This window comes from Duncaniella muris, assembly GCF_003024805.1.
Lineage (GTDB): Bacteria > Bacteroidota > Bacteroidia > Bacteroidales > Muribaculaceae > Duncaniella > Duncaniella muris.
This window is the reverse complement of the sequence record NZ_PUEC01000002.1, coordinates 1-57,671: the sequence shown is the minus strand read 5'-3', so window position 1 is coordinate 57,671 and position 57,671 is coordinate 1. Positions and strand designations below refer to the sequence as shown.

The following is a 57,671-nucleotide window of genomic DNA, read 5'->3' as shown; positions in this document are numbered from 1 at the left end:
TTGGCGAGTTTGTGGAGGGCGTGGATGGAGACGAAGATGATGTCGTCATTGGCATAGATGAGCTTGATCATCTCCTGGGTCTTGCCGTTGACGTTGGTTCGGAGCAGTCCGGCGAACTTGCCTACGCCGTGGTCCACGTGGACTATGAAGTCGCCCGGCTCGATGGCGCTCAGTTCCTTGAGCGAGAGGGCGAGTTTGCCTGAGCGGGCGCGGTCGCTCTTGAGGGTGTATTTGTGGAAGCGGTCAAAAATCTGGTGGTCGGTGAAGACGCAGAGTTTGAGCGAGTGGTCGGTGAAACCTTCATGGACCGTAGGCATGACGGGCGAGAAGGCTATGTCGTCGCCGCGGTCGGCGAAGATGACTTTCAGGCGCTCGATCTGCTTCTCGCTGTCGCTGAGGATGCAGATGCGGTAGCCCTCGGAGAGGAAACGGGTGAAACTTTCGCTGATCAGCTCGAAATTCTTGTGGTAGATGGCCTGGGGCGAGCAGTGGAAGTCAATCGAGGCTCCGGCGGCGGGATCGGGCTGTGCGGCGGCCGAGAAGCGCAGCTGACGGAAGGAGCTGAAGGCACGGGTGAAGGCCTCGCCGTCGACCACCTGTTTCATGGCGTTGGTGTCGGTGCTGTCATCGACAGCGGCCAGGGCGCTCTGCGAAAGTTCCTCGGCACCGATGGCCCTTACGCGCTCCAGGGTGTAGAGAGCATCGCGGACCACGAAGAGGGTCGAGGGATCGACGAACTCCAGCAACGACTCGCCTGATGACTGCGAGGCCACTCCGGAGGTTATGGCCACTTCTTCGAGGCGGCGTTCGGAGAGCTGGGTCTCAATGTTGAAGGTGCGGATGGAGTCGATCTCGTCGCCGAAGAAGTCGATGCGGAACGGAAGTTCGTGGCTGTAGCCGAAGATGTCGAGAATGGAGCCGCGTGCGGCAAACTGGCCCGGCTCATAGACATAGTCGACCTCCTGGAAGCCGTTTTGGCGCAGCCAGTCTATGGTGGCGGGGAGGTCCGTCTCGCGGTCTTTGCGCAGGTGGAGGGTGTGGCGGTCAATCACCTCGCGCCGGGCCACTTTTTCGGCCAGGGCCTCAGGATAGGTCACCACATAGGCCGGCGCGCGGTCGGAATGCCACTGGTTGAGGGCTTCGGTGCGCAGTATCTGCGAAGGGGGATCGACCTGGCCGTATCTGATGTCGCGCTTGTAGCCCGACGGGAAGAGCAGCACCCGGTCCTCGCCGAGGATGCGGCTGAGATCGTGGTAGATATAGCCGGCATCGTCGAGCGAATCGCCGACAACCACCGTCGGGACCTTGCGCGCGGGCAGCGCAGCGAGCATCATGGCCGGCGCCGATCCGGCGAGGTTATAGACGGATATTATCGCAGTCTCGCCGCCGAGAGCCTTCTGGAGGGCTTCGCGGCGGCGGGACGACATGAATTCATCGCAGAGTTGCTGTATGGAGGTCATGCGTATGGGCTGATGAGGTGTTGCTTTGATGCTATTTCTTTTTACCTAAGATCTCGCCGAAGCGCGGGGTGGTCAGCACGGCTGCGGCCGAGTCGACGGCCTGGTCGTCGCGCAGCGAGTAGATGACCTCGCCGCGGTTGAAATAGTAACGGCTGAGGAGCTCGCCGGCTATGTAGGGGGTGAGATTCTTGCGGTTGATGTCGAGATCGCGGCCCAGGTCGTGGCGGAGCATGGTGGCGAGCACGTCAAACTGCGCGGCGGTCGAGTCGTTCATATATCCTTCGGCGGTTGCTATCTCGCGCAGCTGCTTGACGGCATTCTCGCAGACTTTGTCATAGTTGAATTTTGCGGGGTCGATGAAGTTCTTGAACTCGCTGTAGATCTCGTCTGTGACCTCGAAGGTCTCCGGCGGGGCAATAGTGTCATGGGTGGCGGCATACTTGTTGGCGAAGTTGAAGGCCCAGTTGTCGCGGACCACGTTGAAGGTCAGGCGGTTCACTTCGGGATATTCAATCTTGATGTCGGGGGTTATGCCACCGCCGTCGCGCACCTCGCGTCCGCCGGCTGTCTTGAACACGCTGGTCAGGCTGTCAGGGATTCTTGCCACAGAGCCGTCGGGGTTGCGGCGGGAATAGTCGATGGCCTGGATGAGGCGTCCGGAGGGGATGTAGTATTTAGCCACGGTCACTTTCAGCAAGCCGTCATAGGGAAGCTCGCGGGTGCTCTGCACGAGGCCTTTGCCGTAGGAGCGGTTGCCGATGATCACCGCGCGGTCAAGATCCTGGAGCGCGCCGGAGACAATCTCCGATGCCGAGGCCGAATTGCCGTCAACAAGCACGGCGAGGGGTATTTTGATGTCGATGGGGTTGATGCTTGTCTTGTAGACCTTCTCGTTGAGCACACCTTTGCCGCGGGTGGTCAGCACGGCGGTGCCTTTGGGCAGGAAGAGGCCGAGAATCTCCACGGCGCTCTCGACGAGGCCGCCGCCGTTGCCTCGGAGGTCGAGAATCAGACCTTTGGCGCCTTCCTTGATCAGTTTCTCCACTCCGGCGCGGACTTCGGGGAAGCTTTTTTCAGAGAAAGTGTTGAGCCCGATGTAGCCCACTCCGGGGCGCACCATGCCAACGTAGGGCACGGGCGGAATCTGTATCTTGGCGCGCTTGAATTCGAAGGTCTTGATGGAGTCGGCGGTCCAGGGGCGCTTCATCACCAGTTTCAGAGTCGATCCGCTCTGGCCTTTTAGCTTGTCGCTGACGCGGGCCGATGTCCATCCGAGCACCGAGTCGCCGTCGATTGTCAGGAATAGGTCACCGGGGCGCAGACCTGCTTTCTGGGCGGGACTTCCCTCGTAAGGCTCGGCAATGATCACGCCCTCCTCGTTCTGCTGGATGACTGACCCGATACCGCCATACTCGCCGGTGGTCATGGTGCGGAATGCGTCCTGGTCTTTGGCTGAGAAATATTCGGTGTAGGGGTCGATGTCGTCGAGCATTGCCACTATGGCTGTGTTGATGGACTTCTCGGCGTCGATGGAGTCGACGTAGAAAGTCTGGAGTTCCTTGTAGAGTGCGTTGAATATGTCAAGATTGCGCGAAATCTCGTTTTTCTTGCTGCGGGTTGCTGCGGAAGCGAGCACGCAGAGCAGGACTAACGATGCGGCGATGAGGGTAAGTTTTTTCATACTCCTGATTGATAGTGAATTGATGAATCCGTGAGGGCTTGCCGGAAGGGCGGGATGCAGCCGTGTCTGCGGGAGCTCCGAAACGGAGTCCCAAAGTTAATCAATAAATATAACAATCGAAATATCAATCTCGTTTAAACATGTTAACGGGCGGATCAACCCTAATTGATCACAGCATTGAAAAATGGCCCCGGATTCAAATCCAGAGCCATCGAAAAATGAAATTCCCGCTGATACAATTAATTTACCTTATTTGATTAGTTTAAGTTTGCTTACCTTAAAAATTGTATTTATTCAAGTGTTTAACTATTATTGTTCTGACAGAGTTGTTACTATTGTGAGTTGAAATCAGTATTCAGCACAGCGCTCAGAGCGCCACTTTGGTTACTTTATCTCCCTGGCGGCGGATGAAGATGCCGTTTGAGGGATTCCCGACACGCAGACCGTTGAGATTGAAATATTCGACAGGCGCGTTGTTGCTGTCAGCGCCGATGCCGATGATCGAAGTTGTGTCACCGCCGGGTGTCACAAGCCTGATTTCATTGATCACCACTCCGTAGGCCTGAAGCACAAATCCTTTTTCCTTGAGCTTGTCGGCCCACTGGTCGGTGAGGGTGATCGAGATAAGATCTCCTTCGGTGGTGAATAGTTCAGGGTTGTCGACGGAATTGAGTACAATGCCGCCCCAGTTTCCGATGATGGGCTGCATGATGACTTCCGGTCCGCGGTCGGAAGTTACGAACACCAGTTTGTCACCGGCTTTGGCATCGGCAAAAAGCGGAGCAGACAGATCGATGTTTTTCCATTCGCTGCGGCAATCTTCCGAGCCGAACCAGATAGCATCCGGATCAACTTCCGTTTCAGATGGCACATAGCTTATGCGCGAGATATTGTAGCCGTCGCCGAAGGGGATAAATCCGAGTTCCCTGGCGCTTTTTGCCTGGGCGGGTGTCAGAGAAAATGTGACGGTAGCAGGCATTGTAAGATTGTCGGGGTAGACTGCGGGGCAGAGATCGCCGTTCCAGTCTCCTTTGGTCAGCAACAGGATAGCGCCGCTGTTGCAGCTGGCAACGCTGACTTCGATTTTGCCGCCGCCGGTAAAGTCGGCACACTGTTCGGCGCTGATGGTTGGGCCTGCGGCGTCCCACCTGACTGACACTCCTTCAGGAGAGTCGGACTGCCAGAGTACAACGGGTGTGGCGCAAACAGATGCCACGCTTGATATAAGCAGAAAAAGAGCAAGTAGATTTTTAATCATGGATCAATAAGATTTTGGGTTGTTGAATCGGGTTTTGTTGTGTGATACGATGCAAATTTAGTATGCCCGCGCCATTGGCAGGGATATGTCATGTATTCAGAAGGTGCAATCATGTCACATGCTTCAAATGTGATCAAAAATGACACATATTTACCATCCCCTATAGCAAAATTCCACCGCCGGATGAAAAAATAAACGAAAATTTCATTGCTATCGCAAATTTTAACTTATCTTTGCCAAACTTAGATTAAATACCACCTAAACACAGCCATGAGAAAAACACTTTTGATTTTCTGCCTTGCCGCAGCCGCTTTCGCGCGCGCTGAAGAGACGGCAACCGACCCTCTCGTGAATCTTCAGGCCGAAGTGAGGCTTGACTATCAGCACGACTGGCTTGACGGCCACACCGTCAATGACAACACCGGTTTCGAGGGCAAATACATCAATTTCCGCCTTGACGGAAATATCACCGACGGACTGAGCTACTCCTGGCGTCAGCGTCTCAACAAGCCCCACAAAGATGCGTCGTTTTTCGACGCCACTGACTGGGTCTACCTCAATTACGATTTCGGACGCTGGTCTGTGGCCGGCGGAAAGCAGGTAGTCGCCATAGGTGGCTGGGAGTATGACCGCGCGCCGATCGACCTCTACGGCTGCTCGGTGTTCTGGAACAATGTCCCCTGCTATCAGATAGGCGGATCAGTGAGTTTCAGACCTTCGGCGGCTGACAAACTGACGTTTCAGCTCTGCGAAAGCCCCTTCTACACGCCTGAAAACCGCAACATGTATGCCTACAACCTCATGTGGAACGGCCGTCACGGTTTCTTCGAGGCCATCTGGTCGGCCAACCTTCTGGAGTATGCCCCTGACCGCTACATCAGCTATCTGGCGCTCGGCAACAGGTTCAGTTTCGGCAAAGTCGCGCTTGAGCTCGACCTGATGAACCGTGCGGCCGCGCGGCAGACTTTCTTCCTGCGCGACATGTCGGTGATGGGCGAGCTTGCCTATGCCCCGACGGCCAAGTGGAAGGTGTTCGGCAAGATGACCTACGATGTCAACCGCACCCACAGCGATGCCGACCTCTGCGTGAGCCCCGGAACGGAGATGAAGATGGCCGGCGCCGGCGTTGAGTTCTTTCCCCTGGCCGACGGCCGCCACACTCTCAGGCTCCATGCAAATCTCTTCTACTCCTGGGGAAGCAACGGTAACACTGCCGATGTGATGCAGAACAAGACCATGCTTGTGGACTTCGGTGTCAAATGGAACATGAACATCCTCTCGCTGCGCCGCTGAGACTCCTCCCCATTCACGTTTTTACCACCTTATTATATATAGATATAGCAAAGTGAGGGTGTAGTGAAACATCCTCACTGCCTGACACCTATTCAAATCATCATCATGGAAAAAACCGAAAACCCGGCCCCGGCACGCTCATTCTCGCTGTGGCGCCTGATTCCAACCGGAGTGCCCTGCCTTGCAGTAGTCTTCGCCCTGTTCTGGTATGTAGGGTCGATCATGGGCCTCCCCAACATGCTCAACACTATCATGCACACGGCCCATGACCTGCTGCTCAACACTGTGTTCTACCTCATGGGCATCTGTGTGGTCACCGGAGCCATAGGCCGTCTGTTTGTGGAGTTCGGAGTGGTCAAACTGCTTGAAAACATACTCCGCCCTCTGATGCGCCCGCTCTTCAATCTGCCAGGCGTGGCTGCCCTCGGAGCCACCATGACATTCCTGAGCGACAACCCCGCCATCATCTCCCTCTCGCAGGACCGCCGTTTCTGCCGCTATTTCAAGAAATTCCAATACATCTCGCTGACCAACTTCGGAACCGCTTTCGGCATGGGGCTGTTGGTCATGGTGTTCATGGTCGGGCAGGGCTACTACATCGAGCCGGTCATCGGCCTTTTCGGCGCCTTCTGCGGCTGCATCGTGTCGACTCGCCTCATGCAGTATTTCGTCATCAAGGCCTACCCCTCGTTTGCCGTGGAAGATGCGGTTGTCAAGGAGGCCGGCAAGCTTGAGGAAGAGGAGAAGGTGGAGACCAAGTCGGTCTTCATCCGCACACTCAATTCGCTGCTCGACGGCGGGCGCACAGGTGTTGATGTCGGCATCGCCATCATTCCAGGCGTGCTGATCATCTCTACACTGGTGATGATCCTGACCTTCGGGGCTTCGGAGAGCGGATATACCGGCGCGGCCTATGAGGGCATAGAGCTCCTGCCCTGGCTTGCCTCGAAGATCAATTTCGTGTTCGAATGGCTCTTCGGCTTCAGCGACCCGCATCTTGTGGCCTTCCCCATCACGGCTCTCGGTGCCGTAGGGGCGGCGCTGAGCCTCGTGCCCAATTTCGCAGCCCAGGGGTGGATCGACGGCAATGCGATAGCGGTTTTCACGGCCATTGGCATGTGCTGGAGCGGCTATCTCAGCACTCATACCGCTATGCTTGACTCGCTCGGCTACCGCGAACTGACCCCCAAGGCTATCCTCGCCCATACCATCGGCGGAATCGTTGCCGCCATCGTAGCCCACATGGTCTATCTCGGCATCAGCATGATCTGATCTCAGCCCCGATCGGGTACGCCATCCAGTGGCATCCCTCCGGAACGGTAAATCCGTGTCCTGTCGGACACGACATTTTTGTAATCATCTTTTCCCCCGACATCTGCGCGCATTGCGCTGCGGTGTCGGGGGCTACTATTAAATCGGTGTCCGGTCGGACACCGATTTACCATCACGCCTTGGCCGTCACTCCATTTTATCCTCCCCGCCATTTCATCCCCCTTATTGTGGGATTCCGGCCTATCTTGCGGATTGACAGACGGGTGTCTATCGCATTAACAATTGTTAATAATCATTGGCGTTTGCTTTGATTTAGTATAAAATTATTATCTTTGCGCATAGATTGTATAGCTTAACTTTAGCCTTAACTATCTTCTTCTCATTTTTTACTTCAAACTGAGACCTTTACAGACCACACTATGCGTTTAAGCAACTTATTAGTAGGCGCTTCCATTGCGGGCGCACTGCTCACAGCATGTACAACCGACGAGATCACTATCCCCAAAAGTGAGCTCTATGCCCGTGAATTCATTAAGAAATTCGGAGTCATTGATCCCGACCGCGATCTCAACTCCGCAACACATTCAGAAATTAATGTTGTAACCACACGGCCGACAGATGTTAAAGTTTATGCCGACATCAACGGCAAGCGCTATCTGTTTGCCGAAGGCCATAAGCTTTCCGGCACAACGCCACTGACTTTCGACGTACCGAAATCAGTCAAAGAAGTCATCGTCGATATTGACGGACGCCTCATAAAGACGCCTTTGGGCGGAACTGTCCGCGCAAATTCCACAGGCCGTGCCATTTGGGAGAAAAAAGACAATGTAGTTGAGATCACCAGAGAGGACTACCGTGGCCTTACCGATGAAGGTGTAATGGCCTTCAAAGACTATCTGCCGGAAGAAGTGGACAATATCGGAAAGGTGACTCAAAATTTCAGTTTTGTCGCAAACGGAGACTTTACGATTTATCCTGTTTACTGGTGTACAGCCAGCTACAATACCCTTGGCATCTATTATATTGATGAAGAGAAAAATGAAATGGTCCACATTCCGTTTTATACCAATAAAATTTTTCCGATAGATGGCACCCAGGGCAACCTGATATATACGTTTGAAGATCCTTATGCCGAGGATTATGTCCCTGCTAAAGACAATATACCTTTGATTGATGAATCCAGACCGCTTGATGCCTCTGTGCCATTAAACAATCAGGAATTAAAACCGGCTGACTTTAACAATAACGGACTGACAAGTTTTCTTGACTTCCAGGATGAAGACTGGTATATTTTCAAAAGACGGTATATCCTCAAACTTCAGGAACAGCATCGATATTATTTCAGCGGACATCCGTTTTCAGAGTATTTTGATATTGATTATCTTATAAAAGACTCTCATTTTGACCCTGCAAAAGAAAGAAAAATATTCGTCTCCGGCATAGAGGTCGAAGCAAAGGATGAGACACATGTCAACATAGTCAAGCTGTCAATGGGTCCGTTGAATGACTGGAAATATCCTGTAGATGAACAAGACAGCCATCCTTCAAACAAAGAAGTCAAAGGCTGGAAATCTCGTGGAATCCATGTCAGTATAGCTACAGGCACCAAATTCGGCATGTATATTCGTGCATGGTATATGACAGACCAAGGGATCCCGAAACCGTCGATTGACAATGTTGATATTGTGCGGTTGCCCTTGGATCCTGAAACCGGTCTGCCTAAAAAAGACCAATATCGCCGCTTCTATTCAGAAGCAAAATACAATCCTGAAATTGGCGGCTCCAATGTGTTTGGTGCAACATACATGTATAAAGCTCCAACAGGAACATATCGCGTTCTTGGCTTTGAGGATTATGGTGAAGATGTGCATGACTTGAATGATATGATGTTCTTCATCTCATCAGAAATACATCAGGATATTCCTGATGTTAATGACAAAGACAAACCCGAACCCGAACCTTACCAGTGGCTGATTGCCGCGGAGGACTTGGCGGGTACCTATGACTGGGACTTCAACGATGCGGTGTTTGCCGTCAGCGCCACAACCATTGTCGATGGTGAGGAAAACGGAGCCAAAAAGACCCGCATCACCGTCGAACCCCTCGCAGCAGGTGGTACACTGCCTATCTACGTGATGTTTAACGGCACAATCACCGACGATCAGGGCGATGGCAACGGTCAGGAACTCGGTCTCGGACACTACAACATCGGTCCGGAACTCCACAGATGGCTCGGCGGATATTACCGCAGTCCGATCAACGTCAAAGAACCCGTAGCCTCGGCCTCAGGCACTCCGCTGTCATTTATGGTAGACGGCGAATGGTCGCTGACCGATGAGTATCAGGACCGTCCCTCCTGGACGCAGAACGATGTCAAAGGCATGGGCGGATTCTATATCCTCGTCAATCCGAGCAATTCGCTGAACTATATCCAGACCGCTATCAGCCGCTTCGATGTGGAGCTTCTGAATGATGAGTCGCATTTTCACAAGGTGACCCCGCCCTCATCGTTCGACAAACAGGATCAGGTGGTGGTTTCGCCCGAAATGCTTTGTCTTGAGTCTTCCTGGTACTGGCCTATGGAGGAATGCGGAATCCATGAAGTTTATTTCAACTTCGAGTCATGGCTCAAGGGCGACACCAAGGAATGGTATGCCGATCCGATACATTGGGATGCACAGCGAGTGGTAAAACGTAAGTGATATTCCCTCGTCACAAAGCCGATCCGCAAGGCGTGACGGTAAATCGATGTCCTCAGCCGGACATCAACAAAACTTGAAAACATCGTACCCCCGACACCTGCGCGCTGTGCGCCACGGTGTCGGGGGCTACTATTAAATCGGTGTCCTGCCGGACACCCGCCAACCCCTGCACCATCCGGAATCACCGCCCTGACGGACACCGATTTTCCATCACGCCCGTGTCATCCCCCATCCGGGGAACGGATTGATGCGCGCGGGGGAGGGGCGGTTTGCTGTATGCTTGCGTGATTTTTCTTGGGATTTCGGGATTTTGTTGTAACTTTGCATGTCCCAATCATTAACACTGATCATAATAACCGGAATACTGATCATGAACATATCATATAACTGGCTAAAAAAATATCTCGATTTCAGTCTGACCCCCGACGAACTCGCCGCCGCCCTCACCTCGATAGGTCTTGAGACCGGCTCGGTGGAGGAAGTAGAGTCGATACGCGGAGGTCTCCGCGGCATTGTCATCGGCAAAGTGCTGACCTGCGTCGAGCATCCCAACAGCGACCATCTCCACATCACCACCGTTGATCTCGGCGACGGAGCCGAGACCCAGATTGTCTGCGGCGCGCCCAATGTGGCTGCCGGACAGACCGTTGTGGTGGCCACTGTAGGCACAACCCTCTATGACGGCGACAAGGAATTCGCCATCAAGAAATCGAAAATCCGCGGCGTGGAATCGTTCGGCATGATCTGTGCCGAAGACGAGATCGGTGTCGGATCGTCGCACGACGGCATCATCGTAATCACCGACGATGTGAAGCCCGGAACACCAGCCGCAGAATATTACGGACTCAGTTCCGACTGGCTCCTTGAAGTGGACCTCACTCCCAACCGCATCGATGCCGCCTCGCACTACGGCGTGGCCCGCGACCTCTCGGCCTGGATGGCGGCCCACACACAGGCCTCGGAACTCCGCCGCCCCGCAGTGGATGCTTTCGAGCTTGACAACGCCGAAGGCGGAGTGAGTGTGAGAGTGGAAAACACCCAGGCCTGCCCGCGCTACACCGGCGTGACAGTCCGCGGTGTCACCGTCAAGGAGTCGCCCAAATGGCTCAAAGACGCCCTCTCTACCATAGGCCTGCGTCCGATCAACAACATTGTCGACATCACAAACTACCTGCTCCACGGCATCGGCCAGCCGCTCCACTGCTTCGACGTGGCCAAGATTGCCGGCGGAGAGATCGTGGTCAAAAACGCCCGCGAGGGAGAGAAATTCGTGACCCTCGACGGAGTGGAACACACTCTTGATTCACGCGATCTGATGATCTGCAACTCCGAGGTGCCGATGTGCATAGCCGGAGTGTTCGGCGGACTCGACTCAGGCGTGACCGAAACCACCACCGACGTTTTCCTTGAAAGCGCCTACTTCAACCCGACCTCCGTGCGCAAGACCGCACGCCGCCACGGACTCAACACCGACTCATCGTTCCGCTTCGAACGCGGCGTGGATCCCAACAACACCCTCTACGTGCTCCGTCTGGCCGCCATGATGGTCAAAGAGCTTGCCGGAGGCGAGATCTGCGGCCCGCTGACCGACGTCTATCCCTCGGTGATCGAACCCGCCCGCGTCGACCTCAGATTCGACTATCTCAACTCGCTCGTTGGCAAGGAAATCCCCGCCGAGACCGTGGTCTCCATCCTCAAGAGCCTCGAAATGAACCTCTTGGAGGTCACAGACAATGAAGTGAAGATGGAAGTGCCCACCTATCGTGTGGACGTGACCCGTCCGTGTGACGTGGTCGAGGATGTGCTCCGCATCTACGGCTACAACAACGTGGAGATCAGCGACAGCGTCCGCTCGGCTCTCTCGTCGCAGACCTTTGAGGACCGCGACAACGCCCTGCGTAACCTCATCAGCGAACAGCTCTGCGCCGAAGGCTTCAACGAGATTCTCAACAACTCGCTCACAGCCGAGTCCTACTATAATGAACTGCCCGGCTATCCCGCCGACCACTGCGTCAAGCTTCTCAACCCTCTGAGCAACGACCTCAGCGTAATGCGCCAGACACTCCTATTCGGAGGCCTCGAATCGCTCAGCCACAACATCAACCGCAAGATGGCTGACCTGCGCATGTTTGAGTTCGGCAACGTCTACTTCTTCAACCCCGCCGCCGAATCGACCGCCGACCGAGTGCTCGCCCCCTACAGCGAAAGCTCGCGTCTGGCACTGTGGATGACCGGCGCCCTCCGTCCGGGCAACTGGGCCCGCAAGGAAGAGGAAGCCACGGTCTACGACCTGAAAGCCGTGGTTGCCAACATCTTCGCCCGCCTCGGCATCAATCCCGCCGAGATCAGACTTTCGGCAGGCACCTCAGGCCTCTATGCCGCCGGTCTCGACATAGCCACCCGCTCAGGCAAGGTCCTCGGCACCCTCGGCATCCTCTCGAAGAAGATAGCCGCGTCGATGGACATCAAGCAGCAGGTGGTCTACTGCGAGCTCGACTGGCATGCGCTGGTCAACCTCTCGATCCGCAAGAAAGTCAGCTACTCGCCCCTGGCGCGCACCATGCCCGTCAAGCGCGACCTCGCACTGCTTCTCGACAAGAGCGTCAGCATGGAGCAGGTAGAGGCCACAGTGCGCGAGAGCGAACGCCGTCTGCTCAAAGACGTGAGTCTCTTCGATGTCTATGAAGGCAAAAACCTCCCCGAAGGCAAGAAATCATATGCCATCGCCATCACCCTCCAGGACGATGAAAAGACCCTCCAGGACAAGCAGATCGAAGCCGTGATGAACAAGGTGATCACCAACCTCACCAAGAAACTCGGTGCCGAACTCCGTTAAAGTCAGGAATTATCATATAAACCACTACCCGGAAATCTCATAACTCTCATAAAAATCTCATAAACAGCAATGGGAAGAGCATTTGAATACCGCAAAGCACGTAAACTCAAACGTTGGGGTAACATGTCGCGCACATTTACCCGCATAGGCAAGGAAATCACCATCGCCGCCAAAGCAGGCGGTCCAGATCCCTCCACCAACCCCCGTCTGCGCGCACTCATGCAGAACGCCAAGGCAGCAAACATGCCAAAGGACACCGTAGAACGCGCCATCAAGAAAGCAACTGACAAAGACGCAGGCGATTACAAGGAAATCACCTACGAAGGATACGGCCCCCACGGCATCGCCATCTTTGTCGAAGCCGCTACTGACAACAACACCCGTACCGTGGCCAACGTCCGCTCATACTTCACCAAACACGGCGGCAGCCTCGGCACCCAGGGTTCGCTGACCTTCCTCTTCGACCACAAGAGCGTATTCAAGATCAAACCCAAAGACGGAGTCTCGCTCGAAGATCTCGAACTTGAACTCATCGACTACGGTGTAGACGAACTCGAAGACATCACCGATGACGAAAGCGGCGAAGAGCAGGTGATACTCTACGGTGCGTTTGAAGAATACTCCAACATCCAGAAATATCTTGAAGACAACGGCTTCGAGATCATCTCTTCAGAGTTCGAGCGCATCCCCAACGATCTCAAGGAAGTTACCGCCGAACAGCGCGCCGCCATCGAGAAACTCCTCGAAAAGATCGAAGAGGACGAGGATGTCCAGAACGTGTTCCACAACATGAAGGAAGAGGACTGATCCTCAACCACATACCCACACACATATACGCATCACACAACATCATGCCTCTCTCACGCAGATTGACTGACGTTTGCGCCGCACTCCTGCTTGTGCTCCTGACCGGAGCATGCGGGGGTGCGCGCCGTTTGGATGTGAAGCCTTCAGACCCTTCCATCCTCTATATGGGCCGCATCCTCTGGGCCGACTCGCTCGCGCCTAAGTTCACCTGGCCCGGCACCACAGCAATGTTCAACTTCGAAGGCTCGGCAGTGGCTATGGCCGCAAGCCCCGGCAGCGGTCAGTTCATGGTCGAGATTGACGGCGGAGAACCGTTCAAGATCAACTTCACTCCCTCCGACTCGCTCATCACCCTCGCCGACTCACTCCCCGCAGGCCCCCACTCGCTGAGAGTGGCCTACGCCATAGAAGGCTATGAGAAGAATCCCGAATTCCGTGGATTCACCATCAGCGGCGAAGGAGCCCGCCTGCTCCCGCCCCCCGAACGCCCGGCGCTCAAGATGGAATTCATCGGCAACTCGATCACCTGCGGCTACGGCACCGAAGAGACTGACCCCTCCGTGGGTTTCAGCTATGACACCGAGAACCATACTCTCGGCTATGCCTATCTGACGGCCCGCGCGCTCAACGCCGACTTCAATGTGGTGGCGCGATCAGGCATCGGAATGTACCGCTCCTTCGGCGGACCCCGCGAGGGCACTCCGGAGCAGAGAATGCCCGTGGAATATGACCGCACTCTCATCTACAATCCGGACCACTACTGGAACCACTCGTCGTTTCACCCTGACATCATCTGCATCAATCTCGGCACCAACGACACTTCGCTTGACAATTATGACATCGACCGCTTCGAACTGGCCTACCGCAAGTTCCTGACTCACCTGCGTATGCTCCATCCGCAGGCAAAAATAGTGCTGCTGACCGGCTCGATGCTCCGAGGGCAGGCCCTGGCCGATGTCAAAGGCGCGCTTGACCGTCTTGCCGATCCCGAAAAGCAGATCTACCGCTTCGACATGTCGGAACAGACAGGCGAGCTGGGCTATGGCGCCGACTATCATCCCTCCAGAGCCCAGGCGGCGAGAATGGCCGAAGAGCTGACCGCCTACCTGCGCGACAATCTCCTCTGAAGCCCCCGCTTATTTTACTTACCCACACAACCTCTAACGAACTGACGTTTTGGAAGACTTCTCTTCGCTCCTGCGCGAGCGGATAATGATACTCGACGGTGCGATGGGCACCATGATCCAGAGCTACGGGCTCGGCGAGGCCGATTTCCGCGGCGAGCGCTTTGCCCAGTGGCCCACTGACCTGCGCGGAAACAATGACCTGCTTGTGCTCACCCGTCCGGATGTGATAAGCGCGATCGCATCGCAGTATATCGACGCCGGAGCCGACATCATAAGCACCGACACCTTCAACGCCAATTCAATCTCTATGGCTGACTACGGCATGGAGGCGCTGGTCAGCGAGATAAACCGCACCGCGGCCTCGCTGCTCCGCAGTCTGGCCGACAGCCGCCGCGCTGCAGACGGGCGCCGCATATGGGTGGCCGGATCAATCGGCCCGACCAACAAGACGGCATCGATGAGCCCCGATGTCAACGATCCTGCTCTGCGGGCTGTCTCTTACGACGATCTTTTCAATGCCTACCGCGAACAGATCGCAGCCCTGATAGAGGGGAGCGCAGACCTGCTGCTCTTCGAGACTATCTTTGACTCGCTCAACCTCAAGGCCGGACTCGATGCCGCGCGCGACGCTATGGACGCCGCCGGCCGCGAGCTCCCGGTGATGCTTTCCATCACACTTTCAGGTCATGACGGCCGCACGTTCTCCGGACAGACCATTCCGGCCTTCATGGCCTCGGTGGAGCACTTCCCGATAGCCTCGATAGGCATCAACTGCTCCTTCGGCGCGGCTGACATGAAGCCCCATCTCAGAGAGCTTGCCAAGATAGCCCGCTGTCCGGTAAGCTGCCACCCCAACGCCGGGCTTCCAAACGCTATGGGCGAATATGAGGAAAGCCCTGAGACAATGGCCGCGCAGATTGCCGGCTTTGCCGATGAGGGACTGGTCAACATAGTGGGCGGCTGCTGCGGCACCACTCCGGCCCACATCGCAGCCATCAGCCGGGCCGTGGCGGGAAAACCCGGTCGCACATTCAGCACCGAGGCTCCCGCCGGAATGCACCTGTCGGGCCTCGAACGTCTCGACATCATGCCTGACAGCCTCTTCGTCAACGTCGGTGAACGCTGCAACGTGGCCGGATCACGCAAATTCCTGCGCCTGATCAAGGAAGGCAAGCTTGACGAGGCCCTGAGCATTGCCCGCAAGCAGGTTGACGACGGAGCGCAGATCATAGACATCAACATGGACGACGGCATGATGGATGCCCGCAAGGAAATGTGTGGCTTCCTCAATCTGATCGCATCCGAGCCTGACATAGCCCGTGTGCCCGTGATGATCGACTCCTCTGACTGGCAGGTGATCGAAGCGGCGCTCAAATGTGTGCAGGGCAAGTCGATAGTCAATTCCATCTCCCTCAAGGAGGGCGAGGAAGTCTTTCTCGACCATGCGCGCCGCATCCGCCGTCTCGGCGCCGCCGCAGTTGTAATGGCTTTTGATGAAAAGGGCCAGGCCGACGTTTTCGAACGCAAGACAGAAGTCTGCGCCCGTGCCTACCGTCTGCTCACCGAGCGAGTGGGCTTCAACCCCGAAGACATAATTTTCGACCCCAACATACTTGCCATAGCCACCGGCATGAAGGAGCATGACCGCTACGGTCTCGACTTCATCCGCGCCGTGGAGTGGATCAAGCAGAATCTGCCCGGAGCCAAAGTGAGCGGCGGCGTCAGCAACCTGTCGTTCTCATTCCGCGGCAACAACTATCTGCGTGAAGCCATGCACGCCGTGTTCCTCTACCATGCCATAGCCAAAGGCATGGACATGGCCATTGTCAACCCCTCCTCGTCTGTGACTTATGAGGAGATCGAACCAGGTCTGCGCGAACTGATAGAAGACGTGGTTCTCTATCGGCGCGAGGATGCGGCCGAGCAGCTGATGGCCCGCGCGCAGGAGATGCTTGCCGCCAAGGAGCAGGGTGCTGATCCGGCGCGCACTGAGACCGCCGAGGCCTGGCGCGCGCTGCCGGTGGGCGAACGTCTGACCCACGCGCTTGTCAAAGGCATCCATGACCATCTCGAAGAGGATCTCGCCGAGGCTCTTGCCGCAGGCACTGATCCGGTCGACATAATCGACGGCCCGCTGATGGAAGGAATGAACCGCGTGGGCTCCCTCTTCGGCGAAGGCAAGATGTTTCTGCCTCAGGTGGTGAAGACCGCCCGCACCATGAAGCGCGCCGTGACCATTCTCCAGCCAGTGATCGAGAGCCGCCGCGACAGCCGGCAGTCAGAAAAGGCCGGAAAGGTGGTGTTTGCCACCGTGAAAGGCGATGTGCATGACATCGGCAAGAACATCGTGTCGATCGTCCTTGCCTGCAACAACTACGAGGTGATTGACCTCGGAGTGATGGTGCCTGCGGAGGATATCGTGGCCACCGCCTTGCGTGAGAAGCCTGATCTGGTGTGTCTTTCCGGCCTCATCACCCCCTCGCTTGAGGAGATGGCCCGCGTGGTCAGGCTGATGGAGGAAACCGGGCTGAAAATACCGGTGATGGTGGGCGGCGCCACCACTTCGCGCATCCACACGGCAGTGAAGATAGCCCCTAACTACTCAGCGCCGGTGATCCATGTGCCTGACGCCTCGCAAAACCCGCTGATAGCCGCCCGTCTGCTCAACCCTGACACCTGTGAGGCTTTCATTGCCGAACTTAAAGAACAGTATGACACCCTGCGTGAGCGCGAGCGCCTCCGCACCGTGGCCACGGTGTCTCTCGCCGAAGCCCGCAGGCGTTCGGTCAGAGGCTGTCTTAAACCGCATGTGCCCGTAGCACCTGCCGCTCCGGGGCGTCACCGTATTGACATACCCGTCAAAGAAATCATCCCCTATATCAACTGGCACTTCTTCTTCAATGCCTGGAAACTGCCCGGAGATTTCGCCTCGGTCACAGCCCTGCATGACTGTCCGGCCTGCCGCCGTGCCTGGATCGAAAAATATACTCCGGCTGATCCTTCAAAAGGCGAGGAGGTCATCAGGCTCTACCGCGATGCGTCCTCGCTGCTCGACCGCTGGAGCGGAGAAGATCGCGGCGCGAGTGCAATAGTGAAACTCTGCGAGGCTCATGCCGAGGGCGATGACATTGTGATGGACGGCATCCGCATCCCCACTCTGCGCTCACAGGCTCTCGGTGCGGGCGAACCCTCGCGCGGACTTTCCGACTATCTGGCCGAAAGCAGCGACTATGCGGGAGCCTTTGCCGTGAGCATTGATTTTGCAGATGAAGTCCGGGCCGCTGATGAGGCGGCTGACAGCTACCGCTCACTCCTGGTGCAGAGCCTGGCCCACCGTCTGGCCGAAGCTGCCTCGGAGTGGCTTCACGCAAAAGTGCGCCGCGAACTGTGGGGCTATGCTCCTGCCGAAAATCTTTCGCTGAAGGAGCTTTCGCAGGCTCGCTACACAGGTATCCGGCCCGCTGTAGGCTATCCCTCCCTGCCCGATCAGAAACTGACCTTTGTGCTTGACAGTCTGCTCGGACTTGGAGACATAGGCGTGAGCCTGACCGAAAACGGAGCAATGGAGCCTTCAGCCACAGTCTGCGGCCTCTATATAGCTCATCCGGAATCAAGCTACTTCATGCCGGGGCGCATTGCCGACGACCAGATTGCCGACTATGCCCGCCGCCGCTCCCTTGACACGGACCAGGTCAGAAATCTGCTTGCCTATTAGGCACTTTCCCCGAACCCTCAATCGCTACAAACCCAATCAACTCTCTCCATTATGCTTATAAAGACATACGGAGCCGCCGTACAGGGCATTGACGCCATAGTTGTCACCATAGAGGCCGTTGCCGAGCCCGGTGTGTCATTCAACCTTGTCGGCATGGCCGACACAGCAGTCAAGGAAAGCTATCAGCGTGTGATTTCAGCGCTGACCCAGTCGGGCTACAAGTGGCCGCGGCGCCGTATGGTGGTCAACCTCTCGCCGGCCGATGTGCGCAAGGAGGGTGCAGCCTATGACCTCCCGATTGCCATCGGGGTTCTGGCCTCATGCGAACAGATCACGCCGTCGGTTCCGCTGGAGTCGTTCATGATCATGGGCGAACTGTCGCTTGACGGCTCGCTGCTGCCTATCAAGGGAGTGCTCCCGATGGCCATAAAAGCCCGTGAGCTGGGATTCAAGGGCATGATTGTGCCCGTGGCCAATGTCACGGAGGGTGCCGTGGTCAACAATCTGGAGGTCTACGGCATGTCATCTCTGCGCGAGGTGGTCGATTTCATCACAGGCCGCAGCGAAGCCGAGCCCGTGAGCGTCAATACCCGCGAGGAATTTGCCCGCGCCTCATCGGTTTTCGACTGCGATTTCTCTGAAGTCAAAGGGCAGGAGGGTGTGAAGAGAGCTTTCGAGGTGGCATGTGCCGGCGGCCATAACATTCTGATGGTCGGCCCTCCCGGAGCCGGAAAGTCGATGATGGCCAAGCGCATACCCACCATATTGCCGCCGCTGACCCTTGCCGAGGCTCTGGAAACCACCAAAATCCACTCCGTGGCCGGGAAACTCAAGAGCGGTTCGCGGTTGATGACACAGCGTCCCTACCGTTCGCCACACCACACCATCTCACCCGTAGCCCTCGTGGGCGGCGGCTCCAATCCGGCACCCGGCGAGATCTCGCTTGCCCATAACGGAGTCTTGTTTCTCGACGAATTTCCGGAATTCTCGCGCCAGGTGCTCGAAGTGATGCGCCAGCCTCTTGAAGACCGCCACATCACCATAGCCCGCGCCAAATACACCATTGACTATCCCGCAGGCTTTATGCTTGTAGCCTCCATGAATCCCTGTCCGTGCGGATTCTATAACCACCCCACCAAGGAATGTCTGTGCACCGGAGCCGCAGTGCAGAAATATCTCAACCGCATCAGCGGACCGCTGCTCGACCGTATAGACCTGCAGGTTGAGATCTTTCCGGTGCCGTTTGAGGAGCTCGCCTCGGCCCGCGAGGGAGAAAAGAGCGAAGCCATCAAGCGGAGGGTGATCTGCGCGCGCGAGATCCAGGCCCTCAGATTTGCCGCAGAGCGGGGCATTCACAGCAACGCCCAGATGAACTCACGCCTGCTCCGCACCTATGCCTCAATTGACAGCGACAGTCTTGAAACCTTGCGCGAAGCCATGACAAGACTCGACATGAGCGCCCGTGCCTATGACCGCATTCTGAAAGTGGCCCGCACCATAGCTGACCTCGAACAGGCCACGGCCATCCTCTCCGCAGGCGGTTGCGCCCCGACAGCCGAAACGCTAAGAGAAGCCATCACCGCCCCCATCAGAACCCACCACCTGTCCGAGGCCCTCTCATACCGGAATCTCGACCGTGGCAACTGGGGCCAGACCGTCAGCAAACTCCCCTTCTGAAAACACCCCAAAAACCTCATCCCCGCCAAAATTTCATCCCCGCCGAGAACTTCAGTTCTCGAACCCTCGAATCAGAGGCCGAATGATTCCGGGCTGCTCTTGGCTTGAAATGCGGAAAGTTTTCGCTATTTTTGCAATATCAAAGTTGAGAATAGATAAGTAACTCTTAGAGAATCATGAATGAGATTTCTGACCGCAATACCGACCGCCGTGTGGCGCCCGGACGGGGATGGCTGGCTCTGTCGCCGGTCATTGTCTTTCTGCTGCTCTATGTGGCAGTGTCGGTTATACTGAACGATTTTTATAAAATGCCTATAGCCGTAGCGCTGGTGGCAGCTTCCGTATGGGCTGTTATCATCTACCGCGGACATCCGCTTGCCGCCCGAATCGAGACCTTCTCGCGGGCCGCCGGACATTTCAATATCCTTTACATGATCTGGGTCTTCATCCTTGCCGGAGCTTTCGCCACGGTGGCCAAGGAGATCGGGGCTGTCGACGCTACGGTCAGCCTGACCCTCCGGGTATGCCCGCCGCAGTTCGTTGTGCCAACGCTTTTCTTTGCGGCATGCTTCATCTCGCTCTCGGTAGGAACCTCGGTCGGCACCGTGGTGGCACTGGCTCCTCTGGCTGTGGAAATAGCTCAGACTGTAGACGGCTCGGTGGCTTTCTATGTGGCGGTAGTGCTCGGCGGCGCATTTTTCGGCGACAATCTGTCATTCATCTCCGATACAACCATCGCAGCTACCCGCTCGCAGGGATGCGGCATGGCTGACAAGTTCAAAGCCAACCTGTGGACAGCGCTTCCGGCCGCCCTCGTGACTCTGGCCATCTACATGGTCATGAGCAAAGACTCTCCGGCTATAGATCTGGTCAACGACAGCAACCCCTGGCTCGTTCTGCCCTACCTGATAGTCCTCGCCACAGCCATAGCCGGCATAAACGTCACGGTGGTCCTCTCGCTTGGAATCCTTTCGGCTTTCGTCATGGGAGCCGTCAACGGTTTCTCGATCATGGATATGGCCGGATATGCCGGTGCCGGAATCGACGGAATGGGCGATCTGATCATTGTCACTCTTCTCGCGGCCGGAATGTTAGGCATCATAAAGGCAGCCGGAGGCATCCAGTTCCTGCTTCAGGGCCTCAGCTCACGCATCCACGGCAAACGCGGCGCGCAGGCCATACTCGCTCTGCTTGTCGGGCTGGTGAATCTCTGCACGGCCAACAATACGGTAGCCATCATCACCGTGGGCGGAATTGCCCGCGACATAGCCGAGCGCTACGGCATCGACCCTCGCAAAAGTGCCTCGCTGCTCGACTCGGCTTCCTGTGTGGTGCAATGTCTGATCCCCTACGGTGCGCAGACCCTTCTCGCCACCTCTCTGGCCGGCATCTCGCCCGCATCTCCATTTCCCTACCTCTACTATCCCTGGGCTCTCGCTGCCATGATTGTACTCTCGATAATATTCCTCTTCCCCAGACGCCTCAACTGATTATGTCACGCAACCTTCTTGCCCGCTACATATGGATCATTGACACCATACGACGCTATGGTGCCATAACCCGTGAAAAGCTCAACGAACTCTGGATGCAGTCGCCCTACTCCGATGGCGCCGCGCTTCCGCGCCGCACTTTCTACAACTACCGCAATGCCATCGAAGAGCTTTTCAACATCAATATCGAATGTAATTCAGCCACCTATGAGTATTATATCGACTCCGGAGACTCTCATCAGGAAAGCGTCACCGACTGGCTGCTCAACTCTGCGGCCATGAGCAATGTTCTCTCCAACGTGAGCGACATCTCAGACAGCATTTTCCTTGAAGACGTGCCCTCGGCCCGGCTCTACCTCTCGCAGGTCATCTCGGCCTTGCGTGAGAGGCATCCGGTACGGTTCACCTACAGGCCCTACACACGAGTCAACCCTACGCGCGATGTGGTTGTCGAACCATACTTTCTGAAGATATTCCGCCAGCGGTGGTATGTCACCGGGCTCAACGTGCGCGACGGAGTGGTCAAGACCTACGCCCTCGACCGTATGGAAGATGTCAAGGTCGATGCCGAAACCTATACGGTCGATCCGGCCTTCGATGCCGAGAGCTTTGTCAAAGACTCATTCGGCATAGTCTTCACGCAGGCCGAGCCGCACGAAGTTGTGATCCGCACCTCGACCCGCCAGGCCAAATATCTGCGCGCGCTTCCTCTCCACACTTCCCAGCAGGAGGAGATCCATGACGACTACTCGCTTTTCCACTACCGCCTGCGCCTCACGCCCGACCTTGTGCAGGAACTTCTGTCACACGGGCCTGACATAAAGGTTGTGGAACCGCCCGAACTGCGTGTAATGGTGACGACGGCCCTGCGCGAAGCCCTTGACCAGTATGAATGAATAAGCGAGAGCCTGCTGCCGGAATCAGGGCAGCAGGCTCTCGCCGTCAATATAGTCTGTGTTTTACACCTTATTATATTATAAGGTGTGTGTTATGAATGCGCTGGGGTTTACCAGATGATCACTCGTTCGGCTTCGGGGCGGAACATGGGCTGGCCTTCGGTGATTGAGAATGCTTCGAAGAAGGGTGCGATGTTGCGGAGAGTGACGTTGACGCGGTTGCAGCCGAGTGAGTGGACGTCGCCGGTTGTGAGCGAACGGATCTCCTCGTCACGGATGTTGTTGGCCCAGAGGTTGGCGTAGTTCATGTAGAACACCTGGAGGGGATCAAAGCCGTCGATCTTTGCTTCGGGCGACTTGATGTCGACTCCCTTCTTCTCCTGAGCGTCAAGGAAAGCGGTCATGGCTATGCGCAGGCCACCCTGGTCAGCGATGTTTTCGCCCAGAGTGTAGCGGCCGTTGGCGTGAACGCCGGGGAGCACCTCAACTTCGTCAAACTGAGCGATCAGAGCCTTGGTCTTGTCAGTGAACCTGGCAGCGTCTTCGGGAGTCCACCAGTCGGTCATGTTGCCGTTGGCGTCGAAGTTGCGCCCCTGGTCATCGAAACCGTGAGTCATCTCGTGGCCGATTACCACACCGATACCACCGTAATTTTCAGCGTCTGAAGCGTTCGGATCGAAGAAAGGAGCCTGGAGGATAGCTGCGGGGAAGACGATCTCGTTGGCCAGCGGATTGTAGTAGGCGTTGACAGTCTGAGGAGTCATGCCCCACTCGGTGCGGTCAACCGGCTTGCCCCATTTGGCATAAGTTTCGGCCTGATGCCACATGCCCACGTTGTGCATGTTCTCATAGTAGCTCAGTTCGGGATCGATCTTCATTGTGGAATAGTCCTTCCACTTGTCGGGATATCCGATCTTGACGGTGAAAGCGTCAAGTTTCTCATGGGCGCGGGCCTTGGTGGTGTCGCTCATCCAGTCGAGGTTGTCGATGTGCTTGCCGAGGGCCACGCGGAGATTCTCTACAAGGCCGAGCATATAGTCTTTGGACGACTGGGGGAAGTATTTCGCAACATAGAGTTCGCCTACAGCTTCGCCGAGAGCGCCTTCAGTGGCATCGATGGCGCGTTTCCAGAGCGGACGGAGCTCCTGCACACCGCTCATCACCTTCGAGAACTCGAAGCTGGCCTGGGTGAAGTTGTCGCTGAGTTTCGAAGCGGCCTGGCTTACGTATTTCCAGAGATAGTAGTCCTTGATCTCGCGGTCGGAGAGCGAGCCCATGAGCTTGTCGGCCTGAGCCAGATATTCAGGCTCTGTGACAATCAGGGTGTCGGGCGACTTGATGCCCATTGTCTCAATGAAGAAACGGTCCCAGTTTACGTTGGGATACACTTCCTTGACCTGGGCGAAGGTGCGGGGATTGTACATGCGGGGGATGTCGCGGCTTTCCTCGCGGGTGAGGGTCTTCTGTGCGAGGGCGGTCTCGATCTTCATCACGTTGTCGGTGATGCGGGCGGCGTCGGCTGCCGCATAGCCTGCATTCTGCATCTGGGTTGCGATTAGTTTCCTGTAGGCGTTGCGGACAGCGGTGTTGCGCTCGTCGTCAAGCAGATAATAATCGCGGTCGCCCAGACCCATGCCTCCGTTCGAGAGATACATGGCGTAGACCTGCGAGTTGGCGAGATCTTCCATCGGACCGGCGCCGAAGAAAGGGCTTGCATAGTTTCCGTGCATCCAGAGGAAGAGGTCTTCCATACCTTCATGCGGAGTTTCCTCGATTTTCTTGAGGTCGGCGAGGATTGGAGTTGCGCCCTCGCGGTTTCGGCGGGCGGTGTCCATAGCCTGCGAGTAGATGGTCCAGACCTTGTGGGCCACGGTACCGGGTTCGGGGTTTGTGGTGCCGAGATTGGCTATGAGTTCCTTTACGCGGTTCTCTGAAGAGTCGTTGAGAATGTCGAACTGGCCGTAGCGGGCATGTTCGGCAGTGAGCGGATGAGCTTCCATCCAGCCCTTGTTCACATAAGTGTAGAAGTCTGCGCCGGGAGCCACTGTGGTGTCAAGATAGGCCACATTGAGGCTGGCCAGATGCTCGGAGGCACGATGGCTGCACGATACTGTAGCAAATGTCATGGTCATGGCAACTGCTGTCAGGGGTAATAATTTCATTAGAAATATCTGTGTTATTGGTTTGACTGGTTTTCGAGAGTGGAGAGTATGGCCTGCAGTTCCTCCTCGGTTGCGGTGAGGCGTGAACGGCAGGCTTTCAGCAACTCGGTGGCGCGACGGGTGTAGGCCGCAAGGCGGTCAATGTCGCAGCTGTCGCTCTGCATGGTGCGGAGTATGGCTTCGAGCTCGCTGAGGCTCTCGGCATAGGTCATTGAACCTACAGGCTTTGATTCTGGCATCGGTGATATGATTCTGGTCCGGTTTGGGGGGAGAGTTTATGGTTTGTGGAGACCGGGGTCAGAGAGCGTTCAGTTGAGCACAGTCTGACTTTCGATAGCCTCGGTGATGCGTGAGAAGATCTCGTCGACACGGCCTGAACCCTGGATGGCGCGGTAGGTGCCTTCGGCGGTATAGTAGTCGCGCAGGGGCGAGGTGGTCGAGTGATAGACTTTCAGACGGTTTCCGATGGTTTCGGGGTTGTCATCCGAACGGCCGCTTTCGGCTCCGCGCTTGATCAGGCGCTCCATGAGCTCCTCGTCGGCCACTTCGAGACCGATTACCGAATGCACTTCCTCGCCGCGATCCTCGAGCATCTTCTTGAGGGCCTCAGCCTGGGGGATGGTGCGGGGGAAGCCGTCAAAGATGAAGCCTTTTGACTCCGGACGCAGGCGGTCGAACTCTGACGCGAGTATATCGACCATGAGCTCATCAGGGATGAGCTGGCCTTTTGAAATGTAACTGTCGGCGATCTTGCCGAGTTCTGAACCTGCGGCGATTTCCTTGCGCAGGACGTCGCCGGTTGAAATGTGAGTCAGACCGTAACGGTCGATGAGCTTTTCGCTTTGGGTGCCCTTGCCGCTGCCGGGTGCACCGAAAATCACAAGATTAAACATTCTTTATCCTTAAAAATATATTGGTTGAAGTCCGCCCTTGCCGTCCCGGCCGGGAAGAGAGGACAGACTGCCGGAGATGTCCGGCCGGCTATTCGTCAAGTATATAGATATCCTGAAGATTGCGGGCCAGGCCGTCGATATCGAGGCCGTAGCCGATGATGAATTTTTTGGGAATCTCGAATCCTACGTAGTCGGCGTGGAGTTCGGGATGCTCAAGGGCTTCAGGCTTGAAAAGCAGGGTCGCGATGCGGATCGAGGCAGGCTTGTGTCTGCGCAGCTCGGCAAGTAGGCTTACCATTGTGTTGCCGGTGTCGATGATGTCTTCGATCAGCACTATGTGGCGCCCTTCGAGATTCTCGCTCAGCCCCATGATCTGCTTGACGTCGCCGGTCGAACCGGTTCCTTCATAGCTCTTGAAGCGCATGAAAGTAAGTTCTGCGTCGATGTCTTCGCATGCGCGGAAGAGGTCGATCGCAAACGGCGCGGCTCCGTTGAGCACACAGATGAACAGAGGTGTGACTCCTGCGCAGTCGGTCTTGATGGCGGCTGCCAGTTCCTGAACTCGTGATTGAATCTGGGAGTTGTTGATGTAGGGACGGAAAGTCATCCCCTGGTAGCATTTCTGTTTCATGGTTCCTGGCGGAAAAATTTGACGCAAAGTTACGAATTTTTCTTGAAAATCTAAGCAGATTTTCTTCCGAGGATGTTTCGAAATGCTCTCAGGGGTAAATCAGGGATAAATTTGTAACGAAAAGGTGGCCCGGACGCTCTTTTCAGCGGCGTGCTATTTTCTCTTTTTCATGCGGTCGTTGTGGATCTTGATGGCAAACACGATGGCCGACGAAACGGTGGTGATGGTGTTCGTGATCATCAGCGGCCAGTTGCCGAGCATGATGCCCTGTATCACGAAAAAGATACTTCCGAACCCAAGCAGTAGGAAGGTAGGGAGGGCGATACCGTCGGTGTCGCGGGTGCGGATGGTGTAGATGGCCTGCGGGAGATAGCCGCAGATCATGCAGATGGCGGCTGCATAGCCGACTATGTTTATGATCAGTGGTGATGCCATGAGTGATGCTTGCTTTAGGTGGATTAATAATAATTTAACGCGCGGGAAAACTTTATGTTGTGGAAATTTCATAATTTTGCATTTTAAAACACCTGAATAAACTGACTATGCGCTCTACATCAGCCCTGAGGCTGCTTTTCATAATAGTCGCCACGGCCTTTTTTGCCGCCTGCGCGAGCATCGGGCATCCTGAGGGAGGTCCACGCGACGAGACCCCTCCCGTCTATGTCAGGTCAAACCCGAAGCCCGGACAGCTGAGGTTTGACGGAAGCAAGATCACCGTCGACTTTGATGAAAATGTGTCGATTGACGACCCTATGAACAAGGTGGTGGTCTCTCCCGCCCAGCGCACCACTCCAGTGGTGACGGCAAACGGCCGGCGTGTAACCGTGGAGCTCCGCGACAGCCTCGTGCCAAACACCACCTATACCATCGACTTTGCCGATGCCATCAAGGATCTGAACGAGAGCAATGTGCTCGACGGTTTCGCTCTTGATTTCGCTACAGGCGACACGATTGACACTCTGCGCGTTTCGGGAATGGTCTTCGAGGCCCGCACACTGGAGCCCGCACAGGGTATGCTGGTGGGTGTCTACTCGAATCTTTCAGACACGGCTGTCTCCACCCTCCCTTTCGAGCGCATCACCAAGACCAATCAACTCGGCCAGTTCACTCTGCGCAACATGAAGGCCGGAACCTACCGCATCTATGCCGTCAACGACGTGAACCGCGACTATCACTGGGACCGCTCGGAAGACGTGGCCTTTTTCGACGTGACAATCTCGCCTGAGACCGAGGCCGCGCAGTTTACCGATACTCTTGTCAACATGGCCGGCGAGGACTCCATAGTGACCTATCCGGGCACCCGCTTTCTGCCTGACGACATACTCCTGACATGGTTCAACGAGGGCTACGTCTCGCAATATCTCCGCAAGAACGAGCGCCCCGAACCAAACAATCTCGACTTTGAGTTCTCTACCAAAGCCGACACCCTCCCTATCCTGAAACTGCTCAACACCAGTCGTGCCGGCGAGGAAAGCGAAAAATGGTCAGTGCTCCAGGCATCGCCCACGCTTGATACTCTGCGCTACTGGATCACCGATACATCACTCGTGGCTCTTGACACTCTTATGATTGAGGCACGCTATATCCGCACCGATACTCTCGATCAGCTTTCATGGACCACCGACACTCTGCGCATGGTCACAAAAAATGCCCGCATGCGCCGCAAACGGGCCCAGGAAGAGGCCAAAGAGCTTGCCAAGCTGCGTGAAGACCACCGGCGTGAACTGGCACGTCAGGGTGTGGATCTTGACTCGCTCGATGCGGCCGACACCATCCCGCCGCCACCGCCCCCCATCAGTTTCAAGGTCAGCAGCCCGACATCGCAGGATCTCAACCTGCCCCTGGTCTTCCAGTCTGCAACTCCGGTGGCCTCGGTCGATTCCACCGCGTTTCACCTTGAAGAGATGATCGACTCCGTGTGGTACACCCGCACAGCTCCCGTGATGCGCGCTATCGGGGAGCACAACAGTCTCAAATTCATTGCGCCCTACGAGTGGGAACCCGGCGGACACTACAAGCTGACCATCGACTCGGCGGCGATCTATGACATCTACGGCCTGACGAATCCTCCGCTGGTCCATGAATTCAATGCCAAGAAACTTGAGGAATATTCCACGCTCAATTTCAACATCGAAGGGCTTGAAGGACGACCCGCAGTGGTCGAGGTGCTCGATGCCTCTGACAAGGTCGTGGCGGCAGCCCCGGTCAAAGGCTCCTTCGGCCGCATCGAATATCTGACTCCCGGCACCTACTACGCCCGACTCTTCATCGACTCCGACTCTAACGGTATATATACCAACGGACTTCTCGACTCGATCCAGCCGGAGGAGGTCTACTACTACCCCAAAAAGATCACCTTGAAGAAGAACTGGGGCATAGAGCAGTCGTGGAACATCTATGAGCTGCCCATTGACATGCAGAAGCCGCAGGAAATCAAGAAGAACAAGCCCAAACGCAAGCGTGGCGAGAACGATGATCGCGAAGAAGAGGAAGAGGAAGAAGATGAATTTTTCGACGATCCGTTCATGAACTCTGCCTCGCGCCGTCAGTTTGGCAACAATAACTACAACGATTACAACCGGCGCTATTAGCACCGACCCGGAGAGAATCTAACCACTGCGTGATGGTAAACCGATGTCCTGTCGGACATCACATGACGGGGTAATCACGAACCCGTGACACCTGCGCGCTGTGCGCTGCGGTGTCACGGGCTACGAGTAAACCGATGTCCTGTCGGACATCACATGACGGGGGGAATCACGAGCCCGTGACACCTGCGCGCTGTGCGCTGCGGTGTCACAGGCTATGAGTAAACCGATGTCCTGTCGGACATCACCATCCGGAATCCCGGCAGAGCATGATCCCTCACGGCACGCGGATAGCAGGTGTCCGCAGGGCGTTATCCCGCACGGCACAGGGGATAGCGGGTGTCCGCAGGACACCGATTTAATAGTAGCCCCCTACACCGTAGCGCACAGCGCGTAGGTGTAGGAGGGGGTAAAGTCATACATCCAAATTGTCGTGTCCGCAAGGACACGGATTTACCGACCCGGAAGGGATGCGGGATGATGATGCCTCGGAGAGGCTTGATAACATAAGCCCCCGGCACCGTGCGCACTGCGCAAAGGTGCCGGGGGCTGATATGTTTTGACGATCTGTCAATTACTTCACAAGAACACGGAATGCCTTGCCGTTGAGAACCTTGATATAGATCTTGCCGGCTGAAGGATTAGCCACGCGACGGCCCATGAGATCATAGTAGACAGCCTCACCTTCGGCCTCGTCAGCGATGATAGAATCAATACCGCTTTCTTCTTCATCGGCGATCTTGATATTCTTCACGTCGATGTAGTAAGAATACTGACCACCCTTGCCGCGCAGAGCATACTGGATATCCTTGCCTGCATACTCAGAAAGATCAACACTCATCAGAGTGTATTCCTTCGGAGCTTCTTCGCTCTTGAGCTCAACCCATTCGCCGTCGGCATTGACCAGAACGGACAGGACAGAACCGGTATAGCTGCGGGCATCGTTTGAATATTCAAGAGTCAGAGCAACCTTCTTTGATTCGGCAGGGATAGAGATCAGGCCGCTGTAAAGGCTTGCAAGAGAACCATATGACCGACCTGTGAAGAAAGCATATCCATCCTTGAAGCTCCATGAAGCGGTATAGTTCTCATTATTGTTGGCATAGAGTAGCTGAGCAGGGACAGCGCCGGCAAAATCTTCGCTGTAGGGAAGAGCGACGGGCTTGCCAACGGGAACCGCATTGACTTCAACCGGAAGTGACGGGCCGCCTGAGGTCACGGCATAGACCTTAAGACTGTAGAACTTCTGATCGGCTGTGCCGTCATTGATCTCAAGATCAGCATCTTCGCCACTCAGATCCTCAAAAGTTTTGATCAGGGTATCACCGTCATAGACCTCAACTTTGGTCTTGATCAGAGAAAGATTGCCGAAACCGGCGCCGAAGATGCCTGATTCGGGGCGGTGCCATGTAACTTTGATGCTGCCGGCAACTGACTGATGGGCGGCGACATCGGTGGGAGGATTCGGAATTTCAAGACCGGCCTTCACATCCTGCGAAACAACGTTTGAGTTACCTGCTGAGTTGACAGCGCGCACACCGTAGGTGCTGTTGCCGTGAACTGCCTCATTGTCTATATAGGTATATGTTTCGCCGGGAGTCGGGTTTTCAATAGTCTCGATCACGGTGGTTCCGCGGAGGAATTCGAGAGCGGTAAGCTCGTTCAGGGTGTTGCCTTCTGCATCGACAGTCGGAGCCTTGGCCGAAAGAGCCACTGAGAGAGCACCGTCTTTGTCAGCTACAGCGGTGAAATCGGTAGGTTCGGCAGGCATTTCGCCGGAAGCGGCCTCGGTCACGGAGATATCGGTCAGGATAGTCCTGGCGCTGCAATATTTATCGGTATTGTCATAGAATCCGATGTTGTATGCGCCGGTGGCTTCAGGTGCGATAGTGCCTGAAACTGTGAAGAGCTGACCTTCAAGCAGGCCATTGCCTCTGTAATGGGTAACTTCAAGAGCTGTGCCGGTCATGGCCTCGGCAGTCGCTTCTGTACCATAGAAAATACCTAAGGCTGCTCTTTCCTGATTAGTCACACCTACGGTATATTTCACGATGTACTTCTTGCCGGCTTCAAGCTTGATGGCCGGTGAGATAAACCATGAGTCTTTATATTCAATATCGTTGCTTGAGAATAGGTTCTTTGAAGCCACACAGTTGAAACCTGAATATACGGGAGATACACCCTTGGCGATGTAGGCGAACTTCGGACGATCATAGGGGCATACAGAAGTATAGCCTTCCACCTTTTCAGGTTCATCGAATGTCAGGCTGTAAGGCAGAGTAATACCCTGCGGTTCCTCAGCGGCATCTTCAATATAGGTGAAGCCGGCAAAAAGATTGTTCCCGGCATTACGGGCAATGCGATAGAGAGTACCAGCCTTGCGGTATTCTTCAGGAATGGCAATTGAATATTCCTTGTCAGCCTCGCCAACGGCATATGCCGATTCAATTGTAGTCCCCCCTGCAAGAACATTGATTTTGCAGGTAGAAGCGATATTAGAAGTAGTCTTGATCTTGATTTCCTTGCAGTTGATCGGGAGTGCGAATTCTACATAAGCACCGGCTCTGTTTGCAATACTGAGAAATGCTGGTATGGCAGCCTGACCGGGAACCGATTTGCAGGCTCTCACGAATGAATATTCAATGTCAGTCAAAGGGCTTTTGCCTTTTACGGCACTTGTTCCGCCGTTTGTCGCAGGACCGAAGCTTGATTTTTCTTCCCAGTTTTCGAATATGTCAGCTCCATAGGCCGAAAAACTGAGCAATACAGCAACCAGGGTTAGTAAAGTTTTTCTCATACTTTTTTCGAATTGTTAGTGTGATAAGAGTGGGTTTCTTTGGGCTAATTTCGTGAAATAGCGGTGATAACTGACCGTAGGTCAATACGTATGCACTAGGTTTCTGAACATTCGCAAAGATAAGTTTTATAATATTAACTCTATCCACCAATCGCGTTAAAAACATTTAAAAAACTTACAATTCGCCATTAATCTCCCCCTATTCATCCGCAAATACATGAAGAAAAGCCTCGCGGACAATCTAAATGACAGATCAGAACCCACCCCGCACATGTCGCGCGGATAGCGGGTGTCCGGCAGGGCACGCGGTTTTACCGACCCGGAGGGAATCTAACCAAGAGTGATGGTAAATCGGTGTCCTGACGGACACCACATGACGGGGAAATCAAGAACCCGTGACACCTGCGCGCTGTGCGCTGCGGTGTCACGGACTATGAGTAAATCGATGTCCTGGCGGACATCTCCATCCGGAATCCCCGCAGGACAGAGCCCGCACGGCACAGGGAATAGCGGGTGTCCGCAGGGCGTAGAGGATAGCGGGTGTCCGGCAGGACACCGATTTAATAGTAGCCCCCGACACCTGCGCGCTGTGCGCTGCGGTGTCGGGGGTACGATGTTTTCAAGTTTTGTTGATGTCCGGCTGAGGACATCGATTTACCGTCACGCCTTGCGGATCGGCTTTGTGACGAGGGAATATCACTTACGTTTTACCACTCGCTGTGCATCCCAATGCATCGGCATCCGGATCATTTCTAATACCGATCCGGTCAAGATAGTCACGGCAGGCAAGAGTCATATCGCGGTCACAGACCGAAGGAGTTGTTTTATAGAAATTATCAAGCGAATAAACACCTATATACTCGTAAGTATATCCATTGTTATCTTTACGGTCAATCACCTCTATGCCCTGTTTAGCCAGGCAGTCCATAAAGACTTCATTGTTCATGAAATCCTTAATTGTGACCGACTTAGCTCTGCAACTTGATGCGCAAAATTACATAAATTATCATTCTGACGGTCGCTTTTTAAACCTCATTAACATCGAGGCTGATCCAGAATGCTAACGGAGTGACCGATATACGCCGTGGCGAAGAGGGAAAGCGCGACATTAACAAATGTTAAACCACAGACATCCGAAAGACCCTATAGGACTTTTTTAGTAACTTTACCAATTAATTGAGACCGGTGTGCAGCCGACGGCTGCACGTCCGCCCTCTCTATCACACTATGCACTGATCAAAAAAAATGGAACAAAATAGAAAAATTCGTGTCGGGATCACTCACGGTGACATCAACGGCGTGGGCTATGAGGTGTTGCTCAAAGCATTGGGCGACATCCGCATAGCCGAACTCTGCACCCCGGTGATCTACGGCTCGGCAAAAATAGCCAACTTCTACCGCAAAGGCATCGAGCTCCCCGACTTCAGACTCTTCCAGATCGACAGCCCCGACAAAGCCGCCGACGAGCAGATCAACCTCATCAACGTGGTGCCCGAAGACTGCAAGGTGGAGCCCGGACAGGCCACACAGACAGCAGGACAGGCAGCCCTCGCCGCACTCGAACGCGCTACCGCCGACCTGCGCGACGGACTGATCGATGTGCTGGTGACCGCCCCCATCAACAAGCAGACCATCCACAGCGAGGCATTCAACTTCCCCGGCCACACCGAATATCTGCAGGAGCGCCTGGGCGAAGGACGCGAAGCCATGATGATAATGTGTGGCGGCAACCTGCGTGTGGCCCTCGTGACCATCCACGACAGCATCGCCACAGTAGCCGCCGGAATCACCGCCAAGAGCGTCAGCGACAAACTCGCGGCGTTCAACCGCTCGCTCACAGAAGACTTCGGCATCCACGGCCCGCGCATAGCAGTGCTTGCCCTCAACCCCCATGCCGGCGACGCCGGAGTGATCGGCTCGGAAGAGACCGAAATCATAGCCCCGGCAATAGCCGAAGCAAACAAGCGCAAGATCCTTGCTTTCGGCCCCTATCCGGCCGACGGATTTTTCGGAAGCGGCGCCTACACCAAGTTTGACGGCATCCTGGCCATGTATCACGACCAGGGACTCATACCCTTCAAGCTCCTCGCTGCGGAAAACGGCGTGAACTTCACCGCCGGACTCCCCTATGTGCGCACTTCGCCTGACCACGGCACCGCCTATGACATAGCCGGCCAGGGCAAGGCCGACGAGCAGTCGATGCGCGAGGCCATCTATACCGCCATAGACATCTACCGCAACCGCCGCCGCGAGGCAGAGGCAACAGCCAACCCCCTGCGCAAGCAGAACTTCGACAAGGGCAGCGACCGTCTGCCAGCCGAACGCGGATAAGAGCCGCCCCGCAACCCCGGTCAATACCAGCCAGTCACCAGTCACACAGCACCACACACATACCGATCAGCAATGGACTTCGCCATCATAGCCGCCGGACAGGGATCACGCCTGAAATCGGAAGGACAGGACCTTCCGAAGCCCTTGGTGCGTCTGGGCGGCAGGCCTATGATCGGGAGGCTGATCGATGTGCTCTCTCTCGCGGGCGCGCGTACAATATATATAATAGTCAACGAAGAGATGCCCGAAGTGGCCGACTATCTTCGCTCGCGCCAGACAGACTCCGCTCCGCAACTGCGCCTGACCGTCAGAAGCACCGCCGGATCAATGGAAAGTTTCAGGGAACTGGCCCGCTCTATGGACCGCACCCGCCCCTTCTGCCTGCTTACAGTCGACAGCATCTTCCGCCCCGAAGAGTTCCGGGAATTCATTGCCCGCTTCGAAGCCGACCCGGAAGCCGACGGATATATGGCCGTGACATCATACGTGGCTGATGAGAAACCGCTCTATGTGGCCACCGAACCGGAGAACGACATCACCGGATTTCTCGACCATCCGCTCCCGGACACCCGCTACATATCAGGCGGCATCTACGCCCTGCGCCCGGAAGCCTTCGGACTGCTCGACGACTGCGCGGCCGCCGGAAAAACCCGTATGCGCGACTACCAGCGCTCGCTCGTGGCCGCCGGAATGCGCCTGAAGGCATGGCCTTTTTCGAAAATAATAGACGCCGACCACAGCTCAGACCTGCGCGAGGCCGAAATTTTTCTCTCAAAGGAAAACCAATCATAACTAACGCTCAACTATAATGGCTGACATAAAGATAGCCGGAATTATGAGAGCCGGCGCCTACTCGCCAAACCACATTGGTAACGACGCCGCGATACTCAACCTCACTGCCGAACAACTCCGCAAACGCGGCTGCGAGGTGAAAATCTACAGCGAAGAACAGCTCATTGCCGGACAGGTGACCGAAGATGTCATCATCAGCATGTGCCGTCACCACCGCTCGTTCCCCATACTCCAGAAGAAGGAAGACGAGGGGGCGCTGGTGATCAACTCCGGCTACGGCATAGAGAACTGCACCCGCGAACGCCTCACCCGCATACTCATAGGCAGCAACATACCCACTCCTGACAGCCTGATAGTCAACACTAACGAGGTGGTGACCGAACGCATGAAGGAGGCAGGCATGACCAAGGCCTGGATCAAGAGGGGCGACTACCACACCATGCACAAGGAAGACGTGACCTACGTGCGCCACACCGAAGAAGCCCAGGAGGTGGTGCAGGAATACTTCCTCCGCGGCATCAAGCGCGCCGTCATCAACCGCCACATAGAAGGCGAGCTGCTGAAGTTCTACGGCGTCTACGGCACCCCCTGGTTCCACTGCTTCTTCCACTACGGCTCACGCGAGGCCCGCGGAACCGACGAAGGCAAGCCGCAGTTTGACCACGACAAGCTCAAAGAGGTCTGCACCCGCGCGGCAGAAGCCCTCGATATCAAGATATTCGGAGGCGATGCCATCATACTCCCCGACGGCACGTTTACGATCATCGACTTCAATGACTGGCCGAGCTTCGCTCCCTGCCGCGCCGAAGCCTCGGCTGTGATAGCCCGCGCCATCCTCTCTGAAATCAAAAACCACAACGCAAAAAAAACAGCACGGAAATGACACAGAACAATTCCTTCCCCTTCCTGCCGCGCTTCATAGCCACATCGTTCGGTGCCGGCTACTGGCCCTATGGCCCCGGAACCGCCGGAGCTGTAGTAGGGCTGATTCTCTGGCTTCCGCTCGTTCTGACCGGGCACTTCGCGGGCACTGTACTTATCACCCTCGGACTCATCGCCGTCTTCACCGCGCTCGGCGTCTGGTCAGCTGGAATAGCCGAACAGTACTGGGGACCCGACCCCTCGCGTGTGGTAATGGACGAGACCGTAGGCCAGTGGCTGGCCATGATTCCGCTCTCGGTCTACGCCGTCAGGCCCGACGCGCTGACTGACGGATGGTTCTGGATGTGGACCATCGCCTCGCTCATCCTATTCAGATTCTTCGACATAGTAAAGCCCCTTGGAGTCCGCAAGATGGAAGAACTTCCCGGCGGCTGGGGCATCATGGCCGATGACATCCTGGCCGGAGTCTACAGTTGTGTGATACTCAGCATCTGCATGTATTTCACCCACTAAGAGGGTGTTCCATAACAAGAGTTATTACCCCCCTCTAAGTCACCTAAATCACGCAACGAAATGTCAAGATACAGAGAGTTGAAAGACAAATTTCTCCACGGCGGAGGCCTGATCTCCACCTTCCTGCGCTCGTCAGTCTCGTCGCAGGTGGCATCGTGGATCGATCTGGGCACAAGCATGCTGCTCTACTCCTTCGTCTTCGTGGCCCTCGACCCCTTCTACCGGTCGAACCTCTCGGTGGCCATTGGAGCCATAGCCGGAGGCATAGTGAACTGCTGCATCAACTACCGCTTCACCTTCCATGCCGCAGGCCAGAGCGTGAAGGCTGTAGGGGTGAAATATTTCCTCGTATGGACCGGATCGCTGCTTCTCAACATGTATGGCACCACCGGCCTGGCCACTCTGATGAGCCACTGGCAGTGGCTGCTCGACCTCGGCTTCAAGCCCGACGGCATTTTCGCCGCATCACGACTGGCGGCATCGCTGGCCGTGTCATGGGGATGGAACTTCGTGTTGCAGCGCAATTTTGTCTACCGCAAGACTCCGTTCGACCCCTATGCCATCCGCCTGGTCGATCTATTCTCAAAAAAAACACTATAGAACAAACGTAATCCCAATATTGAAAACAATGGCTGAAAACGAAATGACAATGACACAGAAATCATCGACATTCAAGCGTTTCCGCGATAGCCTCCAGCAAGGCATATACTTCATCATCAACCCCTTTGTGCGCTTTCTGATCCGCATAGGCGTCACCCCCAACATGGTCACCACCATAGGCCTGCTCGGCAACATCGCCGCGGCAGCTATCTTCGTCTACGCCGGCTACAGTGCCACTCCCGGAACCGACATGAACTATCCGCTCATTACCTGGGGCGGTGTGGTCATCATCCTCTTCTCGCTCTTTGACATGCTCGACGGCCAGGTGGCCCGCCTCGGCAACATGACCTCGACCTTCGGAGCCATGTATGACTCGGTGCTCGACCGCTACTGCGAGCTCTTCACCCTCGGCGGTCTCAGCTACTACCTGATCCAGACCGGCTACGTGATCGGCGCTCTGATCACTTTCGTGGCCCTCGTGGGCTCGATCATGGTCAGCTACGTGCGCGCCCGCGCCGAAGGCCTCGGACTCGAATGCAAGGTGGGCTTCATGCAGCGCCCCGAACGTGTGGTGGTCACCACAATCGGCGCCCTCGCCACAGGCATAACAGGCCAGTGTGTCAGCCCGGCCGACTTCGATGCCGTCAACATCCTCATTTTCTGCATGGCTGTGATAGCCGTCTTCGCCAACATCACCGCATTTGCCCGCATAAACCACTGCCGCCGTCTCCTCTGCAAGAAGTAAGAACTTGTAGGACAACAAGTTCCAAAGGTCTCAAAGGACTACACAATTCCAATCATTACCATGACAGGATTTTCATTTCCCACGCGCCGCGAAACGGCCATCATCATTCCGGTGGTGCTGCTCTGGGTCGCGGTGACAAGCATCTGCGTCGGATTCCGCCCCGAACATCTCTACATAGCCGGGACGCTGACTCTGCTGCTCTTCATCACGGCCACTTCACGCCGTTTCGTAGTGGCGATGTTGCCCTTCGCCGTCTTCGCCATCTCATATGACTGGATGAACATACTCCCCAACTACGAGGTGAATCCGGTTGACATCCGCGCGCTCTATGACACCGAAAAAAGCCTCTTCGGCATCGCATCGGCCGCCGGAACGTTCACTCCCAACGAATTTTTCGCCCTGCACAACTGCCGCCTGATGGACTTCATGGCCGGCATCTTCTATCTCTGCTGGGTTCCGGTGCCCATCCTCTTCGGCATCTGGCTCTATTTCAAACGCCAGTATCCGGCCTACCTCCACTTCTCGCTGGTGTTCCTGCTTGTCAACCTCATCGGATTCGCCGTCTACTACATCCACCCGGCAGCCCCGCCGTGGTATGTGGCCTCTCACGGCTTTGACTTCATTGTCGGTACTCCCGGCGAAGTGGCCGGACTCGGCAAATGGGACGAGATGACAGGCCTCGGCATATTCCACGGGCTCTACTCGCGCAACGCCAACGTCTTTGCCGCCATGCCCTCGCTCCATGCGGCCTACATGCTCATAGCCTTACTCTACTCGCTCAAGGCCCGCTGCCCCGGATGGATGCGCGCGCTTTTCGCCTTCATCTGCCTCGGCATCTGGTTCACAGCCGTATATACATCGCACCACTATATCCTTGACGTGCTTGCCGGAATTGGCTGCACTCTGGCCGGATATGCCCTGTTTGAGTACGGACTGATGAAAATTCCGGCATTCGCCCGGTTCATGAGCGCCTATGCCTCCTATGTGGCATCACCCTCCACCCCAAAGAGCCGATGAAACAGAGTCTGAAGGACGACTACCGCCGCTCGCTGAAGTCAATGGATACCGAAGAGGGTATCGACCTGGCTTTCTACCGCCCCATAGGCTACATGTGGGCGCGGCTGGCCGCGCGCTTCGGGGTCTCCCCCAACGCCATCACCATTGCCGCGATCTTTCTTGGCATAGGCGCCGGTGTGCTCTTCTATTTCCCGGACCTATGGATCAACGTGGCCGGAATGCTGCTGCTCGTATGGGCCAACTCCTTTGACAGCGCCGACGGACAGCTTGCCCGCATGACTCACAGCTATTCACGCATAGGACGCATACTCGACGGCCTCTGCGGCGATTTCTGGTTTGCGGCCATCTACATCGCCATAGTGCTGCGCGAAAACTCCTTCTCTCCCTTTTTCAGCGAACATCACTGGATTCTGTGGCTGACTGCCGCCGTCACAGGCATGTGTCACACCAAGCAAGCCGCGATGGCCGACTATTACCGCCAGTTCCATCTCTATTTCCTCAAAGGCGAGGACGGGAGCGAGCTGGACAGCGCCCCGCAGCTGCGCCGGCAGCTCGAAGATGCCGGCATCACCTGGCGCAGGCATTTCTGGAAACGTCTGTCAATGGCCTTCTATCTTGCCTATACCCGCCAGCAGGAGGCCACTGCGCCCGCCATGCAGGCCCTGTGCAGTCAGCTGCGCGAGCGCTTTCCCAACGGCCGGATCCCTCAGAGTTTCCGCGAGGACTTCCGCCGGGCTTCGCTGCCGCTGATGAAGTTCACCAACATTCTATCATTCAACTGGCGTGTCATCACTCTGTTCACAGCACTGTTCATCGGGCAGCCCTGGCTTTACTTCCTGGTGGAACTCACTGTGTTCAATGCTCTGCTGGTCTACATGATCATACGCCACGAAAAAATCTGCAAACGCTTCACAAACAGCCTCAGGAATGGACTATATTGATATGCCAATGCTTGTCCCCGACGATGTCAGTGGCATCATTTTTGACTACGGCGGCACCCTCGACAGCCACGGTGACCACTGGAGCCACATAATACTCGAAGCCTACCTTGCCGCCGGCGTGGAGCCTGACATCGAGGACTTTGTCAGAGCCTACATCTACGGAGAGCGTCAGCTCGCACAGCTGGGAGCGGTCGACCCGTCTGACACCTTCCTGGATCTGATGCGCAAGAAGATCGAGGCCGAATGCTCGCAGCTCGATCCGCAGCCCGATGCGGCTACCCGCGAGGCCATAGCGCGCCACTGCTACGAGAGCGCCCGCAGCTGCACGGCCGAGGCCCGGCCGATGCTTGAGGAACTGGCCCAGGACTATCCGCTTGTTCTCGTGTCGAACTTCTACGGCAATCTCGAAGCCGTCATCACCGATTTCGGGCTCGCTGAATATTTCAAAGCCGTGATCGAAAGCGCCCGCGTCGGGGTGCGCAAGCCCGATCCGGCCATCTTCCGTCTCGGAGTCGAAGCTCTCGGCCTTCCTCCTGAGGAGATCCTCGTCATAGGCGACAGCATGGACAAGGATATTCTGCCGGCAGCCTCGCTGGGCTGCCGGACGCTGCTGATCGACGGCCGGCCCTGGCCCCCTACTTCAGAAAGCGTGGTGCGAGAATAAAGGCACCTATCGAGATGCCGAAGTTCCAGTTGCTGTCATGGGCCGGAGTATAGTTTCCATAGGCGCTGATTGATCCGAACGGCAATGCAATGACGGCCTGGACCTCGCCGAAGAATTCCGGATCGTGAAGCCACTTGCCGTAAGCCGCCCGGCCGCTGTCATAGACAATCTTGCGCATGGGCAGGAAGCAGTGGAACGATCCACGGAGCTGAAACGATCCTGAGATTTTCCACACGGGAGCCACTCCGGCCGCCAGGAAGGAATTGGCCCGCAGCTTGGTGTTGAAATAGTTGTAGCTCGACGGCGTAGGGTGGAAAGCCTCTGCGGCAACGATTGACGCATCGTAGGTGGGCAGCAGCTTGCGGGTGGAGAGCAGCGCATTGCCGAGCAGCCCTAAAGAGAAAGCTTTGTCAAGCACAAGATAGTCTGACACGGAGGCTGATAGCTGCAGCCAGCGGAGATTGCGGCTGTAGGAATGGTCGCCGTCACTGTCAGCCCTGTAGCGGTAACGGCCGGCCGCACCGAGCACTTCGCTGCGCAGGTCTATGCCTGAGGTTGGGTTGAGCTGGTTGTCGAGAGTGTTCAGCTCCCATGATGCAAAAATCTCGCCAAGATCGGATATGCCCTTGTTGCGACCCGACAGATCGCCGGAGCCGAGAAGTTCGGAGTGAAATTTGTCGGTCAGATGGCCGTAACCCGCCCCTGCGGTCAGCTGGGAGCGCATTGATGGCGCAGTGGTATAGAACAGCCGGGCGAATGTCTCGGATTTGACTATGAAATCCGGCTCATGTATCTGATAGAAGAGTTTCTCGGTCTCATGATATTTCTGACGCGAGGTGACCACTCTTGCCACAAGTGCCGAGGGGCGGCTCGTGTCAAAAAAGTAGCTGAAATCTCCTTCGGCGGCCATGTAGCTCTGTCCGAGCCATGCGTTGACGTTGGCTTTCAGAGTCTTGAAGCTAAGGCGGTTGTAGCCGGCATTGAAGAAGAGCATACTGTTTGTCGATGATGATATGTAGCCGCCCACTCCCACGGTGAACGGATCTTTTATGACGGCCTTGAAGTCGAGATTGACCAGACTGTCGCGCACGTTGAACCAGGGTGTGGGGACGAAGTTCTGAATTCCAGTAGCAGTTGCGGCCCGGTAATAGGCATCGCGCCCCTGTCGCAGGCCGAGAGTGCTGTCACCCTCATGCCTGTGGCCGAAAAACGACTGCAGATAGGCGTTTTCAACCGCTTTGCCACCGCTGACCGTCACCTTGCCGATGCGCACCTGCGGAGTGCAGCTCTTGAAGCGCGCCCGCGCGGACTCTACCGTCCGGCGGTCGGTGCGCTCAGGGATCTTCGCCTTGATGGAGTCCATCATCTCCAGTCCGCGCCTGTAGCCTATGTCATAGATCTCCCGGTATCGGTCAAAGGCGAGAAGCCCGAATTCGTCAAGGTCGATGCGTATGCTGATGCCCTTGTCGGCCGGAAAGGGATAGTCGTTGGGCTGCATTATCATCTCTTCGAGCTGATCCATCATATTGCGCGAGTCGGGGGCCGTTTTTCCGGAGGCCACGTTGACTCCGATCACCGCGTCGGGGGCAAACTCCTCCATCATCACATCGACGGGATAGTTGTCATAGATACCGCCGTCATACATCGGCACCCCGTCAAGCTGTATGGGCTCGAACACCATCGGAAACGACATCGACATCCTGACGGCATCGCCCAAGGGGCCGCGCCCAAGCACCACCTTGTGTTTGGCATAAACGTCAGAGGTCACGCAGCGGTAGGGTACAAAAAGCTTGTTGAAATCACCGCCGCACTGCAGGGTGTAGGGGCTGAACAACTGAAAAAAGGCATAGTTCATCGGAATCGGGTTGATCAGGCTGACCGGCAGAACCGATGTGATCTGGGTGGAATCCTTGCCGAGGTTGAAGGTCACAAACGAGGGAGTGTCGCGCCGCGAGGTGAAATAGTAGGTATCAGCCGGATCAATCCTCCCTGTGCTCCAGTAGCTGAAGTCTCTCGAAGCGATCAGCTCTATCATCTCTGCTGGGGAATAGCCGGAGGCATAGAGGCCCCCCACTATCGCCCCCATCGAAGTACCGGTGATATAGTCGATCGGAATTCCGGCATCTTCCAGAGCCTGGATCATGCCTATGTGGGCTATGCCCTTGGCACCTCCGCCGCTGAGCACAAGCCCCACGGTGGGGCGGTCGGGACGTGGCGGACGTCCCATAGCTCCGCCAGGTGTCACAAAGCCTTCCGGCGTGATGGGCGGAACCGTGTCTGGAGTCTGCGAGGCAGCCTGCACTCCCGCTATGGCCATGACGAGCCACAGAGTCAGCATATGTTTCATAAATCAGAATAGTTGAAGCGTTTCTTTTTTAACAATCCAACTATGAAAATTGATTAATATGCAGTAATTTTGCATGAAAATCAACTCTTCAGCGATGACAGAATTCAACCGCTTCCAGCAGATCAAACGCAATTTCTTCGCCATGCGCAACGGTATAGTGGCCGACACCATCCGCCGCGGAGGCCTGCAATACAAAATGATTTTCGGCCTCAACCTTCCGCAGATTGCCGACATTGCCGCCACGCTTCCACATAGCCGCGAACTGGCCGAGGAACTGTGGGCCGACATCCGTACTCGTGAAAGCCGCCTGCTGAGTCCTATGGTCTATCCGCGCGAGGAGCTGACGCGCGAGCGCGCTGCCGAGATGCTCCGTGAGGCGCAGACAACCGAGGTGGCCGACATCCTCTGCCACCGACTGCTGCGCCATCAGCCATACGCGCTCGATCTCGCACTGGAAGCCGCCACCGCCTCTGACGAAATGCACCGCTACGGGGCCTTCCGCCTGATGAGCAATCTGGTCTACACCTACCCCAAGGAAATCAAGCCCTTTGCCGAAGCCGAACTCCCGGTAGCCACAGCACTCATCCTTCCCCTTTGCCTCAATCTCCTCCAGGAAATCGAATTCATGGAGGAAGAGCAATAAAGACCCCGCTCCCCAATATTTATTAACGATGACGGGGCATCACAACCCTTACTCAGCTGTTGCCGACAGCCACGATTTTACATACTGTAAGGCGCGTTTCTGACACCAGGCCTATGTAAGAGAAAGCTGTTGTCAAAATCCATATCGAAAAGAACTTCTGCAAAGATACAATACCGGGCCTCCGAAAGAGTGCGATAATGCGGAGACACACCATACGTGACGGTAAATCGGTGACCTCGCCCGGACACCTCATGCAGGGGGGAATTGTAAACCCGTGACACCTGCGCGCTTTGCGCTGCGGTGTCACGGGCTACGAGTAAATCTGCGTCCTCCGGACGCCCATCCGGTCTCAACACGCGCTACGTGACCAGGACAGATACGCAGTGCAACGACGAACCCTACAAGGCGGATTCCGAAGGGGCCGTGGAAGGCGGAAGCCGGACGGCTATGCGATCGGCGAGCGTTTAACAAGTTCCGGAGGGACTACGGTTAGCGGGTGTCCGGCAGGACACCGATTTAATAGTAGCCCTCGACACCGCAGCGCAATGCGCGTAGGTGTCGGGGGGCGGGCCGGGCCGCGCGGTTTATCTTGCTATGATGCGGACGGCGGCGGGATGCTGGGCGCTGCGGACAAGATAGATGCCATAGGGGAGTGTAATCTCATGGCCATCAGTGATCTCGGAGATGCTCATGACAAGACGTCCGGTCATGTCATAGATGCAGACATCGGTGTGGACTCCGGCGCAACGGAAACGCACACAGCCGGGATAGCTTTCAACCGAGAAGGGATTGTCGGTCTCCACGTTGGAGATGCCTGACTGGCTGACAAACTTGGTTTCGGATGGTTCGGAGAGATAGCCCAGACGGCTACTCTGCACATAATAGGCTTCGGATACCGAGGGATCATAGTCATCGATAACGGCATAGTTCTCGTCGCACTCGATCTTCTCTTCGATCATATTTCCGTTGATGGTGCGTATGCGTGTCAGCAGATAGTAGTCAACCACTTCAGGAGCCTCTGACCATGATGCCTTGTAGGATGTGGCTGTGATGTCCGAGGGGTCATAGGCTGTCAGACGGCTGAGGGTCGGCACTTCGAGGGCCTGGCCGAGAAGATTGACGGTGGTGGTACCGACGGTACCTCCGTCATAGATTGAGATCTTGGCGCTGTGTTCGCCTACAGCGGTAGGTTTATATGAAACCTGGAGCTGATATCCTCCGGCTGCATTGATGAGCGAGGACGATATGCTGGCGGACAGCTTGGGGGTCTGGGCGGCAGGATCAAGGGTGAACATGTTGCGGTCGGTGCCTGAGATTCGGAGCGACACGTTGCCCGAAAGGCTTTCGCCTTTGAGATAAAGAAGGGCTGTGGTGGTGCTGCCTACGGCTACTTCGGCAAAGTCAAGGGCGGTGTTGTTGACCGGGTTGATCAGAATCGGGTCGCCTCCCGGCTCCGAAGAGCTGCCCGGATCGAAAGACTCGCCGAACTTGTTGCCCCAGATATACTCGGCAAGGTCAGGAAAGTCAATGAAGGGGTTGCGGTTGTTCTGATAGCTGTAGACAACCTCGTTACGGTCGGTCTCCTTCTGGTCCACAGGGTCGGCGCGATGCCACTTGAGCAGCAGATCGACGGCCCAGGGCGCAAGAGTCGGATAGGTGTTATGCTGAAGCATCCATGTGCTGTTCCAGGTCAGATTCTGATAGCAGGTCACCACGTAGAAATAGGCGCGGGCGAAATCACCTTTGTATTCGTCAGCCGGCTCGAACACATATTGCGCGCCACCTCCCTGACCTGACACCGGATAGCCGATACGGCTGACACCGTTGTCAAACTTCGGGTTGCTGCCTGTCACGCCAAGCGGATAGTTGCTCTTGGCCTGGTTGGCAGGTCCGTCAGCGGGATAGAGATGGTTCAGGTCAATGTAGGCCGGGGTGTATTCCACACTGCCGTTCTGCTTCCACCAGCTTTTAGGGAAAGCATGCTCGCGGTTCAGGCCTGAAAAACTCGGCGCATAGCGCTTTACGTTGGAATACATGTCCCACCATTGTTTCGATGAAGGATAGACGTCTGTCTTCTGGAAGTACTGGGGCAGGTTGCTGTAGCTCGAAACCGTGGTGTGAGGGTTGATCACCTGAAAGACCGCAGTCTTAAGCTCGGCTCCTGACTTTCCTTTAAGGCTCGAATAGTAGCCTGCGGGAATTGCTGCGCTCCCGGCGAGCCACGAACCGGCTCCTATGGCCACAAGCACAAACTGGCGTAGGAAATTTCTCATAAATGGCAATAGTGTTGAGTTGACGTGAGAGGATATTGTTTTTCCGGCGGCTCGGTAAAGCCGCCGGGATTTTGTGATGATCAGTGCTTGAGTTCCACCTTGTGGGTAGGCGGCAGTTCGCGGTTGCGCTCGGCCACTGCGTCTGAAACCTCGCGGGCGAGATGGGCAAAGGCCTGGGCTGTCACGCTGCCGTCAAGAGCTATTGGTGTGCCGTTGTCGCCGCAGTCGGCTATCGAAGCCACGAGTGGGATCTGAGCGAGCAGGCGCACTCCGAGTTTTTCGGCCAGACGCACTCCTCCTTCACGGCCGAAGATGTAGTAGCGCTCGTCAGGATGCTCTGCGGGTGTGAACCAGGCCATGTTCTCGACCAGTCCGAGGATAGGCACATTGACCTTGTCTTCACGGAACATGGCTATGCCCTTGCGGGCATCGGCGAGAGCCACTTCCTGCGGGGTGGTGACTACTACTACTCCGGTGATGGGCAGAGTCTGCACGAGGGTCAGATGGATATCGCTTGTGCCGGGAGGCATGTCGATCAGGAAATAGTCGAGGTCGCCCCAGTCGGCATCGGTTATAAGCTGCTTGAGCGCGTTGGAGGCCATCGAGCCGCGCCAGAGCACTGCTTTTTCCTTGTCTACCACAAATCCGATAGAAAGGAGCTTGACGCCGTAGCGTTCCTGCGGGATGATGAGCTGACGGCCGTCGACTTCGTGGATGTAGAGCTGCTCGTCTTCTATACCGAACATCTTCGGCATAGAGGGCCCGAATATGTCGGCGTCAAGCAGACCCACCTTGTAGCCTTCCTGGGCGAGGGCCACGGCAAGGTTTGAGGCTACAGTCGACTTGCCTACTCCGCCCTTGCCAGAGGAGACACCTATGATGTTTTTGACTCCGGGAAGCACAGGGGCATCTTTGGGAGCCGCCGGCTGGCGCGAGGCCACGCTTACGGTCACTTTGACTTCAGGAGATATGTAAGTGTGGATAGCTGTTTCGGCAGCCTTGGCCATCGACTTGATGAAGGGGTCGGTAGGCTTGTCGAAAACCAGTGAGAAGCTGACGCTGTCACCGTCGATGCGGATGTCATCCTCGACCATTCCGGCCTCGACAAGGTTCTTGCCGTTACCGGGATAGCGCACGGTCTGGAGAGCATCGGTAATCAGTGCAGGATAAAGTTGCATGATGAATTTGGATCAGATTGTTTTACGGCAGGATAAAATAGCCTGTGATGAATTCTATTTGATATTGAAAGTGTATTGTAAGTGATCAACAACCGAAGGGGTCTTTCGGTTCAGAAGCCCTGGAGAGTTCCGCGCCCGAACGAGCGGTAGGTGTCAGGCTCGATGTCGACTTCAGGCTCTGAGAGGCTCACTCCGGCTGCGGGCAGGGGCCAGGCGATGTATTTGCTGGGGATGCCGCGGCCAAGCCACTGCTGCTCGTAGTAGGTGCGGATCGGGGGCACAAGTTCGTTGCAGGGAGAGTTGTAGAGATCGTCGGTGGAGTGGAGCGGAGTGATCGAATTGTGCGAGAGCATCGCCGAGGTATAGGCATAGAGGAAGGGGCTGTCGGTCTTGAGATGGACCGTGGCTCCGGGAGCCATCACCTGACGATAGATGTCGAGGAAATGAGTGCCGGTCAGACGCTTGTTTACCTTCTTCATCTGCGGGTCCGGAAAGGTGATCCAGATTTCCGACACTTCGCCCGGAGCGAAGAAGCGCGGAAGCAGATGGATCGAAGTGCGAAGGAAGGCCACATTCTTCAGTCCGAGCTGATCGACCTCCTTGGCCCCGGTCCACATGCGGGCGCCTTTGATGTCAATGCCGATGAAGTTCTTTTCAGGGTAAAGCTTGCCCATCCCTACGGCATATTCCCCTTTGCCGCATCCGAGTTCAAGCACTATCGGATTCGAATTGCCGAACACCTCCCGGCCCCACCGGCCGCGCAGAGGGCAGTCACCCTGCTCTTCAAGCACCGACTGAGGATACTGATAGACGCATCCGAGCGTCTCCATCTCAGCGAATTTCTTTAATTTGTTTTTTCCCATAAAGGGGCTGATTATAATTTGATATTGACAAGTTTGATTCCGGTCTCGACTCCGGAGTGCAGGCGGAGTGCCACGATGTAGATACGCCCGACAGGCAGGCCGGTGGCCGTCTCTAATGCCGTAGAGCCATTGGCTCCTATCCCGAACACTGCGCGGCCGTCCGTGTCATAGACTGTCACGGCGGAGATTTTCTCTGATGACTTCACCGTGAGCACCGAGTTTTCAAGTTTCGCGTCAATAACCGCAGCCGCCTGGTCGTCGATGGCCGGAACACGGTCAAGGGTCGACTCGTCAGGTGTCCTGATCATGAATTCCTTCCACTGGGGTGCGGCGGCGAATTCCGCTTCAAGCCCGGGGGCAACTGTAAGAATGGCTTCCGACTGATTAACCCCGGCCCAGACATCCGCACCTAAAATCGGCACTTCGGAATGCTTGTCGACCATCAGGGTCTGCAGAGAACTCCAGCCTTCAAAAACACCCGTCCCGATTTCGCGTAGTGACGAGGGGAGTGAAAGCCCGGTGATGCCGTCAATTCCGGTCAGAGAATACTCGCCGAGGCTCCTCACTCCGTCATGGAGTGATATATCTTCAAGCGCCGAGGCTCCGGCAAGCGCCATAGCCGGCAAGTCATTGAGAGCCTCCGGAAGAGCGAATGTACGCAGTGACTGACAGCCGAACAGCACACCGTCGCCTATAGAGACGACTCCTGAGGGGAGCACAAGTTCTTCCAGCGATGCACAAGCGGCAAAAGCCCTGCGCCCTATGGACCGCAGAGCCGTGCAGGCCGAAAGATCGAGGGTCTGCAGGTCTGTGGCCCCGAATGCCTCATCGCCTATGGCTGTCAGGGCCGGATCGGGAGAAGTGAAAGTCAGAGCCGACAGCTTCCGGCAACCCGAAAACGCCTTTTCGCCGATCTCTACAAGTCGGCTCCCGTCAGCCTCGACCGATGCAAGTGACACGCAGCCTCTGAAAGCACACGGACCGATGATTTCCACACTCGCGCCAAGGCTGACATGACGCAAAGCCTCGCAGGCAGCGAATGCCCCTTGACCGATCAGCCTGACTGACGCCGGCAGTGTCAGACCTGTAACCGCCGAACCGAGCAGCGCACCGTCACAGATCTCAGAAATGCCTTCGGGCAGCACAAGGGTCTGAGCCGTCAGCCCAGACAGCGAATAGGCCGGAAGCACACCTCCGGGAAACTCCCGCAGGCCATTGGCAAGCCCCTTTTCGAGGCTGCAAGGCTCTATGGTCAGTCCGCTCAAATCAAGTATGCGGAGTTCACGGCAGTTGTCGGCAATCCACGCCAGATCGGCGGCATTGGCCGAACCACGCAGGGTCAGCGAAGCCTCGGTCCGTCCCACAAGCTCTCCGCAGGCAATCTCACCAGAAAGCACATCAAGAGTCACCCCGCCACACAGAGCAGGGAAAAACACCGATGCCACAGCAAGCATTGCCCTTATGAAAAATCGGAGACCACTCACTTCATCTGCTGTTTGGCCTGAAAAGCAAGCGCATAGAGACGCATCTGCTTCACCATTGCGAGCAGACCGTTGGAGCGGGTAGGCGAAAGATGCTCCGACAGACCTATATCATCGATGAAATGCAGGTCGGCCTTGAGAATATCGTCAGGGGTCTGATTGTCGAGCACCTGGATCAGCAGAGAGATGATGCCCTTGACAATGATAGCATCGGAATCGGCCGTATAGTGCACGCGCCCGTCAGGCGTAAGCTCGGCGTTGAGCCACACACGGCTCTGACAGCCCTCTATCAGATGGTCGGGCGTCTTGTAAGCCTCGTTGATTTCCGGCAGATTGTTGCCGAGATCTATGATCATTCCATAGCGGTCCATCCAGTCCTCCACATCAGAGAACTCCTCCACTATATCATTCTGAATCTGGTCTATAGTCATGATACTATGAATATTAAAGACATTAGCCTGCAAATTTACAAAAATCCCCGCGTTTTAAACAAAAAATCGGATCGCTATTAAGGCACAGCGATCCGATTTTTAATGATTTTTCTATAGTCAAGCTAAAGTAGTAGCCGATCAGTTGTCGACCCTCACGAAATTGCCGTTCTGGTCAAACTGAAGCTCGATCTGGTTTGTCAGCTCCACTTCATAGCCGCGTCTGTCACGCGAGATCTCGTTGATACCTGCATCGGTATAATTCGCGGCCACATAGTCGCGGATCGGCTGCGGGATGAAACCGTCGTTAGTGATAGCTATGTTCATCGGGCCGTCTACATCAGTCCATTCTCCCTCAGCATCGAATTCAACGCTGAAACCGCTTGCAAGCGTCACATCATATTCCGTGCGGCTATTGCTGCCCTCGCGTGTCACCTTGACAGGCTTGTCGCCCGGAAAATAAGTTTCTACAAACGCCTTTGACACCGCAGGAAGCGACTCGTAGTCCAGCGGACGGTCCTTGTCGTCATCGTCAGAACAGCTCCATGTCATCGCAGCGACAATTCCGATCACAAACAGAGTTAAAAATTTTTTCATAAAAATATAATATATAAATGCTATTTATTTTTTAACACCCAGCCATCCGAAAAAGTTCACAGCCGGGGAGATCAGGCTGCATTTCACGCTTGGAGCTATTGCAAAAGCTTCGTATATTTGCAGGCATGAACCGCAACTCTGAATCCATGAAAACATCATCGAATCCGGCGGGCCGGATCGCCGTGTTCGCCTCAGGCAACGGATCGAATGCCGAAAACATAATCAGATATTTCCGCGAGGCCGACCGCGGGGCCCAGGTGGCGCTGGTGGTCACCAACAAGGCCGAGGCGGGAGTGATCAGCCGCGCCGAAAGTCTCGGCGTGGAAACTTGCGTCCTTCCGGCTGACCGTCTCAGAGATCCTGACACCATATTGCCGCTTCTGGAAGCCCGCGGGGTCGATCTGATTGTGCTCGCTGGCTTTCTGCTGATGGTGCCCCCGTTTCTGATAGCCCGCTACCCCGGACGCATCATCAACATCCATCCGTCGCTGCTCCCGGCCTACGGCGGCAAGGGCATGTATGGGCGCAGGGTCCATGAAGCCGTGGTCGAGGCCGGCGAAAGCCGCACAGGCATCACCGTCCACTTCGTCAGCGAGAAGTATGACGACGGCCGGATAATAGCGCAGATCCCCGTAGAGATCAGCCCCTCGGACTCGGCCGCCGATGTGGAGAGCAAAATCCACCGGCTCGAAAAAGCCCACTTCCCGCGCATCATCCACGAGACTTTCTATCGGTAATCCCAACCGGTAAAAATCATATCCCACACCTCATACACTTCACTCAAAATGAAAATTACAGTCCTCGACGGCTACGGCATGAACCCAGGCGATATGTCATGGAACCCGCTTGAACAGCTCGGTCAGTTCACTGTCTATGACCGCACGGCACCATCTGAAATCCTCAGCCGCGCCGCCGGATCGGAAGCACTGCTGACAAACAAGACCGTGCTGACAGCCGAAATACTCCGCTCTCTCCCTGATCTGAAATATATCGGCGTACTCGCCACGGGCTACAACGTGGTCGACATCCCCGCCGCCCGTGAGCTCGGCATCGTGGTCACAAACATACCCGCCTACAGCACCGACTCCGTAGCCCAGATGGTCTTCGCCCACCTGCTCGCCATCACCGTCAGAGCCGAACACTACACAGCCGAAAACCGCCGCGGCCGCTGGAGCGAATGCCCCGATTTCTGCTACTGGGACAGCCCGCTCCACGAACTCGCCGGAAAGACATTCGGCATAGTCGGGCTGGGCAACATCGGCCAAGCCGTCAGCCGCATAGCCCTCGCATTCGGAATGAAGGTCAAGGCCTACACATCGAAAAGCCCCGACAGCCTCCCCGCAGGAGTCAGCAAAGCCGGCCTCGACGAGCTCTTCGCAACCTCCGACATAGTCTCGCTCCACTGCCCGCTGACCGACAGCACCCGCCACATGGTCGACGCCAGGCGCCTCGCCGGCATGAAACCCACGGCCATACTCATCAACACCGGCCGCGGACCACTGATCGACGAACAAGCCCTTGCCGAAGCCCTTGACTCAGGCCGCATCCACGCCGCCGGGCTCGACGTGCTCTCCACCGAGCCGCCGGCCGCCGACAACCCTCTGCTCAAAGCCCGCAACTGCTTCATCACACCCCACCTCGGCTGGGCCACCAGAGAAGCCCGCGAACGCCTCATGCAGATCGCCACCGACAACCTCCGGGGCTTCATTGCCGGTGACATCCGCAACAATGTGGCCCGATAGAGCGGCAACACCCGTCCAGGCAACAATCCCTCCCCCGGCCATCATTCTCGAAAAAATCGACCCGGTGTCGGCTCCGCACTTTGTGCGTGGCCGGCTCCGGACTTTCTCATATCAGAGATCGTTTTAACACGCTGATTCAGAAAAAAGACTCAAAAAAACAGCCTCATTTTTGGAGCAGTAAAAAAATGAGTTTAACTTTGCATTTACAAATTTTGGATTTATTCTACAACAATTGGCTAAAACGATTTTCAGGGATTTGCCCCGTAAGTCTGTTTTGTCGCTTCTGTGATGTAAATCAGATATTTGCACATTAAACTCTACGCCGTTGCCGGCATTGAAGCTTAAGAATGAGCTTTATTCCGGAGGATGAGGTGGGTTTATGTGTTGCCATCCCTCCCATAGCCAGAGCAATGGCAACGTTATCGGCTTGCCACTGAGCATGCCAAGACATATTAGTAAAAAGCGTTATTGACGCTTGGTTTCTGACTATCTGAAACTTCGCAACTTTCAAAAATTCTGTCAGGCGACCTTGCAGCGATGATGCTCATGGGTATGTAATATCCTCATGCTCCGCGACGGAGCATGCCGATTATATACATACGGCGTGGGGTCAGCGTTGCTCGTTTCGACAGAATAGGCAATGCGAAGGCCTCAGATAGTGAAGCGAGCAACAATCGGCTTCACGCTTTTTCCGCTTAATCATTGCCCGACCGGAAGCCATTGGGTTGTGTAATCAATGGAAAGTAAAATGCTGTCTGATTTCAAAAAATGGCTTCTTTCTAAGAGAGGTCTGACCACCGCGAAGAGCGCCGATTCTTATGTCAGCCGTTTGAAAAGGGCATTCCGGCTATGGGACAATCAATCCTCTTTTATGACGCCGATCGGATCCAATCTAAACGTATTGGGTGTATTGTGCTGTACCAACGCCACCGCTTGTGAAAAAATATTCACAACGATTCTCGGATACATCGGCGCGGAATATGCCGCCGGCCGTTGGCTCTATGGCCCCGCAAATGATGTAGCAACAGCCGTAAGGACATTTCATGAATTCCTTCAGAGCCGTTGTGCTGCCCTGTCGGCCGACAGTAATGAAAAGGTGGAGGCTTCCTCACTCGCAATAAAAACGCAGGAGATTGAGCTTGCAGATGTGTTTTATCCGGTACAGCTGAATTTGCCCGGACGCGTAGCTTCACGCAACAGCAAAGACTGGCCGGCATCAAAGCTATCAGGAATAATCGGCAAAACCGACGAGGGATCATGGATTGCCAGAACTGTAAAAAACATTATCGTATTGACCGATAAAGGCATTCACCATGTAGTTGACATCGCTGAATTCAGGGTTGGCAGTAACAATATTCTCATGGCTCGCCCAATCGTTTACGGCAACAATACATATGCCACAGTATATAGCTACCATGCGAATGGCTCGATAGCGCCCTTTAAGGTACAAAGAAATGCCGATGGCAGCCTCGACCTTTCAAGCATTTCAATTGACCACTCCCCTGCAATTTCCATTGCCATAAACAGCGGTCGCTTCCCCGAATTTCAGAAGCTCAACAAGGGTCTGAAACCCGATGCCGCAAAGCTGAAAGCCGAATTCAACGCGCTCAACAAAATGGTTACCTATATGCTGATGGAGCGAGGCCAAAACAGCGCCAAAGGAAACAAGTGGTAAGCCCCGGAAATACACAAAAGAAAGAACCGGCATATCAGTATCTCTGCCCCTGACCATATCCATGATCAGCGGCATCAGGCAAGAACAATATCAACATTATCAACAAAAAATCAATAAAATGAAAAGACTTTTACTACTTTTGTGTGGGTTAATGTCTTTGGTGATGTCCGTACACGCGGCGGATCAAGACGAGTTTACCTACACATACAAAGGACACACGCTAAATTACCTCGTCTTAAGCGAGTCAAAAAGAACATGCGCGGTTATCGGCTCTACTTCCGGGCCTGTTGGAGCGCTGGAATTGCCCGATTTTCCTATTAAAAACGGTATCGAGTACACTCTTGTTGAAATAGCCGGCTATGCTTTCTATTATTGCCGCGGACTTACATCGGTTGAAATACCGAATTCGGTAAAAACTATAGGTGACCGTGCTTTCTACATGTGCACCGGACTCACCTCCGTTGTTATCGGTAATTCGGTTATGAGTATCGGGTACGAAGCTTTCGCAGATTGTTCGTGGCTAAAAAAATCGGCGTACCCCGATAACATTCCCAATCCTTTTAGCACCGGCATAGCCTTTGCGTATTCTGCTCAAGGAACGACTATAGAGGACGGTGTCATTTTTGACCGGGCGAAAACTACCATCTACTTTGCACCTGTAACGCTATCGGGCGAATACACCATCCCGGAATCAGTAACATCTATCGACCAATACGCTTTCTACTACTGCACCAAACTTACCTCCGTAGTTATCGGTAATTCGGTTATGAGTATCGGGTACAGCGCTTTTGCAAATTGTTCGGGGCTAAAAAAATCGGCGTATCCCGATAACATTCCCAACCCATTTAGTAATTACGTCACCTCTATTGCGTATCCTGCTCAAGAAACGACTATAGAGGACGGCGTCATTTTTGACCGCGCGAAAACTACCATCTACTTTGCACCTGTAACGCTATCGGGCGAATACACTGTACCGAGTACGGTAAAAACAATCGCCGATGATGCTTTCTCATATTGCACCGAACTCACATCAGTTGAAATACCGAATTCGGTAAAAATTATAGGTGACGGTGCTTTCTTCGAATGCACAGGTCTCATCTCCGTTATTATAGGTAATTCAGTTGATGATATCGGGATCGGGGCTTTCAATGGTTGCACCGGCCTCACCTCTGTTGTTATCGGCAATTCGGTTAAGAGTATTGGAAACAGCGCTTTCGCATATTGTTCCGGACTCACATCGGTTGTAATACCGAATTCGGTACTAACTATAGGTGGGAGGGCTTTCTACAATTGTTCCGGTCTTACATCGGTTGTAATACCTAATTCAGTGCAAACTATCGATGAAATAGCTTTCTACAACTGTACCGGACTCACATCCGTTATTATAGGTAATTCAGTTAAGAGTATTGGGAACGACGCTTTCAGTGGTTGTACTGGGCTAAAAAAATCGGCATACCCCGATAACATTTCCAATCCATTTAGTTACGGCAGAGCCATTGCGTATTCTGCTCAAGAAACGACTATAGAGGACGGTGTCATTTTTGACCAGGCGAAAACTACCCTCTACTTTGCCCCTGCAACGCTATCAGGCGAATACACCGTACCGAGTACGGTAAAAACAATCGCCGATAATGCTTTCTCATATTGCGAAGACATTACGTATGTACGTATGCCTGCTACTTTGTCAAGCATCGGCAAAAATGTATTTTTGGGCTGTAAACTTTATGACTTCACTATTCCAAACGCAGTCAAGTCATTTGATATGGCAACATTATCGGGTAATCCCTTGAAATCGTTAACTGTTGGATCAGGCGTGACGCAGATTTCAGGCGCTGCCGATTTTTTGAATGGCATCGAAAAGATTTTTTGGCTTGGGAACAATCCCCCTGAAGGATGTTATTCATTTAATAATACTGTTGTTAATTTTATCTCTAACAACCAGTATAAATTCGGAAATCAAATTTTATATCCATTCTTAAGCTCGATGTTCGATGTTGAGGGAATCGTGTATGTCCCTGTCAGCCCGTCTGAAAGAACCTGCAATGTCGTAGACTATTTCTATGCACCCTCTAATGCTGTATTCTCAGTTCCCGCAACCGTTACATATAAGGGAATTCAACTGAAAGTTATTGACGTAGGAGCGTACGCCTTCTACCACCACGACTATCTTACAGATATTACTTTGGATAACAACGGTGTCATAGACGACTATGCCTTCTATAACTGCATAAAATTGCAGTCGGTGACATTTGGAAACAATATCCCGGAAATCAAAAACCATACGTTTGAAAATTGTGAGGTTCTGAAAAAAGTAGAGAATTCGCCGGCTTTGATATCAATTGGTGAATGGGCATTCTCCGGTTGCGTGGGAATGGAATACTTTTCAGTCGGAGATAAAGCCACATCTTTTGGCAAAGAGGCATTCTCTGACTGCACCGGATTGACAGAATTCTACTCGTATGCAGCCACACCTCCTGTATGCGGCGACCAGGCACTCGACGATATAAACAAATGGAACTGCAGGCTGTATGTACCCATAGGAAGTGAAAGCCTGTACAAAGAAGCACCTCAATGGAAAGATTTCTTCTACATCGATGGTGTTGAATCAGGGATCGATACAATCTTTATCGACTCCAAAAATAACGACATCGAGATCTTTGATATTAACGGTATAAAGCTGACTACACGCCTGGAAGATCTCCCGGCAGGTATTTATATCGTCCGTCAGGGCAAAAATGTAAAGAAGATAGCCGTTAAGTAATTATCCTCGGCACCAATCGATCTCTACGCTACGAGCAATCTGCTGCAGCCCCCAAGGAGCCACAGCAGATTTTATTTCATACCCTTTCCGGTTATCCCGCTACATGGTTTAGCGGACAGTAAGAATATCACATAGATCTCCATTTGTCCTGACATACCTCCCCACAAGATGCATCACAGCACTCGAAACATCCTGATGATTTCCTGACATATCGGGTCTGATTTAGAGGTCGTTGTTTAAAAATACATATCACAAAAATCAAAAATAAATCACCGCAAAAAACATAAACATATTACCACAAAAACCAAAAGTATTTTGTCGCAAAAATCAAAATTACACTTTGACAATAAAGAAATTCTCACTATCTTTGCAGAAACAAATGTCAGTAAAGAAATGCCATATTTACCTCGCATTGCGGATACTACACTGCGTGAACATCTTGACGCGTTTGGAGCTGTACTCATAGAAGGCCCCAAATGGTGTGGCAAAACAACTACCGCAGAACAACAGGCCAATAGTGAACTTAAACTTCAGTTGCCCGACACTCGTGACGGCTATCTTGCCACAGCCGCAACCAAGCCTTCTCTTCTTTTGGATGGTGCCACTCCACGACTTATTGACGAGTGGCAGGATGCTCCGACGTTGTGGGATGCCGTAAGAAGTGTTGTGGATGAGAGACAGAAGGTTGGGCAGTTTATCCTTACAGGATCGAATTCTGTAGACAAGTCAAATATATTACACACCGGAACCGGCAGGATTGCAAGGATAAGGATGGCGCCTATGAGCCTTTGGGAATCCGATGAATCCACAGGCGAAATCTCTCTCATGGAACTGTTCGACAATCCCGAACTTGAGATTGACGGCAAGATGTCATGTCTCGATATAAAGCAGTTGATTTTCGCATCCTGCAGGGGCGGTTGGCCGGCTTCGCTATCTCTTCCGACAACAAGGGGAAAGCTGTTGGTGGCCAAGAATTATGTTCAAAGTGTATGCTCTACGGATATATCCACTGTCGACGGCGTTGCTCGCAGTGAAAAGCTCGCACGTGAGATTCTGCGCACCTATGCAAGAAACATCTCGACTCTTGCGAAGAAACAGAAAATGATAAAGGATGTTGTGGCTACAACAGAAAGCTGCACAGAGCCAACGTTCGACAGTTATGTATTGGCTTTGGAGAAACTGTTTGTTATTCAGGACATTGATTCATGGTCGCCTGCCGTGCGTTCTGCCACAGCAATCAGAAGAGGGAAGAAAAGAGGCTTTACAGATCCATCCATCGCAGTTGCGGCATTAGGACTTTCACCAGAACGGCTGCAAATGGATTTGAAAACCTATGGTTTCATATTCGAGTGTATGGCAATGAGGGATCTTCGCGCGTATTCCCAATCATGCTTTGGAGCTATATCGTATTATCATGACAGGTATGATCTTGAAGCAGACGCAGTCCTGCATCTCGACGACGGCAGATATGCGCTGATTGAGTTTAAGCTCGGTGGTGCTGAAATAGACAAAGGTGCAGAGCATCTTCTTGAAATCCGAAATCTTGTAAGAAAAATGAATGAGCGCGAAAAGCAGATTGTAATGGAAGAGCCTGCACTGTTGCTGGTAATAACAGGTGGCCCAATGGCATATACTCGGCCCGATGGCGTAAAAGTTATTCCTCTTGCCTGTTTGAAGGACTAATAATCGTTGTCACAACATATCACCGCCCAAATTAACATGAAATCGTTTTCCAATTATTACTGTCCGCTAAACTTTTTTTGAGCGATTGAAAAATTAGGGCTGACACCTATTGCAGGAGTCAGCCCTAAATGGTTATTTTGGTGTCGCCAAACAATCCATGAATAACCATGAGTAAAAGTAGTAATTTCTTCGGACAGCCGATATATGGACAGCTGATAAAATCACTCAAT

Annotated in this window: 43 protein-coding genes (1 of these 43 running past the window's edge); 26 read left to right on the top strand and 17 right to left on the bottom strand. The window is 54.7% G+C overall.

The genetic code is table 11. From position 1 onward, the window contains the following. From mfd to C5O23_RS00980, 3 genes are all read right to left on the bottom strand, one after another. A protein-coding gene (gene mfd, locus C5O23_RS00990; protein ID WP_107031089.1) for a transcription-repair coupling factor crosses the window boundary here: on the bottom strand, positions 1-1,460 show its start. 1,882 nt of this gene lie to the left of the window's left edge; the window shows 1,460 of its 3,342 coding nt (coding positions 1-1,460); it begins with the start codon at positions 1,458-1,460; the stop codon falls past the left edge of the window. Between the two features lie 31 nt (positions 1,461-1,491). Then, the gene (locus C5O23_RS00985) at positions 1,492-3,141 is read right to left on the bottom strand and encodes a S41 family peptidase (protein WP_107031088.1); all 1,650 of its coding nucleotides are present in this window, start codon (positions 3,139-3,141) and stop codon (positions 1,492-1,494) included. Positions 3,142-3,508: 367 nt separating this feature from the next. Continuing rightward, positions 3,509-4,399 carry a hypothetical protein gene (locus tag C5O23_RS00980; protein ID WP_107031087.1) on the bottom strand — a complete coding sequence of 297 codons (891 nt, stop codon included), beginning with the start codon at positions 4,397-4,399 and terminating at the stop codon, positions 3,509-3,511. Between the two features lie 270 nt (positions 4,400-4,669). On the opposite strand from C5O23_RS00980, the gene C5O23_RS00975 reads away from it, so the two are divergent. The 10 genes from C5O23_RS00975 (at position 4,670) to C5O23_RS00930 (ending at position 22,214) form a co-directional block, all read left to right on the top strand. After that, positions 4,670-5,692 carry a porin gene (locus tag C5O23_RS00975; protein WP_107031086.1) on the top strand — a complete coding sequence of 341 codons (1,023 nt, stop codon included), beginning with the start codon at positions 4,670-4,672 and terminating at the stop codon, positions 5,690-5,692. 105 nt (positions 5,693-5,797) lie between these two features. Beyond that, positions 5,798-6,964, top strand: a complete 1,167-nt coding sequence (locus tag C5O23_RS00970; RefSeq protein ID WP_107031085.1) for a CD0519/CD1768 family membrane protein — start codon at positions 5,798-5,800, stop codon at positions 6,962-6,964. A 419-nt stretch (positions 6,965-7,383) separates the two neighbouring features. Next, positions 7,384-9,666, top strand: a complete 2,283-nt coding sequence (locus C5O23_RS00965; protein WP_107031084.1) for a hypothetical protein — start codon at positions 7,384-7,386, stop codon at positions 9,664-9,666. Positions 9,667-10,036: 370 nt separating this feature from the next. Next, entirely contained in the window at positions 10,037-12,502 is a 2,466-nt protein-coding gene (pheT, locus tag C5O23_RS00960) for a phenylalanine--tRNA ligase subunit beta (protein ID WP_107031083.1), read from the top strand. A 69-nt stretch (positions 12,503-12,571) separates the two neighbouring features. Further along, positions 12,572-13,309: a YebC/PmpR family DNA-binding transcriptional regulator gene (locus C5O23_RS00955; protein WP_107031082.1), complete on the top strand. Its 738-nt coding sequence runs from the start codon at positions 12,572-12,574 to the stop codon at positions 13,307-13,309. A gap of 44 nt (positions 13,310-13,353) precedes the next feature. Then, the gene (locus tag C5O23_RS00950) at positions 13,354-14,436 is read left to right on the top strand and encodes an SGNH/GDSL hydrolase family protein (RefSeq protein ID WP_107031081.1); all 1,083 of its coding nucleotides are present in this window, start codon (positions 13,354-13,356) and stop codon (positions 14,434-14,436) included. 49 nt (positions 14,437-14,485) lie between these two features. Continuing rightward, positions 14,486-18,151: a methionine synthase gene (gene metH / locus C5O23_RS00945; RefSeq protein ID WP_262497245.1), complete on the top strand. Its 3,666-nt coding sequence runs from the start codon at positions 14,486-14,488 to the stop codon at positions 18,149-18,151. Positions 18,152-18,202: 51 nt separating this feature from the next. Then, on the top strand, positions 18,203-19,828 hold the full coding sequence (locus C5O23_RS00940) for a YifB family Mg chelatase-like AAA ATPase (RefSeq protein WP_107031080.1): 1,626 nt from the start codon (positions 18,203-18,205) through the stop codon (positions 19,826-19,828). Positions 19,829-20,004: 176 nt separating this feature from the next. After that, positions 20,005-21,318 (top strand): Na+/H+ antiporter NhaC family protein, encoded by a 1,314-nt coding sequence (locus tag C5O23_RS00935; protein WP_107031079.1) that lies wholly within the window; start codon positions 20,005-20,007, stop codon positions 21,316-21,318. Between the two features lie 2 nt (positions 21,319-21,320). Further along, on the top strand, positions 21,321-22,214 hold the full coding sequence (locus C5O23_RS00930) for a WYL domain-containing protein (RefSeq protein ID WP_107031078.1): 894 nt from the start codon (positions 21,321-21,323) through the stop codon (positions 22,212-22,214). A 110-nt stretch (positions 22,215-22,324) separates the two neighbouring features. Here C5O23_RS00930 and C5O23_RS00925 read toward each other — a convergent pair whose 3' ends face one another. The 5 genes from C5O23_RS00925 to C5O23_RS00905 all read right to left on the bottom strand — a co-directional run bounded on the left by C5O23_RS00925 (position 22,325) and on the right by C5O23_RS00905 (position 26,335). Further along, complete coding sequence (locus C5O23_RS00925; protein WP_107031077.1) at positions 22,325-24,376, bottom strand: M13 family metallopeptidase; 2,052 nt, start codon at positions 24,374-24,376, stop codon at positions 22,325-22,327. A 14-nt stretch (positions 24,377-24,390) separates the two neighbouring features. After that, complete coding sequence (gene xseB / locus C5O23_RS00920) at positions 24,391-24,615, bottom strand: exodeoxyribonuclease VII small subunit (protein WP_107031076.1); 225 nt, start codon at positions 24,613-24,615, stop codon at positions 24,391-24,393. A gap of 69 nt (positions 24,616-24,684) precedes the next feature. Then, positions 24,685-25,269: an adenylate kinase gene (locus C5O23_RS00915; protein WP_107031075.1), complete on the bottom strand. Its 585-nt coding sequence runs from the start codon at positions 25,267-25,269 to the stop codon at positions 24,685-24,687. Between the two features lie 88 nt (positions 25,270-25,357). Continuing rightward, positions 25,358-25,900, bottom strand: a complete 543-nt coding sequence (hpt, locus tag C5O23_RS00910; protein ID WP_107031074.1) for a hypoxanthine phosphoribosyltransferase — start codon at positions 25,898-25,900, stop codon at positions 25,358-25,360. Between the two features lie 153 nt (positions 25,901-26,053). Beyond that, positions 26,054-26,335 (bottom strand): SemiSWEET family sugar transporter, encoded by a 282-nt coding sequence (locus C5O23_RS00905; protein WP_161553523.1) that lies wholly within the window; start codon positions 26,333-26,335, stop codon positions 26,054-26,056. Positions 26,336-26,442: 107 nt separating this feature from the next. Between C5O23_RS00905 and C5O23_RS00900 the strand changes: the two genes are divergently transcribed. Then, entirely contained in the window at positions 26,443-28,491 is a 2,049-nt protein-coding gene (locus tag C5O23_RS00900; RefSeq protein WP_107031072.1) for an Ig-like domain-containing domain, read from the top strand. A 571-nt stretch (positions 28,492-29,062) separates the two neighbouring features. Here C5O23_RS00900 and C5O23_RS00895 read toward each other — a convergent pair. Then, entirely contained in the window at positions 29,063-31,285 is a 2,223-nt protein-coding gene (locus C5O23_RS00895) for a fibronectin type III domain-containing protein (RefSeq protein ID WP_133166483.1), read from the bottom strand. A gap of 700 nt (positions 31,286-31,985) precedes the next feature. Next, entirely contained in the window at positions 31,986-32,231 is a 246-nt protein-coding gene (locus C5O23_RS00890; RefSeq protein WP_107031070.1) for a hypothetical protein, read from the bottom strand. Between the two features lie 299 nt (positions 32,232-32,530). Here C5O23_RS00890 and pdxA point away from each other — a divergent pair, with 299 nt between their 5' ends. The 9 genes from pdxA to C5O23_RS00845 all read left to right on the top strand — a co-directional run bounded on the left by pdxA (position 32,531) and on the right by C5O23_RS00845 (position 39,770). After that, a complete protein-coding gene (pdxA, locus tag C5O23_RS00885) occupies positions 32,531-33,616 on the top strand; it encodes a 4-hydroxythreonine-4-phosphate dehydrogenase PdxA (protein WP_107031069.1) in 1,086 nt (361 codons plus the stop codon). 72 nt (positions 33,617-33,688) lie between these two features. Continuing rightward, positions 33,689-34,408 (top strand): nucleotidyltransferase family protein, encoded by a 720-nt coding sequence (locus tag C5O23_RS00880; RefSeq protein WP_107031068.1) that lies wholly within the window; start codon positions 33,689-33,691, stop codon positions 34,406-34,408. A 16-nt stretch (positions 34,409-34,424) separates the two neighbouring features. Then, positions 34,425-35,291 carry an ATP-grasp domain-containing protein gene (locus C5O23_RS00875; protein ID WP_107031067.1) on the top strand — a complete coding sequence of 289 codons (867 nt, stop codon included), beginning with the start codon at positions 34,425-34,427 and terminating at the stop codon, positions 35,289-35,291. Beyond that, positions 35,288-35,803 (top strand): phosphatidylglycerophosphatase A family protein, encoded by a 516-nt coding sequence (locus tag C5O23_RS00870; protein ID WP_107031066.1) that lies wholly within the window; start codon positions 35,288-35,290, stop codon positions 35,801-35,803. Before C5O23_RS00875 ends, C5O23_RS00870 begins: the two co-directional genes overlap by 4 nt. 60 nt (positions 35,804-35,863) lie before the next feature. Further along, positions 35,864-36,403, top strand: a complete 540-nt coding sequence (locus tag C5O23_RS00865; RefSeq protein ID WP_107031065.1) for a GtrA family protein — start codon at positions 35,864-35,866, stop codon at positions 36,401-36,403. 28 nt (positions 36,404-36,431) lie between these two features. Continuing rightward, positions 36,432-37,148 carry a CDP-alcohol phosphatidyltransferase family protein gene (locus tag C5O23_RS00860; RefSeq protein ID WP_240597552.1) on the top strand — a complete coding sequence of 239 codons (717 nt, stop codon included), beginning with the start codon at positions 36,432-36,434 and terminating at the stop codon, positions 37,146-37,148. A gap of 60 nt (positions 37,149-37,208) precedes the next feature. After that, positions 37,209-38,165: a phosphoinositol dihydroceramide synthase gene (locus tag C5O23_RS00855; RefSeq protein ID WP_107031064.1), complete on the top strand. Its 957-nt coding sequence runs from the start codon at positions 37,209-37,211 to the stop codon at positions 38,163-38,165. Continuing rightward, on the top strand, positions 38,162-39,106 hold the full coding sequence (locus tag C5O23_RS00850; RefSeq protein WP_107031063.1) for a CDP-alcohol phosphatidyltransferase family protein: 945 nt from the start codon (positions 38,162-38,164) through the stop codon (positions 39,104-39,106). Before C5O23_RS00855 ends, C5O23_RS00850 begins: the two co-directional genes overlap by 4 nt. Next, positions 39,093-39,770 (top strand): HAD family hydrolase, encoded by a 678-nt coding sequence (locus C5O23_RS00845; RefSeq protein WP_107031062.1) that lies wholly within the window; start codon positions 39,093-39,095, stop codon positions 39,768-39,770. The genes C5O23_RS00850 and C5O23_RS00845 overlap by 14 nt, the downstream gene beginning before the upstream one ends. Here C5O23_RS00845 and C5O23_RS00840 read toward each other — a convergent pair. Then, positions 39,742-42,117 (bottom strand): patatin-like phospholipase family protein, encoded by a 2,376-nt coding sequence (locus C5O23_RS00840; protein ID WP_107031061.1) that lies wholly within the window; start codon positions 42,115-42,117, stop codon positions 39,742-39,744. The genes C5O23_RS00845 and C5O23_RS00840 overlap by 29 nt on opposite strands. 94 nt (positions 42,118-42,211) lie before the next feature. Between C5O23_RS00840 and C5O23_RS00835 the strand changes: the two genes are divergently transcribed. Further along, positions 42,212-42,760, top strand: a complete 549-nt coding sequence (locus C5O23_RS00835) for a hypothetical protein (protein WP_133166482.1) — start codon at positions 42,212-42,214, stop codon at positions 42,758-42,760. 584 nt (positions 42,761-43,344) lie between these two features. On the opposite strand, the gene C5O23_RS00830 is transcribed toward C5O23_RS00835, so the two are convergent. The 6 genes from C5O23_RS00830 to C5O23_RS00805 all read right to left on the bottom strand — a co-directional run bounded on the left by C5O23_RS00830 (position 43,345) and on the right by C5O23_RS00805 (position 49,580). Then, the gene (locus C5O23_RS00830; RefSeq protein ID WP_107031059.1) at positions 43,345-45,033 is read right to left on the bottom strand and encodes an endonuclease; all 1,689 of its coding nucleotides are present in this window, start codon (positions 45,031-45,033) and stop codon (positions 43,345-43,347) included. A gap of 80 nt (positions 45,034-45,113) precedes the next feature. Next, a complete protein-coding gene (locus C5O23_RS00825; protein ID WP_107031058.1) occupies positions 45,114-46,211 on the bottom strand; it encodes an Mrp/NBP35 family ATP-binding protein in 1,098 nt (365 codons plus the stop codon). A 110-nt stretch (positions 46,212-46,321) separates the two neighbouring features. Further along, positions 46,322-47,074 (bottom strand): tRNA (guanosine(46)-N7)-methyltransferase TrmB, encoded by a 753-nt coding sequence (trmB, locus tag C5O23_RS00820; RefSeq protein ID WP_107031057.1) that lies wholly within the window; start codon positions 47,072-47,074, stop codon positions 46,322-46,324. A gap of 11 nt (positions 47,075-47,085) precedes the next feature. Next, positions 47,086-48,558: a leucine-rich repeat domain-containing protein gene (locus C5O23_RS00815; protein WP_133166481.1), complete on the bottom strand. Its 1,473-nt coding sequence runs from the start codon at positions 48,556-48,558 to the stop codon at positions 47,086-47,088. Further along, entirely contained in the window at positions 48,555-48,986 is a 432-nt protein-coding gene (locus C5O23_RS00810; RefSeq protein ID WP_107031055.1) for a SufE family protein, read from the bottom strand. Before C5O23_RS00810 ends, C5O23_RS00815 begins: the two co-directional genes overlap by 4 nt. 138 nt (positions 48,987-49,124) lie before the next feature. Further along, positions 49,125-49,580 (bottom strand): PepSY-like domain-containing protein, encoded by a 456-nt coding sequence (locus C5O23_RS00805; protein WP_107031054.1) that lies wholly within the window; start codon positions 49,578-49,580, stop codon positions 49,125-49,127. Between the two features lie 146 nt (positions 49,581-49,726). On the opposite strand from C5O23_RS00805, the gene purN reads away from it, so the two are divergent. The 5 genes from purN to C5O23_RS00780 all read left to right on the top strand — a co-directional run bounded on the left by purN (position 49,727) and on the right by C5O23_RS00780 (position 57,441). Beyond that, positions 49,727-50,317: a phosphoribosylglycinamide formyltransferase gene (gene purN / locus C5O23_RS00800; protein WP_107031185.1), complete on the top strand. Its 591-nt coding sequence runs from the start codon at positions 49,727-49,729 to the stop codon at positions 50,315-50,317. A 48-nt stretch (positions 50,318-50,365) separates the two neighbouring features. Beyond that, positions 50,366-51,322, top strand: coding sequence for a D-2-hydroxyacid dehydrogenase (locus tag C5O23_RS00795; protein WP_107031053.1), 957 nt, complete (start codon positions 50,366-50,368; stop codon positions 51,320-51,322). 871 nt (positions 51,323-52,193) lie between these two features. Continuing rightward, positions 52,194-52,997 (top strand): hypothetical protein, encoded by an 804-nt coding sequence (locus C5O23_RS00790; protein WP_133166480.1) that lies wholly within the window; start codon positions 52,194-52,196, stop codon positions 52,995-52,997. A gap of 61 nt (positions 52,998-53,058) precedes the next feature. Next, positions 53,059-55,758: a leucine-rich repeat domain-containing protein gene (locus C5O23_RS00785; RefSeq protein ID WP_107031051.1), complete on the top strand. Its 2,700-nt coding sequence runs from the start codon at positions 53,059-53,061 to the stop codon at positions 55,756-55,758. A gap of 393 nt (positions 55,759-56,151) precedes the next feature. After that, positions 56,152-57,441, top strand: coding sequence for an ATP-binding protein (locus C5O23_RS00780; protein ID WP_107031184.1), 1,290 nt, complete (start codon positions 56,152-56,154; stop codon positions 57,439-57,441). Positions 57,442-57,671 lie beyond the last annotated feature (230 nt).

Excerpts from the sequence above, each read along its gene's own strand:
- pheT (WP_107031083.1), top strand. The coding sequence starts at position 10,037 with ATGAACATATCATATAACTGGCTAAAAAAATATCTCGATTTCAGTCTG.
- C5O23_RS00785 (WP_107031051.1), top strand. The coding sequence starts at position 53,059 with ATGATCAGCGGCATCAGGCAAGAACAATATCAACATTATCAACAAAAA.
- C5O23_RS00825 (WP_107031058.1), bottom strand. The coding sequence starts at position 46,211 with ATGCAACTTTATCCTGCACTGATTACCGATGCTCTCCAGACCGTGCGC.
- C5O23_RS00900 (WP_107031072.1), top strand. The coding sequence starts at position 26,443 with ATGCGCTCTACATCAGCCCTGAGGCTGCTTTTCATAATAGTCGCCACG.
- C5O23_RS00845 (WP_107031062.1), top strand. The coding sequence starts at position 39,093 with ATGGACTATATTGATATGCCAATGCTTGTCCCCGACGATGTCAGTGGC.
- xseB (WP_107031076.1), bottom strand. The coding sequence starts at position 24,615 with ATGCCAGAATCAAAGCCTGTAGGTTCAATGACCTATGCCGAGAGCCTC.
- purN (WP_107031185.1), top strand. The coding sequence starts at position 49,727 with ATGAAAACATCATCGAATCCGGCGGGCCGGATCGCCGTGTTCGCCTCA.
- C5O23_RS00965 (WP_107031084.1), top strand. The coding sequence starts at position 7,384 with ATGCGTTTAAGCAACTTATTAGTAGGCGCTTCCATTGCGGGCGCACTG.
- C5O23_RS00870 (WP_107031066.1), top strand. The coding sequence starts at position 35,288 with ATGACACAGAACAATTCCTTCCCCTTCCTGCCGCGCTTCATAGCCACA.
- C5O23_RS00805 (WP_107031054.1), bottom strand. The coding sequence starts at position 49,580 with ATGAAAAAATTTTTAACTCTGTTTGTGATCGGAATTGTCGCTGCGATG.
- C5O23_RS00950 (WP_107031081.1), top strand. The coding sequence starts at position 13,354 with ATGCCTCTCTCACGCAGATTGACTGACGTTTGCGCCGCACTCCTGCTT.
- C5O23_RS00880 (WP_107031068.1), top strand. The coding sequence starts at position 33,689 with ATGGACTTCGCCATCATAGCCGCCGGACAGGGATCACGCCTGAAATCG.
- C5O23_RS00860 (WP_240597552.1), top strand. The coding sequence starts at position 36,432 with ATGGCTGAAAACGAAATGACAATGACACAGAAATCATCGACATTCAAG.
- C5O23_RS00985 (WP_107031088.1), bottom strand. The coding sequence starts at position 3,141 with ATGAAAAAACTTACCCTCATCGCCGCATCGTTAGTCCTGCTCTGCGTG.
- C5O23_RS00875 (WP_107031067.1), top strand. The coding sequence starts at position 34,425 with ATGGCTGACATAAAGATAGCCGGAATTATGAGAGCCGGCGCCTACTCG.
- C5O23_RS00855 (WP_107031064.1), top strand. The coding sequence starts at position 37,209 with ATGACAGGATTTTCATTTCCCACGCGCCGCGAAACGGCCATCATCATT.
- C5O23_RS00955 (WP_107031082.1), top strand. The coding sequence starts at position 12,572 with ATGGGAAGAGCATTTGAATACCGCAAAGCACGTAAACTCAAACGTTGG.
- hpt (WP_107031074.1), bottom strand. The coding sequence starts at position 25,900 with ATGAAACAGAAATGCTACCAGGGGATGACTTTCCGTCCCTACATCAAC.
- C5O23_RS00850 (WP_107031063.1), top strand. The coding sequence starts at position 38,162 with ATGAAACAGAGTCTGAAGGACGACTACCGCCGCTCGCTGAAGTCAATG.
- C5O23_RS00890 (WP_107031070.1), bottom strand. The coding sequence starts at position 32,231 with ATGAACAATGAAGTCTTTATGGACTGCCTGGCTAAACAGGGCATAGAG.
- C5O23_RS00970 (WP_107031085.1), top strand. The coding sequence starts at position 5,798 with ATGGAAAAAACCGAAAACCCGGCCCCGGCACGCTCATTCTCGCTGTGG.
- C5O23_RS00835 (WP_133166482.1), top strand. The coding sequence starts at position 42,212 with ATGACAGAATTCAACCGCTTCCAGCAGATCAAACGCAATTTCTTCGCC.
- C5O23_RS00925 (WP_107031077.1), bottom strand. The coding sequence starts at position 24,376 with ATGAAATTATTACCCCTGACAGCAGTTGCCATGACCATGACATTTGCT.
- C5O23_RS00915 (WP_107031075.1), bottom strand. The coding sequence starts at position 25,269 with ATGTTTAATCTTGTGATTTTCGGTGCACCCGGCAGCGGCAAGGGCACC.
- C5O23_RS00930 (WP_107031078.1), top strand. The coding sequence starts at position 21,321 with ATGTCACGCAACCTTCTTGCCCGCTACATATGGATCATTGACACCATA.
- C5O23_RS00895 (WP_133166483.1), bottom strand. The coding sequence starts at position 31,285 with ATGAGAAAAACTTTACTAACCCTGGTTGCTGTATTGCTCAGTTTTTCG.
- C5O23_RS00790 (WP_133166480.1), top strand. The coding sequence starts at position 52,194 with ATGACGCCGATCGGATCCAATCTAAACGTATTGGGTGTATTGTGCTGT.
- C5O23_RS00940 (WP_107031080.1), top strand. The coding sequence starts at position 18,203 with ATGCTTATAAAGACATACGGAGCCGCCGTACAGGGCATTGACGCCATA.
- C5O23_RS00780 (WP_107031184.1), top strand. The coding sequence starts at position 56,152 with ATGCCATATTTACCTCGCATTGCGGATACTACACTGCGTGAACATCTT.
- C5O23_RS00795 (WP_107031053.1), top strand. The coding sequence starts at position 50,366 with ATGAAAATTACAGTCCTCGACGGCTACGGCATGAACCCAGGCGATATG.
- C5O23_RS00840 (WP_107031061.1), bottom strand. The coding sequence starts at position 42,117 with ATGAAACATATGCTGACTCTGTGGCTCGTCATGGCCATAGCGGGAGTG.
- C5O23_RS00810 (WP_107031055.1), bottom strand. The coding sequence starts at position 48,986 with ATGACTATAGACCAGATTCAGAATGATATAGTGGAGGAGTTCTCTGAT.
- C5O23_RS00830 (WP_107031059.1), bottom strand. The coding sequence starts at position 45,033 with ATGAGAAATTTCCTACGCCAGTTTGTGCTTGTGGCCATAGGAGCCGGT.
- trmB (WP_107031057.1), bottom strand. The coding sequence starts at position 47,074 with ATGGGAAAAAACAAATTAAAGAAATTCGCTGAGATGGAGACGCTCGGA.
- pdxA (WP_107031069.1), top strand. The coding sequence starts at position 32,531 with ATGGAACAAAATAGAAAAATTCGTGTCGGGATCACTCACGGTGACATC.
- C5O23_RS00905 (WP_161553523.1), bottom strand. The coding sequence starts at position 26,335 with ATGGCATCACCACTGATCATAAACATAGTCGGCTATGCAGCCGCCATC.
- C5O23_RS00980 (WP_107031087.1), bottom strand. The coding sequence starts at position 4,399 with ATGATTAAAAATCTACTTGCTCTTTTTCTGCTTATATCAAGCGTGGCA.
- C5O23_RS00935 (WP_107031079.1), top strand. The coding sequence starts at position 20,005 with ATGAATGAGATTTCTGACCGCAATACCGACCGCCGTGTGGCGCCCGGA.
- C5O23_RS00865 (WP_107031065.1), top strand. The coding sequence starts at position 35,864 with ATGTCAAGATACAGAGAGTTGAAAGACAAATTTCTCCACGGCGGAGGC.
- C5O23_RS00975 (WP_107031086.1), top strand. The coding sequence starts at position 4,670 with ATGAGAAAAACACTTTTGATTTTCTGCCTTGCCGCAGCCGCTTTCGCG.